Origin of the sequence: Methanobrevibacter sp., from assembly GCF_017427765.1 — an archaeon.
Classification (GTDB): domain Archaea; phylum Methanobacteriota; class Methanobacteria; order Methanobacteriales; family Methanobacteriaceae; genus Methanocatella.
In genome coordinates this window covers 1-55,118 of the sequence record NZ_JAFRSC010000016.1, presented here as the reverse complement: position 1 = coordinate 55,118, position 55,118 = coordinate 1, and the positions used below count along the sequence as shown (strand labels likewise).

Below are 55,118 nucleotides of genomic sequence, written 5' to 3'. Positions count from 1 at the left end.
AATTAACATTAACAATCATCTTCAGATCAAATGATGCCTACGGAGCATGGCCCGCCAATATGTTATTCATAAATTACATAGGATTGAAGTTAGTTGATGAGTTAAGGGAAACCTATCCTGGACTAACCTTTAAAGGGAGTTACTACAATTGCAGCAGTCTCCACATTTATGAAACTGATATGCCTGCAGCGGAAAAAATAGTGGGATTATGAAAATAGATGCAGATGATCTTCATTGCTTACCAGATAAAACACATAAAGATTGTGACTGGTATGATGAAAAGGAAATGGAATGCACCAATTGGGGAGAATTCGAAGAGGATTGCCAACCAGCTTATGTAGAATGTTTTGCTCCAATTGGAAGCATTTTCAAAGACAAAAAAGGAGGGTTAAATAATGACTGATTATTTAGTGGAAATTGGCAAAGCAAAAAGAGCTTATACTAAAGCATGGACAACATTTAGCGATAAATTAGATGAATGGGAAGACGAACACGAAAAGATGGGAGAATTCGTAATAGGACTACATTTTAAAGATAAAAAGATGGTTTATATCAAATTCCATGAAACCAAAGTGAATATGGATATTGTTAATAAGGCCTGTGAAGATTTCAATCTTCAAGTAATGCACAAGCATACACTTGAGAATTATTTTGCAGGAACAAAATCTGTAGAATTTGAGTTAAGACATAAAGATTATCCATTTGCAATACCGGAGGATTTGTTAGAATGAGTTATTATGATGTGCTTTGTGGAGTAGTTTTAAGACTACCCAGCAATGATGGTAAAGACATCTTCAAGGATATTAAGGACATAAACAAGAAACTTGGAGAAACAATCAGCAAAGAATTCGAAGATATTATGGTCGTACCATTCGGGATGGAATTAGTGGAAGATGACATGCAAGTCCGAATCTTGAACAAGATTGAGTATAATGATGAAATACCCGAAACAGATGATGAGGTTGAAGAATGAGCTGTCAATTTTGCAAGAATTATAAAAGAGTACATGAATTTTGTGAAGATGATTTTCACTATGTTGAAACTGGAAATGAAAGTTTAGATTGTAACTCCTATGAATACAACGGTGAATTAAAATATTACTCCTATTTATCTAAGAGAGATGAACAGGAAGTACAAGCGATAATTAGGAGAGTTGTCAGTTACATTATAAGATTGGGTTTTGATGAGATGTCAGTTGCAACCCATCAAGTAGCAGTTAATGTATTGGAAATGGCAAATGCAATTACAAACAATATGGAGTGTTTAAATGAAGCTAAGTGATGTAACAGATGACAAATCATTCATAGCATTCCTATATTCAATGTATCTGGGAAGACTAGCAAATGATGGTGAACCCGATGATTATTACGCAGTTGAAATAAGTAATAAATTAATGCATGCCTATGTCAGAGTAACTATCTCAAAAATACCAGATGAAGCAGATAAATATGCCATGGCACACTATTTAGGAGTTGACGTCGATAAACTTTTAAAAGAGTTTGAAATATTGTCCTCCGAAGAAGAATCCACAAAATATCAAAACTGGCATCACCAACTCTACAAATCTAAAGAAAGATATGAAAATGATGTCAAAAGATATGAGAAAAAAATACGAGAATTCTTCAATGGTCATGCGGACATGGTGGAATTCGATGTGGATCATGATGTTGTGAAAGTACGTGGACGATATGAGAAAACAATTCCTCCACAATTAATAATGGATTTCTGTGATAAATTCGGTTATTACATGCCAACATTAAATAATGACTGGATAGGAACTTCAATGTTCAGTCATGTTCATTATAGATTCAGTAAAAAAGATTGCAGGATTTCAAAGGAGGTATAAAAAGAATGGAGGATAAAATAGAAACAGTCGGAGAACTAATAGACTACCTTGAATGCTTCGACAGAGGCACAAAAATATTAGATGACATAAACCCTTGCTGGTGGAGTCCAAGAAGTGTTGATGAAAACGAACCGGAATCCATTATTGATGCAATGTGTGTAGCAACAGATTTACAATTAATAGATGAAAACAAAGAAACAGGAAAATTAGAATATAGTGAACATGAACATTATCAGATTGTCGAACGTCCAAGCGAATACGGCGGTACCGAGTATATCGTCAGAGACAACGACCTTGTTGGCGAAAGAATGATTGTCTGCATCAATTCCCCAAATCCGAAATTGAATAATATTCTTGCAAATGCAGTATGGGGTAAGATTCAAAGGTTCATGGAAAAAGAACCATATGTAACACTAGATTAAAAGGAGGCCGAAATAATGGACGAATATTACGTTGAAAACGGTAAAATCAAAAACAAATATACCGACAGAGAATATTCATTAGAAGAAATATGCTTTAAACTATCAGTTCTTCAAAGAGAAGCATATAAAACTGCTAGGGATATAGAACATTGCATTGAATTAAAAGCAGTTAATAGGCATTTAAGAATGGAGAATCGTTTCTTAACAATAAAGCTGCACAGTTTAGTATTTAGAGGAATGTTAGACCTAAAAGATATTGAAAACGAACTTAAAGAGTTATGCTTAAATCCTGATGAAGCAAGCGATTACATCCATAAATTTGAAAAAGAAAATTTTGAGTTAAAACAGAAACTGCGCAAGCTTGGAGAATACAACGGTGATTTATTATGAAAAAATTATCATATTTAATGGAGGAATTATGACTTGTGGAATTTACTTAATAAAAAATAAATTAACTGGCCAAATGTATGTTGGACAATCTGTTAATATAGAAAACAGATTCCGACAACATATTACCCCCTCAAATATACGGCAGTATATTGATAAAAGTATTAAAAAATATGGGATGAGAAATTTCTTTTTTAAAATTTTATTCGAATGTAAAGAAGAGGAATTAGACAGGGAAGAAATAAAAATCATCAGATTATACAATACTTATCTTGATAAAAATCATTATAACCTTACTCCTGGAGGAATGGGGTTTAGAAATGGTAGGACACCTAAATATCATGTTACTAAAGCAGGAATTAAATTTAATAAACAACGATATTTATTGTTATCCCCTGATAATAAGTATATTAAAGGTTCAGTAGATGTTAATTACTTGGAAGATTTAGCTTATCAACTAAATAATGGAATCATAACAGAGGAATATTTTTTGAAAAATTACAGGATTATCAAAAATGGAATACAAGATGGCGTCCAATTATATGTTCTTAAAAGTAATGATAAGAAACTTATTTATTCAGGGATAAAAATAAATTGGAAAATTTGCGTACTAAATTAATAAATAATGAAATTTGTGAAGAGGATATTCAGAATAAAACATATAAAATTGTAAAAAATGGTATTACACCATATGGACAAAGATATTCACTTATTAATCCTAACGGAATGATAATTAAAACATCTGTGCGTAGGAAAAAATTAGAGATTTTGTTAAATCAATTAATTCTGGAGGAAAATTGAATATGTATGAAGTGAATCCTAACCTTCTAAAAGGAGTTAATATTGTATTAAATGAGGACTTGCCTCCAGATACTGTTAAACCAAAGGATTTACACGGCACCACCTTGGAAGTTAGCAGAGATGTCTATGACAAAATTCAAAAGGAAATAACCCATGATTACAGAGGATTAACAATAACAAACAAAGAGGAGAAAAAATGAGTTTTTTAACTTGCGGGGAATTTATTGAAGCATTAAGTAAATTCCCAAAGGACTGGCCAATACAATTAGGCCTACCAAATAGTGACGAAGCATGCGGAATAAAAGGCATATTTGATTGCAGTGAATCAGAATACGGCTACTTAAAATATGCTTTTGTCCAGATAGAACCAATGGATGATTTGGATTTAGATGACTTATATGAATGTGATGTTGAAATGTACGGTGACCGAAACTGGTACAATACAAAAGACACATTTTACACAGTATTCAACGATTTAAGCATAGTAAAATATAAACTCGATGAAAAAGGAAAAGTCATCATCACAGAATGTAAAAATAAGGAAGGTGAAGACATTTCCCTCGATGATATTGATGATACTGAAAATCAGGATTGGTGGTTATAAATGTATGATTTAGAATGTGATGACATGATGGAAGGTGAATGGGGTTATTGTGCAGCAGATCATCGTGACTGCATGGACAACCGCATGTCCTGTAAAAAAGCCGATGACTACTACTATAAACAAGATGGTGAACATTACTATCAAAGATTTGTAAGGTTTAAAGAAAGGCATTATGATGAGGAAACTGGTAAATTCACTTACTCTTATTCTTTGAGGGATTTACAAGGGGAATTCAAACCAGTACCTTTAAAGAATAAAGAAGATGCGGATAGTTTAATTGACTTCCTTTACCAGTTATGTGATAAGATTGATGAACTCGGCGGATACAGCGAATGCTTAAACCACAGGTGAATACGATGACTACAAAAGGATACAAGTTAATCCAAGACAACCTTGGAGAATACAACATCTTAAGAAAAGACAATACTCTTGTCTGCAGCGAAATCCAATGTAAAGCCGAAGCAGAATTAATCTGTGATGAACTAAATGAAGTCTACCAATATTATCAGGAATTAAAAACTGAATATGATAGATTACATAAAGTGCATGGTTTACTCCACGATGAACATTTAGACTTAGAAATCGAAAGAGACAAGTTAAAACAAGAAACACTTGAATTAAAAGAAGATAACGCAATACTACGACAAGCATTAGATGGACTTGTTGAAGAGTTTGATGATCGTATTTCAGATAAAAGTCCAGTAAGAGATTTGATAAGATATAGGCATAAATTCTATGATATTCGAAGATATATAGTTTATAATCTTTTAACAATCCTTGATACTTTTGCAAACAAATATTATTCTTTAGATGCACCTAATAGTGCAGAAGTTTTTTGTAAATTATTAAATGATTATTTTAATGAAAATAACTCATTGCAACAAACAAATGAGCAGTTAAAAAAACAAATAACTGATATTACATTTAAATGGAATCAAAACCACAGAGAGTTTGACAAAGACACATTATATGTTAAAGACAATAATACTGAAATTGATTTGAAAAACAATAATCTTCAGATTAAAGTATTTCTTCCTAATGAGTGTGTTAGGTTTAATTATTTTGTTACTGGAAGAAGATTGGAAAAAGAAATGTTAATCAAAATGGATGATGAAAATGACTGAAGAACGATTTGAGTATAATCATATGGAAGGTTTTAAACCGTATATTTATGATGTTAATGATAATCATATGGTTGATAATTTGGAAATTATATGTGAGTTATTAAATCAACTATCAAATGAGAATGAAGAGTTAAAATCTAAATTAAATGAATCTAAAAAAGCACATTCAAGATGTGGTAAGTTATGGTGGGAATTACATGATGAAAAAGAACAATTAGAAAAAGAGGTTGAGCAGTTAAAGAAAGAAAATCAGGAATTACGAATGAGTCCACGAATAGAAGTAACTGAAATTGAAGCATTAGTTTGTGAAAATGAACAGTTAAAATCAGAAAATGAAGAGTTAAAATCAAATATTGATGATTTATTAAATCAAGAATTAGATGAGAGAGATATAGTTTGTCAAGCAGGGAAATTTCGATTGGAAGAATGGGGCAAACATAGATACCATCAATTCTATAATGGTGATGAATCATTGGAAGATGAATCTGTTGTTATAATGTTGATGGAACAATCAAAAGAGAATGAGCAGTTAAAACAAAGATATGATGCTCAAAGGGATTTATATGCTCAACTAAATTCTGATTATAATAATGTATATGATGAGAATAGAGAGTTAAAACAATTACTGAAAGAAGTTGAACACGAATTAACAACCATAACTGGTTTGTCTGCTTTTGATAAATGTGCAAGTCAGTTAGGTTATGTTGAAGTGTTTGATGAGGATTACTGGGAATTGGATTATTCAGAAATCCTTCAAAAGATTGATAAATTGAAAGGTGATGTGGAATGATTAAGTTTATTCAAGTAGAAAATGGTTTAGCAATTATTAAATGGGAAAATCTTGATGATAGTGTTGAATTAAAAAAATTTATGGATAACTGTGAAGTAACAATGCAGTATCGGAATTTAAGTAATCCTTTTGAGATAAAAGATGATGGTGATGTGGAATGACTGAAAAATCTTTTTGGGATTGTAAATATCTTCGTTATGAAAGAGATAATGATTATGTCAAGGCATTCGGTTGTAAAAAAACAAACAATCTCTGTCTAAAAAAGATTTGTAAAGATTGGGAAGATGGTGATGTGGAATGACTGAAAAACCAATTAGGAGTATTTTATTATGAGTTGTAGATTAATACAAGGCGATTGCATAGAAGAAATGCAAAAACTCATAGATGATGGAGTAAAAGTTGATTGTATACTAACTGACCCTCCTTATGGTACTACTGCTTGTCGATGGGATAGTGTTATTCCTTTTGATGAGATGTGGGATTGTATACATGGATTAACTCATTCAACAACACCCATATGTTTATTCGGAAGTGAACCATTCAGTAGTAATTTAAGAATGAGTAATATTAGAGAGTATCGTTATGATTGGGTATGGCATAAGAATAGTAGTGGTGATTTTGCCCTTGCGAAAAAAAGACCTATGAAATATCATGAGATAATATCTGTTTTTTATAGTAAACAATGTAAGTATAATCCTATTTTTCAGAAGTATGCTGATAGTATGTATAGTAGATTTAAAGATGGGGATTTATGTAAAAGAGAGGCACAATTAAAAAATAGTACAAACAAAATTCAAGGGGGTTTATCATTAGAACCCCGAAATATTATCTCTTTTGAAAGGGGCAAGTATCCTGAAAGTGTACAATATTTTAAAAGTGTACATAATCATAGTAGAAACCATCCTTCAGAGAAACCTGTTGAATTATTGGAGTATTTAATTAAGACTTATACTAATGAAAATGACTTGGTAATGGATTTCACTATGGGTTCGGGGTCTACTGGTGTTGCTTGTCTGCAAACCAACCGAAACTTCATAGGAATAGAATTAGAACCGAAATACTACGAAATCGCAAAGAAACGATGTAGTGAATATCAAAGCAAATTATGGTGATGTGGAATGACTTATTATTGTCCAATATGCCGAACACCACTAATAAGAATAGCAGAATACATTTTTTGGTGTGTAAATTGTCGAAAGAAAGTAGGAGCATTAGCAAGGGATAAAGGTGATGCTGAATGACTGAAACTGTAGCATGGGGGTTAGCAGGGGGATATGGATTTTTATTCTGTTTACTGATAGTGTATATTAGATTAAAATTGTGAGGTTGATTGAATGAATGTGAAATTAAGTAAATCAATAAGTAAATCAAGGAATAGTACAGGATTATATCGTGTTTCAAAATTAAACGATTCTAATTGCAAACAAGGATTCAGATGGAGATATACTTACTGGGAAAATAATAAACATAATTTAATATCTGCTACAAGTATTAAAAAATTAAAAGAAAAAATTTTAAAAAAAGGATTGGAGTGGAGAGTATTAGATGTTGAAAAAGTAAAAGAAACATTTCCGAATGATTTGGAAATATTAACAGAAGATTGTTTCCATTGTGATTATGCACAATCAAACGAAGATGGAATTCATTGTTACAGAGAAAATCGTAAAAGAGTAAACGGAAAAGATACTTGTGAGTATGATACTCCTATAAAAAGAGGGGGGAATAGAATGACTAAAAGATTCACTACTGACTCTCCAACCATGCCAGTAACACAATTTAAAATAACTGATTTCTGGCTAAACCGTGAATTAACCACTATGAAAGAAGTTGTTGATGCAATGAACGACCAACAAGAAACAATCAAACTACTCCAAAAAGCAAACGAAAACATAAGCCGAGCATCCTATGAAATATCACGTATCCTTGAAGATGGAGGAGTAATATTAACCAAAGAACAATTAGATGAAATCATCCGAGAAGGATCATACAAGAAGAAAGTAGCTGCAACATTACAAGAAAAAAATGACCTGGTCAACAGATCATTACTTGTTGGAGCACCACCACAAGCAGGTAAATATATGGGCCAACTTGTCCAGAAAAACTGCTCAAGATTACTGCATGAGATTGCAAAGGATTTACAGGTTGAATTAAAATGAGTTACCGATTTATCATCAAATACTGCAACATACTCGATTCAGTATTCCTAATTGACACACTTGGAAGAATGCCTGAAACACAAATACATAGTGAATTATCCGTTCATGGTTTAGATTGTGACGACCGAGAACGTGCTGAAGAAAGACAAAAATATTATGAAAACTTATTCGGATTTCAAAGACCTTTATTTCAGGAAGTAACTGGATTTGAACTACGAACCCGTAAATGGGTATCTTCTGATTTCTATAGTTTTTATTATGACATATTTGATAATACTGGACGACATGTTATTCGCAGTTCTGATTTGCGTTTGGCATTTGAATTTAAAGAATGGTTAGAAAAGGAGTTGAGCATATGATAATCTGTGACGATTGTTCCAAAAAAGAACATTGCGTAGTTAAAAAACATAACTACCCTGAAAAACAAAGTTATTTCATATGTATGAATTATGAAAAGGAGTTGGAAAAATGACTGATATAATATTCCACGATTGCGAATACCGATACGAAGATAATAATAAACTATACTGTAAAAACAAGACAGATAAAGGCGAATGCGACAACTGTAAATCCAATGTACACTTGAATTGCCAAAACTACGTGCCTCGGAACGATATGTGTCTACAATACTTCCAATTAGGAGTAAGCGAAGTTTCACAGTACGATGAATGTGCAGAAAAGAAAATATACAACGATACCGACTTACAGAAAAAATGGAGTAATTAACTATGAACTACAAAATATTCGAAAACCGATTAAAATACCTGAAAAAAACCTACGGCCCCGAACTATGGAACATGACCGTAACCGCAAACAAAATCGAAGGAAAATCATTCCTAATACTAAAAAACAGTAATAATGGTAAAGTAGTGGAATGCATACTCCTAACAGATGAAACAGAAAAATTCAAAGAAGAACCAACAATTGACCCCGACGATGAACTAAGAGAGGAGTTAGAGATATTATGACTGAAATGATAATCTGTGGACTTTCAATGGAAATGGAAATGGCACGAGAAATGGGTACTGTTGGTAAATGCAGAGGATGTGTTTACTGTAATAGATATTCAGATGAACGTATCGTTTGCAGTAAAAAAGGAGTGTTGGAAAAAGAAAAAGAAAACTGTAAAGAATGGGTAGTAGATTACCGATAAAAAAATACACCTACTTATTTTTTTTGTGTTACAAAACAGTCAAACCACCACCATACAATAATATATGACAGACAAGATAATCATCAAAAATACCTCATATGCAGACTCACGCACTGCACCTGAGGATATGACAAAAGAAAAATTATACGAAGCAACAGAAACACACATCGAAGAAGTTGGTCGCATAATGGATTGGTTTGGAGAACAATTACATGAAATAGGCCTTAAACATGACTTCACAAAAATGGGAGCAAATTTCGAAGAATACAGTGAAGTAGCATTAGCACATTTACCAGAAGGTGAATTCGAACAAACTAACTGGTGTCAAAGACATTACTTTGAAGAAAGACATCATGTCAATGACCAAGCATGGCCAGATGTAAACTTATTAGATATTCTTGAGCACATCGCGGATGTGGTGGATGCCGGTAAAGGAAGAGCCGGACATGTAGCATCAAAATATTGTGATATAAATCCATTGTTGCTTTATAGAGCATATTGGAATACAATCCGTTTACTTGATGATGTCCTTGAAGTAGATGATGATGCAGTTACTCCTGAAGAAGAAACCGAAGAGTGATGCTATGGAAACTGTGAAAATGGAAAGATTCAAAATCGTCCCCACTCACAGAAGAGAAGGATTATCATTAATCGACATCGAAGGAACATATAATCAAACATTCCCTGAATGGAAAACTATTGTAACTGTTTCAACAGGGAATAAATATCTGGATCAAAAAATAATGGATTCCATCTTTGAAGACATTAACACAAACCCAGAATATTTAAAACTATTAAATACTCCAGATAAAAAAGAAGGTGACTAAATGGAAGATAATACAATATTAAAAGTCATAGATAGTAAAATCAATGATTATGATAAAATGTTATCAGAAGTAATGGAATCAGAAACCCCTGATGAAAAATTAGCAAGCAAATATCGTTACTATGTAATGTGCTTAACAGAATTAAGAAGAGAATTCTTCTTCAAAGAACATGCAATATTTGAATTACTGCGTGAGAATCATGAGAAACATGATACTGAATTCGTATTCATGGATGATTCCTCTTATACTGTTAAGAAAGATGATATCTGCTCAATGAATGATAATTATGTGTTAATCCTTAATAAAAAAGATTATCTTAAAAACAGTCCTGAAAGTCCATATGTTACTGATAAAGCATTGAATTTAGATAATGTTAAGATTGTAAGGACATTATCTTAATAAAAAAAGGAGGGGAATCTTATTGAATAATTTCAGTCAAATTAGTGCAGAATACAAAAAAGGATTTATTGAAGATGTTCTCAACGGCATGACTCCACTACTAGACAATGTACAATTAAGAGAATTAAACCGAGTATTAAACTATCACACCAGTCAATTAGATTTTGGTGAAGGTTTAATTGACACTAACCTCGATTATGAAGTTCAAAATAAGAAATTATTAGTTCAATATATAAAATCCAAAAAAGTAGAAGGCCTAAGTGACCGTACAATAAATTACTATGAAGTCACATTAAAAAAACTGGAAGAATGGACTGTTAAATCATTCATTAATTTAACACATACAGATATACGAGAATTCCTAGTATTCTATCAAGAATTAAATAATGCTAGTAAAATCAGCATAGATAACATCCGCCGTATACTATCAGGATTTTTTGGCTGGTTAGAACTGGAAGAATATATTATTATTAATCCAATGCGTAAAATCCCTAAAGTTAAATTTGAGAAAAAAGTTAAAAAGGCATTTACTGATAAAGAAATTGAAATAATGCGTAATGATTTAGCAAATCGTAGAAACAGTAAATATAAAATCAGGAATCAAGCTATTTTTGAATTCTTATTATCTAGTGGAGTGCGTGTTAGTGAATTAGCAGGTATTGATACTTATAAAGTTAATTTTGAAGATAATAGTGTTGTTGTATTAGGTAAAGGAAATAAAGAACGATTAGTATACTTTAATGAACGTACAAGTCATTTATTACAATTAATGATTAAAGAACGTAAAACTGATGGTGACGGTGCTTTATTTTTAAATTTGTATGATAAGAGAATTGGGTTGTCTGCTGTTGAAGGTATGATACGGAAGTTAGGGGAAAGACATAATATTGAAGCATATCCGCATAAGTTCCGTAGAACTTTTGCTACTAGATTGGTTCGAAAGGGCATGCCTATAGATCAAGTGCAACAATTATTAGGTCATACTAGTTTAGAGGTTACTTTACGATATGTGGAATCTGATGAAGAATCTTTGAAAAGAGTACATAACCGATTTGTATCATAAAAAGTGAGGTGTTTTATTCATGGTTGAAGTGATGAGTAATCTTGGTGTTGGTTTAACTGATGAATTTTACCGTAGTAATGATAATAATGCTAAACTGGAATTAGTTAGAAGAATACTTCAAGATATGGATACATTATGTGATGCAAGGCAATTAAAGAATTTATCCAACATGCTTGAAGAGACCTTGAAACGATATAGTATTGCAGTATCTGAACATAAAGATGAACATGTTGTTGTGGATAAAGTTAATGATTATCTGATTAATCGGTTTAAAGAAGGTAAAAAAAGCCAAGGTTTATCCAGTAAAACATTACGTTTTTATGAAAACACTTTAGACATGTTAGCATTGTTTTATCCTGATAAAGCTTTAAGTCAATTAACTACTGATAATGTCCGTGACTGGTTCCATTATTTAATTAATGAAAAAGGAACCACAGAGGTAACTGTTGATAATTATCGCCGTAACTTGAATAGTTTCTATAATTTCTGCACAATTGAAGGTTTAATTTTAAAGAACCCTGTTAAGAAAATTAAAACTATTAAGAGACAATATCAAGTTAAACAACCTTTCAGTGAATTAGAATTAGTTATACTCAGAGATAATATAAAAGATACTCGTACACGTGCAATATTCGAATTACTTATTAGTAGTGGTTTAAGATTGGGAGAATTGGAATCATTAAACCGTACTAGTATTGATTTAAAAGAATGCACTGGTTATGTGATGGGTAAAGGAGCCAAGGAACGTAAATTCTACTTCAGCATATCTGCTAAATATTATATTGAAAAATACTTAGAAACACGCACCGATAATGATATAGCTTTATTTGTTGGTAAAGGAAGAGGTCGTTTAAAACATAGTGGTATTGGTCGTAATCTTAGGGAATTGGGTCAATCATGTGGGGTTAAAGATGTTCATCCGCATAGATTCAGAAGAACATTTGCAACAGGATTATTACGTAAAGGTGTGCCATTAGAACAGATAAGAGTATTTCTGGGACATTCTCAGATTGCTACAACTAAATTATATGTTGTTGAAGATGAAGATGAAATTAAATTTAATCATAAAAGGTGGATGAATTAGAATGAAAGATGTTCCTGGAACTGAAAATATTAATTGGTGTAAAGAAGACCGTAACTATCGAATCTCTAAAAGAATTAATGGTACTCAAAAATTAATAGGTTCCAGTAAATCATTAATTTCAGCATTAATGATAAGAGATTGGAGTAAAGCCAATAACTGGAAACGATATCCCAAAAGGGATACTAAATCACATGAACATTATATTCGTGTTAATGATAAAGCAGACCCATTATACAGGTATCGTGTTGCTAAAGTGATTAATGGTAAAGAATACAGTTTCGGTTCTTTCCCATTACTTGAAGAAGCTATACAATGCAGAGATAACTGTATAAAAAATAATTGGAGTTTAGATTTAATACCAGTAGACCCATTAAGATATATTGAATTCATAATCAGGGGAGGTAAAATAAAATATAATATTAAGCATAAGGAAAATGGTTCATCAGTTAATTATGGATTATTTAACACTATCCATGAAGCAATGCATGAAAGAGATTTATTAGAGCAATGTAATTGGGATTTTGAAGTAATATGTAATTTAGATGAAAGGATTAATGAAGAAACAATCTATCTAAGTAAAGTGATGGTATGAAAAATATTCCTGATACTAAATATATTTTTTTTGATAAAAGAAAAGGAACTTGGGTAATAACCAAAAAGGTAATGAATAAACCATATAATTTTGGTAGTTACAAATCTTTAGAAGATGCTAAGAAAGCAAGAACTTATTTTGAAAAGAACGGATGGGGTAAATGTTTAGATGAACGATTAAAATTCAGTTACAAACAACCAAAATATTTAGTATGGATAGCTAGTAGGAAAGTTTGGCAAATCCGTAAAAGAATCAATGGTAAAATTGTTATTTTTGGACAATTTAAAAAGATTGAAGATGCTGAAGATGAAGTACGTTTATTAAAAAAAGTTAATTGGGATATTCAAGATTTATGTGATTTGAAAACAGACGGAAATCAAATAACTGAATGTTTAAGATGTGGGAGGAGTTTAATATGAATAATTTTGAGAAAACTTTTGAAAGTTTAGCAAGAACTGATGATGCCAGTACATTATGGATTAACTGGTTAGACTGGGTAATAGACCAAAACCTAATCATAAACCATGATAGACAATTAAACTTCAAAGGAAATGAAGAAACCTACTTTAAACTCTATCAAGAATGGATACAAATTGTATCTGATGAATTAGAGAATACTGGAAAGTATTACTATGACTATCTTGGAGTATTCTACGAAGATGTAATCCAATCCAAATACAAAGCAGGGACTAATGGACAATTTTTCACACCTCAATGTGTATCAAAGTTAATGAGTAAAACATTAATGCAAAATAAGGGGGGAATAATTAATGATTGTGCCTGTGGAAGCGGTAGATTATTATTAGATGCCCATAGTAAAAATCCAACTGCAATCTTAATAGGTCAAGACCTTGACCCCGTAGCGTGCAAAATGGCAGTATTGAATTTCTATATATCTGGAGTTAGAGGCAGTATAATTCATCAAAACACTTTAACATTAGAAGTATTTGAATGTTGGAGAGTAAACAATTACATTCACTATGGTTTACCAATCCCACATATTGAATTAGTCTCAGAAAAAGAAGCATACAACTTCATAGGTGCTAAAAAGAATAAAAAAAGTGTTGAATTAAACAAGTCATTAACAGATAATGACAAAGTCATAGAAACCTATGACAAACCAAAACCTAAATCAGTACAATCAACACTATTCTAAAAAAAGGAAAAAATATAAAAAAATATTAAAAGTGATGCGACATTAAGGTCGGGGGTTCAAGTCCCTCCAACTCTACTAATATATAATGGGGCGGTGGTCTAGCAAGGGTTTTGATTCCCTGTGTCAAAGGCGCTAAGGAGCACTTAGATAGCGGAGGTTCAAATCCTCCCCTCCCCACTTCTCTTATGCATCGGTATCTTAGCATGGTAAAGAGCAGGACTGCTAATCCTGTATGCAATAGCATTCAGGGGTTCAAATCCCATCCGATGCGTAACATTTACACAATCCAAGAATAAAGACAAAAAAAGAAAAAAGAAAATAAAAAAAATATTAAAATATTTTCACAGGTTCAACATTATTATTACTATTAAAATCCTGAATAGACAACAAAGCAGCACCAAGATAAGCCTTATCCTCAACACCTTTACTATAAGTACTGAACACTAAAAACTTATCCCCATCAACTTCAATCTGTTCAACACAACCTTGCTCACCTAAACCCTCATCAACATAATAATAAGTATTCTCAGTTTCACCAGTTGGATAAATACGATATCCAGTTTCATTAGTATCAATTTCACTAGTATCATCAGTTTTTAAAATAATAAATGTTGGATCATCATCCCCATTAGGAACCTTATAAACCCCATCATAAGGATTATCAGAAAATTCAAATGGCACTTTAAAATCTGTTACTTCTTTAGCAGCAACCACTCCTAAAGTAAATAACAATATTATTAAAAATATACTAATTTTTTTAATCATATCATTAAACCTCCACATATTATGTATATATTATTATGTTCATATTACCATATAATCCTTTTTTCATAAAATATTATACTCCTTACCTGCAAGGAACACATTAATCACAATAGTAAACTCCTGATTAACCACTTCAGGTTCATCCAAATTATAAATCATCACATTACTCATAGCAGACTTATAAATCGATTTCAACTTATTCGGATTAGTCTTAATATAAGTCGAATGAACATAATTCTTACTCCTGCCTTGCAGTTCATCAATATATTCAGCTGCCAAACCAATATTACTGGCATGGAATTTTCTTAATGTATGAGCACGGAAGAACCTGTATTTCCCTTTGAAACCCCAACCCATTCGGTCATTTATTTCTTGAAATTTATTCAACAAACCAGAAGCTGTGAAATCAAACAAATTATCACTTAACTTCAAATCTTTACGTGACTGCAAATACTTCACAATATATTTAGTGGCCTCTGGACTGCAGAAAGTATAATAATACTTATCCGTCTTAATACGCTTCAAATAAAAAGTAGGGACAACATTTCTTTTATGAGATAAAGTTTCCAATATTACATCTAATGATCCACCATTATGATAAGCGGAAGTTCCTTGGATAAACTGGTCTACTTTAAGACTTAAAGTCTCGGCCTTAGCAGTTCCACTACTTGACATAAAAAGTATAACTGCCTTCAAATCAACTGGCACACTATCACAAGCTTTCCTGATATGCTCTTTAGTAGGCAAATCAAGATAATTAGTCTCATACAACTTATTATATTTCGCATCAGGTAAGTGTGGAATCTCAATATCAAAATGGATATAAAAAGTTTTAACCTTAGTAAAATAAGTCCGGACAGTATTAGGTGAACAATTACTCTTCAACAAATAACTACGATAATTCAACAAACGTTTTTTAATCCGCCTATCTTTCAAAGGAACCATATCTTCTTCATCCTGTTTAGCTTCAGCCATCAACTCATCTAAACTTTTTTTATGGAACTTCAGATAATGCTTCAAAGCAGACTCATAACCACTCGCAGTACTCTCACGTATATTTCGTTCTCGACAGAACCTTTTGAAAAATCTATTATCAAACATACATGTCATGTTTGTTACAAAAGAGTCAAAGAATTTATAGATATTATACTATGAATTCTGCCAACGAAAATTTAAGAATTATACGCAACCAAAAGGCCACAATAACAAAAGCATACGAGGAAGCTAAAAAGAAATTAGAAACCAAATATGCAGCGGACATGGCCATATTAGACCAAGAAGAAAAAGAATTACTTTCACAATTCGATGATGTTCCAATAAATGACATATACAAAAAGGAGAATACAAAATGACTGCTACAAGTGAACACAACGGAGAAAAAATCTATTACAATGAAGAAGCTGAAGAATGGCGTTATGTGACAACTAACAAACCAATCAAACAAGGATTCTGGACTCGATTAAAAAATAAGATTCTAAGGAGGAAATAGGGAATGTCAGAAAAATCAAATGAGGTTTGGCAAAGACTAATAAAAAGACATCATGATGCCCGAGCAAAAATGATAGAACTAAATATCAAAATAGAAGACGGCATGGAAAATTATCTTAAAAGCATAAGTGAAAATAATGATTTCACAATACGATTTGAAGATAACGGTGCAATATACCTCAATTGTAAAGGCGACTTATTTGACCTGGAGCAGATATTTGATTTTTGTGACGTGTTTGGTTTAACTTTAATGCTTAATAATCGTACCATGGTTGAAAATCATTTGGATGATAAAACTTCAATCCGCACAGAGTATTTGTTCACTACTCATCCTCCAGAAGTAATTGAGACAGAAGAGGGGGATTAAATAGTGGAACCTACAGTTTTACATGAGTTACTTGGACAAGCACGTGCAGAGAATAAAGCGGTGCAATTATTGAATAATCCTACTCTTAATGATGTGGAGTTTATTATTGAACCTGAACATCAAATTGTGAATAAAAAAGGTAATGTTATTAAAGTTGATGATTGTTTGATTGATTTGAATTTTATTGTTGCTGCTTTAATTATACCTAATCGTAAGGATAGATTAGCTGAAAAGAAAAGGATTGAAGAAGAATTATGGAGTGCATTGAAAGAAGCTCCGAAAAATGAGAGGTTAAGTGTATGACTTTTAAATTAGAATTATCAGATAATGCAATATTCAAAACAGTATTTGACAGTATCGCAAGCATTATTGATGAAGTAACTATCATCTTTGATAGTGAAGGAATGAGATTAAACGCATTAGACAGATCACACATAACATTCGTAACTTTAGAATTAGAACCTGAAGTATTTGACGAGTATATCTGTGATGAACCTGAAAAGGTTGCGGTTGATTGTACTAAGTTTAATCAAATCTTGAAAAAATGCAAAACCAATGATATTATACAACTTACCATAGATGAAGGTAACTTCATTATAGTTTTTGAAGGTGATGCTACAAGGAGATTTAAAATTCGTGTAATAGATACAGAGTATGAAGCACAAGTCCCTCCAAATATTAACCACAACGTCAATATAAAGGTACCTTCCAATATGATGCAAGACGCATTAAATGACATGTTAATATTCAGCGACAAATTAAAACTGCTCATAGATGAAAACTATCTTAAAATCATATCCGACGGAGAATTCGGAGACGTTGATATCAAATACTTACATGGAGAAAACATCCTTGAAGTTGCACAATCAATATACAGTATTGAAAAATTAAAAGACATTTTCAAAGCCAGTAAATTCAGTAAAGAATGTAATGTAGGTTTAGGAAATGACATGCCAGTTATGATTACATTTGAATTACCAACAAGGGACGGAGTGCTACGATACTTACTCGCCCCTCGTCTTGAAGAGAGGGGTTAAAATGACAGTTGAAACCGCACCCCCACTTCAAACAAAGTGGGGAATTGCAAGATTAGGCCAAAACGGATATTATAGAATTACTTCTAAAAAAGAAGGCAATTGCGATAAGCTACTCCATAGATTAATTTTTGAGGATTTTTATAATATTAATTTAAATAAGGAATTCCCTGAAGGAATTCACATTCATCATATTAATGGAAATCGACTTGATAATAATATGTGGAATCTAGAGCCATTATCTCCCTCTGAACATATTAAGTTACATATGGGTAATGGGAATCATCATGGGTTGGGTAAACCTCTTTCTGAAGAAACTAAAAAGAAGATAAGTAATGCTCATGAAGGATTTGTGCATTCTGAAGAAACTAAAAAGAAAATAAGTGAATCACGTAAGGGTATGTTAAATTCTTTAGAGAGCAAACTTAAAATGAGTAAAAATAGGAATAAAACAGGATTTTTTAGAGTGCATCAAATGCCTCATAAAGAATGTAAACAAGGTTTCAGTTGGAGATATGAATACTATGATGATACTGGAAAACGAAGAAAATTGAATAGTGTCAATTTAAACAAGTTAAAAAAGAAAGTTTTAGCGAAAGGGAAGATTTGGGAAGTCATTAATATTGATAATGCTAAATTAACTTGTGAAAAGTATGATTATAATTTGGAGGAATTAATGTAATGTTAACCGTTTTAATGAAAGATATATTTGTATTTAGCTGTGGAATACTCATTGGCGTTGCATTCGCCTTTGAAGTATTCCAAAACCAACTACAAAAAGAAATAAACTACCATTACTTCCGTAGCTACATAACCAAATATGGTTGGGAGAAAAACAATGAAATTCCAAATACAAATAGACCACCGAGAAAACGATGAAAGAATACAAGAAGCAGCCTATTACTACAAAAGCAAAGGAGACACAGTACAAGTCAAAGAACTACTAGTAGGTGACTATGTCTTCAACAACCAAGTAGCATTCGAATACAAAACAATGAATGACTTCATACAAAGTGTTGAATCAGGAAGAGTCTTTAACCAAGCTATAGACCAAACAACTAACTATCATTATCATTTTGTAATAATCGTTGCAAGTGACAAAGAAAAACAAGAATACCTCGATGGATTCGATGAAGAAGCATACGTATTCGGATGGGACAATTACGATGGAGCAATCGCCCGATTAAATACATTTACAACTGTTAAGGAATGTTCAACAGAAAAAAGAGCAATACGATTCATGAGACAACAAGCAAGAAAATGCTTAGACAATAAAAAAATCGTGAAAAGACTAAAACAGAAAACAGACAACCCTGCTTTCAACTGGTTAGCATTGGTTAAACACATTGGCGATGATACCGCAGAATTAATCGTTGAAAACAAAGATTTATACTCTTTAACAGATTTACTGGAACTGGACAACAACAGCCTACAGGAAATCAAAGGCATTGGAAGCAAAACTGCAGGCATTGTAATGAGGTCAATTAAAGGAAAAAGGAGATGATACATTTGAACAAGTTAAAAGTAGAAACCTACTTGGATGCTCCACCAATTGGAGAAGAAATAAAAAACATTATTGAAGGATTATCAGATGTTAATAATTTTGTTTTAAGCTTACAATTAGATTACAGGGATAATAATACAATTTTCTATTTGAATCGTGTGTAGTTAATAGAATTCAAAACGGATATGTTGCATATATCTCAAGAAGAAAAGAGTCATGTCTATATTAGTTATGGAAATATTGTTGAATATGCTGTGATTAATGCTGAAGATGTTCTTGATTTAGGGGTGATCTAAAAATGGGATTTGAAATGCCTGAGCAGTCTTTTTATAGAGGCCGGTGTGTACCTGTACCATTAGTTGGAGATGAATTAAATCAGTTTAAACAGAAGTTAATAAAAGAAATGCATTCAGAAAGAGAGGATAATATGGAAGACATACCAACAAACATTAGGGAACTTGAAGAAAAAGGAAAAGATTGTGAAAGATTAGCAGAACCCGAATATTATGCAGGCAATGGATTAAGTCCATTAGAAGCATTCAAAAAAGGATTACTCTCACGTGAAGAAACAATAGGTTTCATCAAAGGAAACGTAATCAAATACACAGTAAGAGCTGGAAAAAAAGACAATGCTTCAAGAGATATAGTGAAAGCTATTGATTATCTTGGACATTTGAAAAGATTGTATGAAGATGAGCTAAGAGTGAAATATGAAGAATAAATCTTTTGAAGGTGAATAACAATGGTTAATATTTGTGGAAAATGCAAACACTTCATGAAAACTGAAACAACAACCGACGGATACTTTTATCATTACTGTAATAAAGCAGATGAACTATTCCCACCACAACCAGAGGAATCTGAACCACAACCAGACTCCGCAGAAAAAACAAAACATGAAGTTCCAACATTAAAAGTAAAATTCAACGACACCGCATGCCAATACTACGAAAAAAGGAGACAATAAACAATGTACGAATTACTGAAATTCAATAAAAAATACTACGCAGACATCATATCTGGAATAAAAACACAAACCATCAGAAAACATAATAAAAAATTCAAAGATGGGCAAATCGTAAAAGCAATCTTCCCAGGAACCGAAAATGAATGCTTCATCGAAATAACACATTCCGGTTACAAGCAATTCAAATATGTGAATGATGATGATGCCAAACGTGAAGGATACACTTCAGCTGAAAAACTAAAATCAGAACTATTAGACATCTATCCCGTCCTCGACTCACTTACACGAATTTACTATATCCAATTCAAAGTAGTTGATATCAATGAGAAATAAAGTATTACAATATGTACTTAGCTGTTGGTATGATAGCAGATGTCACCGCAAAGAAGACATACTTAAAATAATTGATGAAATAATCGCTGAAAATCCAAACGAAACAAGAATAACAAAATTAGGAATGCTTGCAAAACGACGTTGCATAGGAGAGTTATAGAATGGTATACCTTGATTCAATTAAAATAAAAGAATGCATAGACATCGAGAAAATAACAAAGGACACCGTAACACTTAATGTAGATGGAGAAAAATTAATACGCCAAATATACGAAGACCTGAAAATTGAATTATCCGCTACAAGTGATTATCCTACATTGAATTTCCAAGATGCTCCATTTATTAAATTCTATCCAAATGAAATATTCAATGAAGAAGCATGCCACCAATTAGCTATTGAAACAATGCACAGATTAAACAGTCAAATACGAACTCAACTAAACATCAAAGATTAAATGGGAGGTTAATATGACAGTAATAGTGGCTGTGAAAACAGATGAACATATTATCATAGGTGCGGATAAAAGAGTAATTCAGGTGATACCCTATGAGTGAAAGAGACATTGATTTCCTGTTAGACCTATACGAACAACCCTATGTGAAAGGCGAACAAAGAAGCAATGATACGAAAAACAAGATAAACATTGAAAGCAAAAGGAAAAACAGACACCTAATATTAGATGAACTATTATTAGAAGCAAAGATATTAGTGTTAACTCCAAATCAGAAACAATTAGTACGTGAACTAATTGATGATTTTAATTCTGATTTCCAGAACCTGCACCGTCAGGCAAGTGAAGAATGCATAATCCTTGCTTTCATATTCTTCGTGAAAAAACTGGAAACTCCAAGGATAAAATTATCCAATTACAGGATCACTAAGAAATATAAGTTAACAGACCAAATCTTTGAGAATATTTTATGCAGATTAGCTTTGAAATTCATGCAACGTGTTCCGATTGTGCCTCGTCAAACCAGTAAAGATGAACATGATGTTTTAATAAGAGAGGGTAAACGATGATTCGTGCGGATAATATTACTTTTAAACCACCAATGTGTATGGTGGACCAGAATCGTGAAAGGAATGAGGAAGTGGATAGTTTATTGGATGCTTTAACAGAGTTTTTCAGTCAAAGGAATGTGGTTTTTCTTGCTGATTTAACTGTTTCTAATAATGAGTGGGTTAAATGTGATGGTGGTAAGAAGAGGAAGGATTTCACATTCCCTTTGAATAGTCTTGTGAAATTGGAGGTTTATTCTGATAAGTTAATTTTTAGTTTGTTGGATGGTTGTGTGCATGAGTTGGTTATTGGTAAGGATTTTTTCTGGTTTTTTGAGTGGGAGCCTGCTTACTATGACTAAAACTCTTTTTGTCATCTTATTCTTTTTTTTATAAAAAAAGAATCAAAAAAAGTTTTATACTGATATATAATCTATATGTACTAGTATAAATATATTACTTATTTTTTTAGGGTATTGACTAGTCAACACTAAAAAAGAGTTTAAAGTCAATATTAATCTTTCCAGGACGATGTAACTTACTAATATAAGAGATTATTAGTATGTGTGATGAAATTCCTGAAGACGAAATCGAAGAAGTCGAAAATACTGACAAATGTCCCGAATGCAAGACATTAACAATAGTCCGTAGTGAAGACCGCAGCTATGAATACTGTACAAAGTGTGGTTTAATCACCCGTGCTAGTTACAACTATAGCGCCGGAATAAAATTCGACTTACCATATGGATTACTCATCATATAATAAAATACTAAGTCTTATTCTTATCATTTGATTACCTCAATAAAATAAAATGGAGTCAAATATGGAGTAAAAAAAGGATATTATATAACTACTGTAATTTATCATTTCCAGGTACTTTTTAATCAAAAAATTTTTTTGCTTTTTCGAATTTCATATACAAATTTTGTTACTTCCACATTTTCCTTTTTTACTCCATTTACTCCTTTTTTCATATATGCTAATGTTATGGGCGAACCATAACACCAAAAAAAATGTTATATTCTTTAATTTCGATTAAAAAAAACGTATTGCATCTAAGAATTTCATATTTGGTGTTATAAATAGGCTGAGGGGGTGCAAATCCTCTCCATAACACTTACCACTAATTTTTTTCATGAAACAAAAACTAATTAAAGTGATTAACCATGGTTGAATCTTTCAAATATAAAAGTAAAATAGCAACAGCTGTAGCATTCATAGCAATGATAATAACAGCTTTAGGTAAAGACGGATTAACACAAATAATCCCCGCAGAATATGTATGGACAATACCAGTACTGATAGGTGCTGCATCATGGATTCTAGCACAAAAAACAGAAGACCATCGTGTTGAAGTTGCTGAAGAAATAGTCCATGAACAATACAATGATGTTGATCCAACTACCGAAACAGAAATTGAAACTAATACTGAAAATGATGTAGTTGGAGATGATCTCGATGGAGGATGCTAAAACCAATGATGAAAACATCATCGAAGACATCGACCCAGCTTCAGAATATGAAAAATTAAATGACATTTACATAGCAGGTGATACAGATGCCTGCACATGAATGCATCCATGAAGAGCAAATCCAAGGACAATCACGTGAAATCGAAAGATTATCCGAACGGTCCAAGTTCAAAGAACAGAGGATAGATGAATTGAATGATAAAATAGATAAACTCACAGACAAAGTAGATAACATATCCGATGATATAAATAAAATAATTCTTCAAAGTAACACAGCAGATAAAGAATTAGAATTACGATTAAAAACAATGGAAACTCAAATTGCTCTTCAAGAACAATTAATCGAACAACAAAAACAAGCATTAAAAGATTACAAAGAAGAAATGCAAACAGCTGCTGAAGAAGCCAAAAAAGAAGCTGATAAAAAGAGTAATACGAGACTAGTCATTATTGGTTTAGTATTCACAGCAATAACAATCATCTCAAACATCTACTTTAACATAATCAGATTATAAAGAAAATTTTTATTATTTTAATTTTAATAGTGGCCAATTGGCCAATTATTTTGACCAAATGACCAAAACGATTTTGGCCAATTACGACCTTTTACTAAAAAAATATTAATTGATGTAGATAACATGGCACGAAAAAGTCTAATTGAATCAAGTGACCATTTTGATGAAATAGTCGAACGATTATCTCGAAATGAAACTGGAAAGGATGTGTCTACTTGGTTGAAAGATACATATAATGAAGACATATCACCAAGGACTCTGAACCGTTACAAAGCTACTAAAATTAATATGGAAGCAAGGGTTGAAGCTGAGCTTAATAGACGTGCAGAGAAAAAGCGTGAGTTGCAAAAGAAAAAGAAAGCTGAAAAACTCAAAGCGGAAAAAGAACAATCTGAAAAATTGGATAATGCCACTAGTGCTGTGGTTCAAAGTACAACTGATGTTGAAGAAACTATCCGGACTGTTTCCGAAACTATTGCTGATAATATGCGTGGTGTGGCAAAGGTTGCTGCTGAATTTCCAGGCATATTTGAGAAAGCTAAAAAGGATGCCCAAGACCCTGATAGTAATGTCACATCAAAAGATGTTGCACGTTTAGCTTTAGATGCTAATAAATTATTCAATGATTACTTTAAAGACACTGGCCCTGATGTAGAGGTTAATGTTAATAATGAAGTAATCGGTTTATCTGATTCAATTGAAGCAAGTAGGCAGAAGTATGTCAAATGGAAAGAGGAACAAATTAAAAAGAAGAAAGAATAAGAATTTTTTCCATTTTGGTGAGTGGGGTATGACCTCACTAGATTATATTTTCTGTAGTGATGCTTGGATTAATATTGCTTATGGATCTGTTAGGTCCGGTAAGACAATTGCCTGTAATGCTAGGTGGATTGAATTTGTCACTAAATCAGATAGTGATGAATTTTTGATATCTGGTAAGACATCGCAGTCATTGAAGCGTAATGTGATTAAACCGTTAATTGCTATGTTGAATACTGATAATATTGATTATGATTATCGGCAGCATGATGGTGAATTGCTTATTGAGGATAAAACTTGTTATTGTATGGGTTTTAATGATGAGAAAGCTGTTGATGTTATTGCGGGTATGAGTGTTGGTGGTTGGTATGCTGATGAGATAGCTAGATGTCCTCAGTCAGCTGTTGAAATGGCTATATCACGTTGCAGTGATGTGGGGGCGAAGATGTTCTGGAATACTAACCCTGACAGTCCTTATCATTATATTTTTACTAATTATATCAACAATCATGAACTGTTGGAAGCTGGAACTGTTAAGACTTGGAAGTTCCTATTAGATGATAATCCTAATTTACCACCAGAATATGTAGAGGAACTTAAGAGAGTTAATCAGAAAAGTGAAGTCTTCTACAAAAGAAACATTCTTGGTGAATGGGTTATTGCCGAAGGAGCAATCTATGACATGTTTGATACTAAACAGAATGTCTTTACATGGAATTACTTGAAAGATGAATTCCCCTCTGAACAGAAGATTCATGAAATCAACTTATGCTGCGATTACGGAGTCAGTACCGTTACAACTTTCGGGGTAATGGGAATACATCGAGACATACATCAAGGTAACACTTACTATTTACTCGAGGAAACCTACTATGACAAAGAAGACATCGGTGTAGCACAATCAGACTCCGAAAGAGTCGATGACATTGTAATGCTACAGGACAAATACCATCTCAACGAGACCAGTACAATATTCCTACCACACGATGCAGCAAGTCTGAAGACTGCTTGTCAAAAAGACAATCGTGTTAAACTCAAAGTCAAAACCTATGCACCAGACACTTATGAGGATATCAAGAAAACTCAAGACTTATTCAATAATAACAGATTCTTAATACATCAAGACTGTACCAACAGCATCAGTCAAGCTCAAACTTACAGTTGGGATAAGAAAGCCCAACAAAGAGGTGAAGACCGACCATTAAAAATAAACGACCACTGCCCAGACATGTGGCGTGGAGGACTATACGGTCCAACCAATACAACAAATACCGCAACACCATTAGGTGTAATTTACTTTTAAGGAGAAACTAATATGTTAGATAACTTTCGTATGAATATGAAATCCCGATTCAGGAATGCTGTAATGCCAGTACTCCGAAAACCATATGAGGATAGTTTATTCCAACAATATATCCGAGACTATCATTTCATATTCAATACAGTTAATAAAACAGCTGGACATTATGGTTTCTTCAAACAAGCGAAAAACAATCCATATGTCTACAGTTGTGTAAACGCAATCAGTGATACTTTCCTGATTAACGGATTCAAAATCAACAATCCAGATGATTTCAAAGTAAACATCAATAACAGAAGATACCTTACTAACTTGTTCAATCATCCTGAATCAAATGAATCCAGCATTACTTTTCCTGTATTCATTAAACAGATAGTGAACAGTCAGGAACTTGTAGGCGATACTTTCATTGAAGTGAACTATGAAGAATTTGATTATGACCATAACAATTATCATATCATTAATGGTTTGCAGTATATTCCTGCAAGTCTTATCCGATACTTTGATGACACCGACCAGTATGGTTTCCGTAACAAGCCTCATATCCGTTATGAGCCGGATGAGTTGATTCATATCTATGAACCTTCAACGGAATTTCATGACAGTAAGTTCGGTGTGTCCAAATTGGAGACAATTCAAAAGCCGTTGCTGATGATGTTTCTGGGTATGGATTATAATCAGAAACTCATGGAGAATGAGGGTATTGACCCTACTGCAATTTTGGCTTTTGATAAGGATATGGATAATGATGAGTTCAATACTGAACTTTTAAGATTACAAGCTATGATCCAATCTGAAGTTCGTAAACGTGGGGGAATGTTAGCAGTCAAAGGAGCCACTTATCAGTCTGCGAATATGAATAATAAGGATATGGATTATGTTAATATGATGAACATGTGCAGAGACATGATAATATCATTATTCCGTGTACCACCGGCTATTGTTGGTATTATTGAAACTGCAAACCTTGGGAGTGGTAATGGTGAAGCTCAAAAGGAACAGTTCAAAAATGTTATGAATGCCAAGGCCAAATTCTATGAGGCCGGTTTCAACAAAGCCCTTGGCCGTAATGGGTTTAATGAAGTTTTCCAGTTTAATGAAATTGATATTGAAGATGAATTGAAACGTGCAAATATAGAATCTATACAGGTTCGTGATGGTGTAAGAACTGTTAATGAAGTTCGTAAAGAATACGGATGGGAACCTGTTGACTGGGGAGACTATCCACTCAATAGCGGTTCAAATGCTATTGATGAGTTTGATATGAAAAGCCTAGAAAATACTCAAAGATACAAAAACAATTTATACAAATCAGGATTACTTGAAAATTGGATGTTTTAAAAATGATACCTAACCTTACAGACTTACATATCCCTAATGATAAAAAGTTGAGTCGTGGAGAGCAAGAATATCTCCGCAGATTATTATCCGGTTTGGATAATCAAATGCTAACCGCTGCAGAATGGTTAGGTACACAGGAGGCAAAGGAATTTTTCAATACTCGTCAAAGTGAGATAAGGGAATTCTTCCAGGAATCCGGAATACGACAACAACTTCGTGACATCATTGATTATAATGCAAAAGATAGTGATGATCTGATTAAGAAATTTTATCAGGTTGGTTCACAGTTAGGTTACAGGGACATCCACAAGAAACTCTTGTATACTCCTGCGGATAAAAAGGCATTGTATCATGTGACTCAGTATAATTTTGATTTGATAAGAGATTTGAATACTCAATTGTTTGAGGGTATTCAGGAAACTATATTTAATACTGTTGCAGCAGGTAATGGTGCTGATGTTACTGCACGTGAAATATTAAATCTTGGAATCAAACCTTTACCTATCAAGAATGAAGATGGAGAGGTTGTTCGGTTGATTTCTCCTCGTGTAAGAGCAAGGATGATTGCACGTACTGAACATGCAAGAGCTGTTAATACTGGTACATTGCAGGCCTATAGTAATTATGGTGTGGAGCATGTTGAGATAATTACTGTTGGTGACAGTAGTGTCTGTGACATTTGTCTTGATTTACAGGATAATAATCCTTATACTCTACAGGAGGCAATGGCATTGTTGCCCGCTCATCCAAATTGTTATGATGATGAAACTGAAGTGTATACTAAATCCGGTTGGAAATTATTCAAAGATGTAACTTTAGAAGATGATATTTTAACTTTGAATCCTGAAACTAAATTAACTGAATTTGTTAAACCAGTAAAATTAATTTCATATCCTAATCCTCATGGTTACATGTATCTTATTCATAATAAATGGTTTAATTGTTGTGTAACTCCTGACCATGATTGTTTTGTTTACCAAAGAAGAAGGGTAAATGGTGAAAGAGATGATTATCCTGAATTCCATAAACCAGATGAGTTAAACTCAGAATCTAAATTTTTAAGAATTGTTGAAAATGATAAGGTTTCCCCAGAATACATTGATGTTAACGGTTTGAAATTTACCTCTCAAGATTATGCATTTTTCATGGCATGGTATCTGAGTGAGGGTAGTATTTTACATAATCAAAATTCTGCAAGAGCTCATTCTTATCCAATTAAAATAACTCAAATGAAAACAAATACTCGTGAAATTTTAGAAAAAGAATTCAAAAGAATATCTGAATATTTAGGTATTAAATTATATGTTGGTAAAGACTATTTTGAATTCCATAGTAAACAATTGCATGACTATTTGAAACCTTTTGGATATTCATATGAGAAATATGTTCCAGAAGAATTATTTGAGTTAAGTCGTGATGATCTAAAACTATTCCTTGATATGTATGTTAAAGGGGATGGGCATAAAAGAGGTAATGAACAATGTTTATTTACTTCAAGTAAACAATTAATTGATGATTTAAGTTATGTTTCATTATTGGCTGGATATAATCCAACAGTATTTCTTCATTCTAGAGAGGGAAGTGTTGTTGAGCATAGAAATGGAGTTTATACTCAAAATCATGATGTTTACGGTATTAGGTTAAATAATTCAAAGTATGCGTTTATTGAGAAGTGTAATATTGATAAAATAGACTATGATGGTAATGTGTATTGTATTGAATTGCCTAAATATCATACTTTATGGGTTAAACGTAATAATCAGACCAGTTGGAATGGTAACTGCAGATGCAGTTTCGGACCTGTAGTGGAAACTCCATTATATTTCCCTGAAGACAATCCGGTTATTATTGATTTAACTCAAAGGATGACATTACCTAACGCTACTGTATAGTGTTACAAAATAGTCATGTTTATTATATAACTATATCATGGTGATGAAGAATATTCTTTTTTCATTCACAAAAAAAGTGGTGTGTAAAAAACTTCTGTAAAAAAAACTGCCGTATTTTTTCATTTTTAGTGTGTAAAAATACCATAATATATAATCTCCGAAATTTTGAGTTAAAAAAATTGGAGTTTTCTTATAGACCATTTTTGTGGTGGTTTCTCCTTTATCAAAAAACCACCCCCTCCTATAATTATCATATTATTTTTATTCATCGTGTTTTTACATCAAAAAATAGTTTCTATGAGAAAATAGGGGAGGATAAAAATATTATCCTCCTTTTTTCCTCCCAAAAAATATTTTATATCATAGTCATTTCGCTACCTTAATTGTGACTCCACCTGGAACAAGTGGCTAAACTATTCCACAATAGATTCGTCCGGTATCTCCTCCAAATATAATGGAGGGTAGAGAGAAATCGTTTTCTAAAATTCGAACACAAAATGCATTAATCACCGCTAATGACCAATATTACAGAGGATTAAAAAAGTTATGTCACTAAACTGTCCTTATTTTATCCTCCAATATACTGCCTAATTTTTTGTGCATTTTTCCGCAAAAAAAACACGTATCTACAAAAAAACCCTCCTCTTTTACATCTGCGTAATATTAAGGGAAACTTAAAAAAAAGCCTAAATATATTCTTTTTTCATTGAAAAATGTTTTTCCCCAAAAAAATCCAGTTCCTCATCTTTTTTGGGGTTTTTTTCATTTTTCAAAAATATTTTAATCAATATGTTCTTTTTCAACTTTTAAGCTAGTGAAAAGAACCACCCAAATTAAACATTTTTTGTGATACAAAATGACAACCGAAGCTTTAGAATATCGTGTCTACGGATTACCCATCGAAAGTAAATCCTACGACATGAACGAAGATGGAACATTGACAATAATAGGTGTTGCATCAACCACCAACAAAGACTATGCTAATGAAATAGTATCACCAGAAGTTTTAGAATCATTAGCACAGCAAGCCGTTGGAATCAACATATACCGAGACCACAACCGGCATTATGAAGGTGGAATAGGAGCCGTTATCAAAGCATGGGTAGAAGATAACCAACTTTGGATCGAAGGAAAAATCCTATCAGAATATGCACCTGGAATAAAAGAACGCCTAGACATAGGAATGAACTTTGGTTTCAGCATATCCGGATTCCCAAAGAAACAAAGAACACCTGAAGGCCTATTAATTGTTGATTACGATTTGAAAGACATTACCTTAACCTATATCCCGATGAACTGGGACACCTACGGTACTGTTGAGTATAAAAGTCAGAATTTGATAGCCAGCAACTGTTTGACTGGTGCATGTTATCATGCGTTAAATGATGGTGAAATTATGAGTGACGAAAAAATCAAAACTGAGCCTATTCAAGAAGAACCAGTAATTGATGAAAAAGATATGAACGATGATGCTGGTTTATCTGATGCTCAAAAAAATGAAGTGAAAGATATAATGAATGAGGTTATAGCTGAATTAGAACCTCGTATTATTGAAAATCTTAAACCTGAACTTGAAAGTCTTGCAGATTCTGCTGCTAATAAAGCTGCTGAAGAAGTGGCTAATAAGATTGTTGCAGAATTAAAAGCTACTACTACTGTTCAGGATGAAGAATCTGTTGAGGAAAAAGAATTACCAACAGAAAAAGAAGAGGAAACTGAAGAAGTCTCTGAACCAGTTGAAACTCCTGAAAAAGAGGAGGAAAAATCTGAAGCAGGTATCGCTGAACCTACAACCGGCGACCTTGAAGAAGAAGATAAAGCTGATTCAGAAAATGATGATGATGCTGAACATGAAGAGTCAGAGGAAATTGATGAAAAATCATTGGATGAAAAAATACACAATGCAATTGTAAAACAAGTCAATGAGAAATTCAATGAAAAATCCATTTCTTCCAAATTCAACAGGTTCAAAAAAGAATCTAAATCTAATACTGATTCTGAAGTAAAACCTAAGCGTGATGCTTACGGTAGAAACCTCAAATACATCTAAAATAATATTTTTTAATTTTTTAATGATAAAATCTGTATTTTTATTTTTTTAAACAGAATTTTTGATACTTACTCTTTTTAGCAAAAACTTGAATCCCAGTTAGCTAATGCTAGGATTAAACTCTTAAAAAATATTCTTTTGCTAAAAAGGAAGACCATTTTAAAAAAACACCTACTATGGAGGATATTTTTTATGTCAACTACAATTGAAGAAAAAATTTTAAGTCAAGACAATTTTAACATGAAATTTGCAGACGCAGCTTTCGATGCTTCTGGTGACCTCAACCCAGGTTGGGCTGAACCTACCTTTGATGACTTTTTCACCAGAGTGACTGATGAACCTGTATTACTCGAACAATCCAGAGTAATTAAAATGAGATCATTACAACATGATATTGATGACCTTGGTATTGAATTAGATTTCGATATTCAAAGAAACGCATCCACCGGCGCATCCACTGGTTTAACCAGTAACGAAACCGCACCAGTATTAAAAAGGAAACAATTATTAGCTCAACCTTTACAAGCTAAAACCATTATTCCTTTAAACTTCATCGATGAAAACATTGAAGGTGAAGACTTCCTTGCTAAATGGTTAGGTTTATTAGGTACTGAAATGGGTCCTGCTATGGAAAGATACGGTATCTACGCTGACACTAGTGTTGCAACTCAAACTGGTGAAAGAACTGGTTTCACTGCAACCAATGGTTTACTTGCTCAGGCAAAAGCTATTCAAGCAGATGCTACTACTGATGCTGAAGGTTTCGCACCATTAGTATACAGTAATAATGCTTTGGATGGTTTATTAGATGCTGCTGAAATATACGTCGAACAAGACGGTAACATGAAAAACGCTAACATTGTTGTACCTCCTTCCATGTACACTAAACTTGTACGTGACATTGCAGCTCGTGAAGACAACCTCGGAGAAGCTGTCCTTAAGGATGGTAAAATCCCAATGGTTATGGGAATGGAAGTTAAACAAGACAACATTCTCAGAAACACCAGACACGGTTGGGACACTCAAAAATTCAACACAACCACCGGTAAATTCGCCGGCAATGGTTCCAACATTGATAAATTAAGGTACGCTTTCATTGGTGAACCTTCCAACATCGTATTCGGTATGATGCGTGATATGGATGTTTTAAACCAATTCGACATTGATGAAATTGGTTACAAAGTAGTTGGTCTTGCTAAAGCTGACGCTAAAATCCACTACGACCAAGACACTCTTGTTGTACCTTACACTAAAAACGCAAAATCTAACTCCTAGATTTTGCACCTTAAATTTTTTTAAATTGGGAGCGTGCTTATTTATGGTTAGATTTAATGATTTATCTACAAAACAGAAAGCTAGTAAAGAAGACCGTTTTGATGTTCTTGCTGCTGAGATTGATGCTGCTGCAACTGGGGATTCCAGTATTGCTGAGGATGTATCTGCTTTGAAAACTGCTGTTGGTGATGCTGAAAGTGGTATGACTAAAGATGTTGCTGACTTGAAAACTGCTGTTGGTAGTGAGGAAACTGAAGGTAGTATTCTTGCTAGAATCAAAGCATTAGAAGATGCAACCTAATGGACAAAAATCTTCTTTATTATATTTTTTTTTTAATTTATAGAATTTGAAACAAACAGGGAGGAATTACAAATGTCTATAATTACTCCTGAAGAATTGAAAACATTTTTAGAATTACAAGGGATTGCTGATTCTGAATTAGAAGACTTAACCCTACTTCAAAATTTAATTGATTTGAAAAAAGAAGAGATTATTGCATTGACTGGTTTGCCGGTTGATCCAGTAACTCGAAAGCAAATCATAAAACGTTTCAGGGGAGATGTTTTTGAAACAGATTGGTATCCTATTTGTAAAGTGGATTCTTTTAAGATTGATAATGTTGAATTAACTGCTGATGAAGATTATGTTTTAGATGAAAATGCGGGGATTTTTTATCTTACTCGAATTAGACAAGGCCTAGTGGTTATTGAGTATCATCAGAAAATATCTGATGATGTAGTTTCTGGTAAGATTAATCCTTTGATTTCTGATATGGTTCTGTATCACCTATCCAATACGGATACTAATATGGGAGAGATTACTTCCATTCATGAAATGGACACCTCCATCAGTTATGATACATCAAATAATCTTGGTAATCGTATTTACAGTCGTATTGACGCATTGAAACAGATTAATTGTTACTCTCCAAAAGTTAAATGGTTGTGATGGTTTATGGTGTATTTCCCTAATGTTGAGTTAGAGTTATATGACTATACTGATTCTCTCACAGAATTTAATTCTTATTACGAACCATTAAAGGAGTATTCGCTTAAAGAAACTGTTCCATGTAATTTCCAACCTATGTCTCCAAATGATTCCTTGAAAGAGTTTGGGGAGATTTTAACTGACACTTACAAGGCCATTATTGATTCTAATGTAGAGGTTAATCCTCGTATGTTGGTTAAAATCAAAGGAGAACCAGATACATATGAGATTACTGGTACTCCTATGGTTAACACTCATTTTAATCCTACAAAGCATACGAAACTGATTCTTAAGAAACAACGAAAACCTACAAAGGTGAATACTAATGATTGATGTTGATGTTGTTTTAGAGCCTAGTTTTCGTAAGAAAATTAATAGGTCAATTATCCGAGAGTGTGAAGCAATTACTATAAGGAACACTACTTTGGAAGCGGAATCTCGTTGTAAAAAGATTTGCCCGTATGATACAGGGGCTTTGATGAGAGGTCATTCTACAACCATATCTGATACTGAAGGTACTGTCCGTAATCGGCAGGATTACTGGGTGTTTGTTGTTTTTGGAACTAGTAAAATGCCTGCTAGGAATTATCCTCAAGTTGTTGTTAATAGTTTGTATAGTGAGAATTATATGAGCAGGACTTTTAAAACTCAATTGGTTAAAAAAGGAGTGTTGGACTAAAATGATTAAACCAATACAAGCACTATTAAGTATACTTCAAGGTAGAATCGTTTTAAACGATGGTACTCCAGTCAATGTGATAAAAAGAGACTACCCATATGACCATACTCCATGCATTACAATTGACAATTCCGGTGGAAGCACAACCATAGACAAAAAAATAACAAACCGTGATTACATCATACCCGAGACTCATCCACAATATGACCCTGAACATCCTGATAAGACTATTTCTCAACAAGTACGACGAGAACAAATAGCAATAGAATTAGGAGTTCATATCTGGTGTGATGATGAACATCAAAGAGAGGAAATCACCCAGAAAGTCAAGACCTTATTCGATATGGTGCAATCAGATCACTACCTATTCTGCCAACAATACAACAACGGGAATTGCACATTCCTCGACACAAAATGTAAAGTAGACATTCATTCTGCACGGGGAATTAAAAACCAATGCCCAAAACCATACGATTATCATTACAAAAACATCTTCACAGCATTTGATATTATAAGAGCAACATTCAACGTTGCTCCACCTTATATCTTAGACGATACAACTACTAATCCACCTGTATTGCGAAGTATTATTCGAGTCTCCTTTAGCTACTACGAATATTATAATATCGGTGGTGCAGTCAGTGAAAACTTACATGTTAATGAGGACTTATTATGACAAAAAAGACTAAAAAGGAAACCTCAGAAGAAAAATTCACCTTAGTGGAATTAGTGTCTAATTCCGATTTGCACTACCCACTCATAATAATGAATCTTTCTCGTGCAGGTTTACTCGAACAATATGAAACTGAAGTTGAAGCATACGGCCGTTTAGACATTGAGCCAACTATGACTTTAACTGAATTTAACAAAATTATGGAGGCCTAGATAAAATGCCTATTACAAAACGACCAGGTTTGTATTTTAACGAAACTACCGAATTTGAATTACAGGGAAATGGTGGTAAAATCCCAGTATGGATTGGTAAAACTGGGAATTCAGCTGCAACTGGTTATAAAGTTGATGGTACTCAAGTATTAACTTTTAAAAACTGGGGAGAAGTGAATCGTAGTATTGCAAATGGTGGAATTGGAACAGATACTTCCACAAACCCTTTATTAGCTGCATTAAAAGACTTTTTTGAAGAAGCTGAAGTCAAGTCAAGTGAACAGATTGGAATTCCATACATCTATGTTATTGACGTAGGTGCAGGAACAAGTAAAGATGTGTGGTTGGCTGCATTAACTACTGCTAAAACAATGCGTAAAGCTATAATTGAATTCTATGTTGGAGCAGAAAGCATAACCGACAATAACTATACTATAAGTGATTTCATTGCAGCAGCAAATGCAAGTATCAGTACTGAAACTGCAAACTTAAATCTCAGAACTGCATTCACCACCAAAGCCGGTGCTACTGATGCTCAATTAATTGCTCTAAATCCAAATCCTGGAGGAATCTTAAAATCAAGATTTGGTTTAATCGAACCTGATAAATTCGGGAAACATGCTGCAAGATTATGCTGCACCCCATATTATATTGAACCTGGTTTCTTACCCTTCCGTAGTGTTGAACCTGGTGAATTCAAAGCCAGAACTGATGCTGAAATCTTAGCTTTACAAAATGCAGGAATCATCTTTGGTACTGATGAAGTTGTTGATGACCTTGTGGTATGTAGAATTAACCTCAGTACTTCCACAGCTTTTGCTTTAAACCCAAGACCTGCGGACAGTTTATTCCATGCTAGATTTAATGCAGACCATCTTTTACGTGAAGTGTTCAAAGCAGTTTTCAGTCAAATCAAAGCAAATGAAACTGCATCTTATCTTGTTAAAGCACAGACCAAAGTTGATGCAGTTATTGATGATGAAGTTGAAGCTGAAAGAATGATTGCTTATAACAGTGAAACCGGTGACGGAACCAAATTAACTCTTGTTGAATCTGAAGATGAAGAATATGATATGGAGTTAAACGGTCAAATCCAAGGAATCAACTGTACTAATGCAATTCTTGTGAACGTTAAAATTAAAAACCCTGCTGTAAAAGCAATAGCAACTAGTTAAAGGTGGTAATAATGGCTGATACTATTTATTATGGTGAATCTCAGTTAATGTATGGTGATATTGAAATTGTATGCGAGTCATTCAAGATATCTTTCAAAACAGATAGTGAAGATTTGACCGCTACTAACAGTTCCACACCTTACGGCACTCAATTCGGTAAAGACACTATTGAGGCAGAGGCAAGTGGTATTGACCCTGCATTAAGAAAACCATTGAAAAAAGCAATGGAACAAAAGATTAGAGATACTCTTGCTTCATATGATTTTGAAGAAGCTACAGGAAATCTTATTGAAGATGATGTATTGTATGGAGCATATATTAAAGAGTTAAGTAAAGAGAATGCTGTTAAACCTTTCAGCGTCAAATTTGGTGCTACTGGTTATAAGAAACAAAGTTAAAATCCCATTAATTTTGTTTCTTTTATTTTTTTTAAACTTTTTTTAGGGATTATTTTATTTTTTACTATTTATCATTTTTATTAGAGGAGGAATATGCGTATGGCAAAAGACAAAAAAGCAGAAAAAATGGAAAAACACTTATTAAAAACACAATTCCCCAAAGAATGTGAAGAATTACCTTTTGATAAGTTAGATGAGGATGAACAAGCGGTTGTAACTAAATGTATTAATCATGAAGAGTTATCTGACGATGAATTTTCATTACTGAAAATGACCTTGCAGAAATATCGTGAATATATCCGTAAACACAAACCATCTGAAACTGTTGAAGCAATGAAACAAACTGTTCAAATCATTAAAACAGAAAAAGAATTTTTAGACATACTTGATGATGAAACTAATAAGATATTAAGAGTTCATTTACCATATCAAGGCAATGTCTATGAGTTTGATTTTGAAATATTACCTATCGATAACTCACGTATCGTGGAATACATGGACATGAATATAGATCTATTCAAAGATTATGGTCCTGAAGAAAGAGAATTATTCACCAGGTCACAAGAAGGCGGAGACTTAACACCGGAGGAACTTGCAATAGTTGAAAAAATGACAAAAGACTTGAATGCAATTGCAAGTGAAGAAAAAGCAAAAATAACAGACGGATTCCTCGCAAGTCAATTAAGACTACCCGAATCCACTCAAGATTATAACGCTAGAGTAAAATTCTGGCAAAGATTCCCATTCCTTGAAAAATGGGCTATCGTAACCAAAGTCGAAGACAGACTTGGATTAACCGAAAAACACAATGAAAAATTATTTCCAGATGGCTAACAGTTTTTTCGGGGAAGTATATTTCAGAGTATCCAAACATCTAGGTTGGTTGCCCTCTGAAGTTATTAAAAACAAATTCAATCCCGACATTAAATTTTTAATTTTCAAATATACTGCAGAAATTAGGAATGAGATTAAACAAAGTGAAAAAATCAAAGAACAAATGAAGGAGACATGAACGCATGGTTTCATATGAAGATATCTTAATCCGTATTAGAGGAGAAGACAATACGGGTGGTGCTTTTGGAAGTGTTGAAAGTAGAGCGGGGGCTTTGAAAACTGCTATTGGTGGAGCAGTAACTGCAATGTCTGCTTCAATGTTATCTTATGCTAAATCTGCTGTAGATTCTGCTATGACTGCGGAGAATGAATGGAATAAATTCAGCAATGCAGTTAATAATTCCGGAGGCAATTGGGATAAACAATCAGATGAGATTAAATCATGGGTTCGTGAATACTCTAATAGTATGGGTAGAAGTGTAGCGGATACAAGAGCTGCAATGACTACTTATATGAATATGGGAATGTCTTTTAAAGAATCTCAAGATGCAATGCAGGCCACAAGTAATTATGCTGCGCAAATGGGTATCTCTCAAGAACAAGCTGCAGGTCAATTACAAAAAGCATTTATGGGCAACGGTAGAGCATTAAAATCTTTAGGTTTGGATATTAAAGACTATCAAGATGAAACCACCGGCGCTATTGATAAACAAAAATTATTAAATGACATATTATCCCGTACTGGGGGTGCTGCTGATAAATATGCTGATAGTGCTACCGGTAAATTTCAAAGATTAAACAATGTACTGGCTAGTTTGAAAACTGATTTTGGAGCTGCACTATTAGATGCAATCACTCCGTTGATTCCTGTTGTTCAAAATTTTCTAAATATAATAAATGGGTTACCTGGGCCTGTTAAAAGTGTTGGTTTTGCAGCAATTGCTCTTGGTGCCGGTATTGGTATTATTGCAGGACCTTTAACAAGTGTTATTGGTTTAATGGAAATGATGGGGATAACACTCCCAACAATTGGTGGATTACTGGGTACTGTAGGTGCTGAAACTGGAGCATTAACCGCTGAACAAATTGCGTTAGCAGCTTCTCAAGCAGGTTTAACCGCTGAAGAAGTAATGGCTGCAGCAGCTCATAGTGGAAACATGGCTGCATTAATGGGTGAAGGTGCCGCAGCAACTGGTGCAAGTGGAGGATTTTTAACTTTAGCAGCTGCTGAATTAGCAGCATTATGGCCTATACTTGCTATTGCAGCAGCCGTTGCAGCATTCGTTGTAGTGGTGGAGCAAATTGGTGAATCTCTTGGATGGTGGACAGATTTCAGCACAATGTTAGATGCAATTAAAGCAGGTGTTGAAAGGTTATGGAGTGCTTTCATAAATAGTCCTCAAGTTCAAGGTGCAATTAAAGCTGTGCAAGATGCAGTGAATCAGTTATGGACTTTTTTACAACCTGTCTTTGCATGGATTGGTGCTGCATGGAATAACTTATTCCATAGTGAAGGAGCGGGTAGTGGTGGTCCTGATGTTGTTAGAATGATTATTGATTTCTTTGGTCAATTGGGGTCTGTTGCAAGTCAAGTGTTTTCAATATTACAAACAGGATTCAATACAGTTAGTTATATTGTAACTCCATTATGGAATGGTTTATCTAATATTGTTGGAGTATTTTCAAAGTTAAGTGATGGATCATTATCTTGGCAAGATGCTTTCATACAAGTCATAACTACTATTGGTCAAAGTATTTCTGGTTTCCATTTACGTATTGCTCAAATTGCATTACAGATTGGAGCAAGGTTATTAAGTGGAATTATTAGTTATGCTAGTAGGATTCCTGCTAGACTTGGAGGTTTCTTAAATCAAGTTTTATCAAGATTATTGGTATTTGGTTCTGTTGCTGCTATATATGCTATTCAAGCGGGTTTAAGAATATTGAATGGTATTATTAATCGTGTCCGGCAAATACCTGCAAGAGTAGGTGCTTTCATGAATCAAATTCCTGGAAGAATTTTAAGTGCTGCTGGTGCGGCTGCTAGTGCTGCTGCAAGTCTTGCTAATCAAGCTAAACAAGCAGTAGTTAATGGTATTATGGGTTTGGCAGATTCAGTATATAATGAATTCATCAAGATTGGGGATAAAATCAGAGATTCTGTAAGCAGTGCTGTTTCTGCTGCAACTAATTTTGGTAATGATATTAAAAATGCTGTATTAGGTGCTTTGGGTATTGCAAGTCCTGGTATTATTCAAAGGAAATTAGCTATTGAGTTTGCAGATATTCCTGGCCGTATTGGTGAGTCAAGTGACTATGTATATAATGCTGCAAAAGACTACGCCGGTAACATTCTTAAAGGATTTAATGCTCCTCAAATGAAGATGAGCACACTTGGTGTTGTCCGTGAGAATGGAGAATATAGTGTTAATGGTATGCGTAACGGTAATGTTACTATTGTCCATGTTCATGAAAATGCGGTTCCTGTTGATGCACGTAATATGACTAAGAAAGAAGCTCAAGGTGTTGTGACTTTAGCATTAGAATCGTTGAAAGACCCTGAAGGTACAGGAGGTGCTTAAGTATGGCGGAATCAGCAGATGTGATGTATAGTAAAGAAGGCATTCCTACTGATGGTTGTAACTTGGAGATTATGGGTTATCCGTTCTATGCGGATAATGTCAGTCCTAATGAGGCTTATCGCAGACGAGAATATAATTTTAATAATATTGTTGGTGGAACTCAAGATGTTACTCCAGGTGCTTATGTGGGATTGGATTTCACAGTTACTACTCATGTTTTCATTGATCCGGATAGGCCAGATGAGTGGAATAGTATTTTTCAGGAAATGATGAGCAAACCGGTAGATGTTGTTTCACCTGACCTTGGAGGTAGGTTTACTGCTATTGTTGTTATTAAACCGGAAAGGGAGAAATTGAATGCTTTAAAGTTGACTATTAGTGTTAAGGAAGTTCCGGATAGTAAAAGTTTGATTCCTGGTGAAGAGTTTTCTGTTCCTAAATCTCGTAAAGTCACAAAAAAGAAAACCACTACTAAAAAGACTACTACTAAAGATACTAATACTAAAAAACAATCCAGTTCCATTACAAAACTGATGAATACTGCTTTGAAAAATGCGGGTATTAAAAACAAGACCCGTACAAAGAAAAGTAAAAGTAAAGGGAAGTGAATATTGATGTCTGTTAAATTCTCGCTTTCCAAAGCAGGTCTTGAAGTTTATACAACCGAACCTCTCAAAGAGGTGACTGAAACTGAATCTTCTACCGATAACACTTCCACAACTGATGTTTCTAATAATTTCACTTTAGAGAATGGTGAAACAAAACAAATCGACTATGTTGGAGAATTATACTCTGACAGTTATGAGATGGATTATACTGAAATAAGCAGTAATTCATCTGTTAGTGTTCCTATCCGATATGTTAATCTTTTTTTCAAAGGTAAAAAAGTAGCTTTGAAGAAAGCATGGCAAAACGGGCCATTGAATTGGGAGCATATGGAAACCGCAATATTAGGTTTTGTTACTGAATTCACTTGGAACAAAGACAAGGCCAATATTAAAATATCTGGTATGGATAAATTAATGGAAGTTAATTATACTTTTGAATTCACACAAACCAAACGTTCCGAGGTTGTTAAACAGATTATTGAAGCCAGCGGTTTAAAAGCAAAGGTGGATGTAACCGGTCTTGTTGATGAGGTTATAGATTTCAAAACTTCATCAAGCAGTGATAGTGGGAGTAGTGACACTCCAGGAATTGGTAGTGCTAAAATCGATGACCTTGTCGCAAAATGGTGTTCTGGTAAAACATCAGATTTGGAAAAAGCAAAAGCAATCCACGCTGGTTTAAGAGATGAAGTTGGAATATGGTACGCATATTACTATAATTCACGATATCATACCCCGGAAAAATGTTTAGAAAACCATAAACATTTGAATTGTGGTGATACTGCAATATTAACCGCAGCTTGTATGAAATCTGGGGGATTAAACGCATACATCGTATTAAGATGTGACTCCGCACATTACTTCACAGTCATTGAAATTGGAGGAACAAAATATTACTCTGACCTCACATGGAGTGAAGGCCAAAGAAGCCAAAGAGCATTTAACGATACTTGGGAAAACAACAAATGCGGTAACAAATATGATTTAAAATAAAATGAGGGAATTTCTATGTCATATGTAGTATTAGGTTGTGATATTAACAACGGCAATGATTCCAATTTCCAAAATACTGTTGCAAAGGCCTTAGAAAAACAAGGCCATACAGTAGAAAAACTAACTATAGGTCCTAACTACTTTGCAAGTTACTCATACTCCAGTAAAGCAAAAGGAAAAATCGGAGTATTCCTTATTGCAGCAGGATTAACTGCTTTATGTGATCTCTATGATGGTAATACCAGTTTCAAATATGCTTATTTTGGTATAAGAGGAGATATTGGGAATGGTATTGGTTCAATGAATGATTTTAAAACCAAAGGAATTCACAAAGACCATCACGGAGACTGCATAAGTAAATCATGCAACCCATTCAATGGTAAAACATTTCCTCAAATTAACGAAATCACTAAAGCTAAATGTCAGGCGGTGTATGGTGGAACTCCTGAAGAAATGGCTAACAATATTATTAAAGCAATGGGAGGTCAAACAGATTCCAGTTCTAGTAATGGTTCAAGTGCAGGTTCCACTATTAAAGACTCTTTGAAAAAAGCAGTATCTGGTTGGGATGGTGACGTGGAAATAAGAGTTGAAGGGGACACAGTCTATGTTAATAAGATTAAAGACCCCACCACAACTAAACTGGTTGTTAATGAGTTTGAAAATGTTCAATTTGACTCTGTTACTGTAACAGACGTTAATCCACAAACCACCAATAAGATAACTTGTAATTATAAAGGTTATGAATTGACTTTGCAAGATGATCTGTTGATTAAAAGGTTTGGAGAAAATGCCGAAACTGTTGAAGTTGATGAATTTGTGAAAAATTATAATGATGCAGTTTCATTCCTGCAAAGAGCATGGAATAAAATACGTCGTGATGATGGAAGACAAGTTGAATTAAAAGTCAAAGGTGACAGTAAATGGAAAACTGGCCTATGGGTAAGAGTATATCTTCCTTCATTTTATATTGATGATTACATGTATATTACCAGAATGTCCGCAGATGAAGACGGAAGCACTCCTTGGATTACTGGTCTTACATTAGTGGATTATCCTCCTAGTTTCGGAACATTTGAAGAAGAGACATCAACTGAAGAAGAAACCACTGAGGAAGATAGTGAAACTACTACTGATGAGGAGGCAACATCATGAATTCTCAAGATATAACCGTAACTGAAGGCCGTGCCAAAAAGGCAGTTGACAGTATTGTCACAGAATTGGCAATGCCAAAGGTAGATGATAAAGTTAAAACTGCTGTTGAAAATGACAGGACAAGAACTGGAACTATTACAAAATTTTATCCTTACATTGATAGGGCGGAAGTCCAATTGGATAAAACCAAAGAAAAAGTTCTTTGCAGAATATTACACCGGTTTGGTGGGGAATTAATAGATTTTTTCACTCCTTTAGCTGAACGAGTTGATTTTGATGAAAAGTTAGGTGAAAAATATATTGTTCCTCGTGTCCGTCAGAATGTTCTTGTTTTAAAGATTCATGATGATGACAGTAAAGAAAATCTTATCTTAGGCTCTTTCCCGAAAGATGATATTATTGAAATCAATCCTGCTAGTCCTGGAAATGCTAAACTTGCAGCAATAGGAGTTACCAATGACTACTATATCAAGTTTGGTATAGATGGATTGTCCTATAAATTACCGAAGAAATCTTCCACAGAAGTAGGTTATTTTGAAGATGAAATGCAAACAATCGAGCATTACACTACTGATGAAACTTATTCAAAAGATGAAGTGGATGAGAAAATAAAAGAATCTCAAAATGGCAATAATACGGATATTGATGATAAGATTTATACGGAACTGTTGGAGGCTAGTGAAGATTATAAGCAAATGTCTTATGAGAATAAATACTTCCTTTTCCGTGGGGACTGCTGGACAATAAATAACAATTTCGAATCTTCCGCTGCAATCACAAGTGAAACCACAGATGACTTCACCGTTACAGGTACATTCAGGACAAAACAAGACCTCGTGGGAATATACTGGAATTCCGAGGACTTGATTACTCATCCATATATCAGTTATGGTAAACGCACAGATTATCGTAACGTCACACTTGAATTTGATTACACCATGACCGGATGTAAAGACTTCAGCTATAACAACTTGGAAAACCATCCCGTCAGCGTCACAATTGCAGGAGGCAATGGTGAAACATATTACTTCAACATGTTCAATTTCATCAATAACGGTCATGTAACTATTCCTTTCAATAACCTTGTCATTACTGCTGGTGGCCAATATCGTAATGCAGCCGGAGAACTGATAACTGTTGGAAACAACCAAACCAAACAGGTTGATGCATCAGATATTAAGTTCATCATGCTTGTGCTTATTCCTGAAAATTATGATCCGAATACTGCTCATCCTACAGAATATCAGATTATGGAGAATGTTGATTTCACATGTGAAGTTACTAACATTGAAGTTTCTAATGGTGCTATCTGTGAAGAGCATATACCATTAGAGCCTCATAAATATCGTATTTGTGAAGGTTACGATGATTTTTATAACTTGAATCCTCATCGTGTCTGTAAAGAAATGCGTAAACTGGGTTATACTGAATGGTGTGACCTTTATATTGGCGCATCACATTTCTATGAGAAGTCTGGTACTGTGGATGATACGATTGATGCAAGTGCTTTCAATCATACAAGGACAGAGAAAATGGTATTAAATAAGAATGTACCATTGAATAAAGCATTCATTGCTTGGTTGGATTGTTATAGTCGAGAGTTACTTGCTAATGATTGTCCAAACCTTGTTGTATCAGTTAGTATGGAGAATTTGCAATGTCCACAGAGTTGGAGGCAAAAAGATTGTAATGGGAATTATGCATTGACTGGATGGGTTCCATCTACATTCTTTTATAGTCCCTGTAATAGTGAGGTTGCACCATACATGCAGTCAGTTAGTGAGGCTTGTTTGGATATTGTTGTTGCTAATGGTATGCAGCCGATTCTTCAGATGGGTGAAGCTTGGTGGTGGTGGAATGAAAATGACAGACCAAATCAACCTCCTTGTTTCTATGACCTAGCAACACGAAATAAATACTATAATGAATTCGGCAAGAACATCCCTGAATACAGTACCTCGTGGGATGTGAATTATGATGCTGATATGATGTTCTGGTTAAACAAACAGTTATGTGAATATAGTGATTCTTTAAGGGCTGTTGTTAAATCAGATAGGTATAGTAAAGGTTTGTATATGGCTTTGTTTTTCCCACCGTCTGTTACTGATGTTGACCGTGTTCCTGCAATGATGCAAGATGCGAATTATTTGAAAGATGCTTATCATCCGGATAAACTGGATGTTTTGCAGATTGAAGATTATGACTGGGTAATATGGGAAAGTCCACATCATAAGGAAGCTTATAATATTGGTCAGGATTTGGGATTTCCTGAAGACCGCTTGCATTACTTCGGTGGTTTTGTACAATACCCTGAAGATGCAAGGATATACTGGAGATTAATCAAACAATCCATGGATGATGCAATAGCTAAAAAGTTCAAGGAAGTTTATGTCTGGGCAGGCTCACAAGTCCGTAGGGATCATAAGATGATTGGTTATGATAAATATGAATTAGTTCAAAATCTACTAAAATAAAAGGAGATGGAGTATGACTTTGCCAATAGACACTAACAGTTACGATTTCAGGTATAATAAAACTTTGAATGAAGATGTGAATCTTGTAGGGAATGAATATGGTAAATATGATTTGGACATGGACAATGATGATTATGTTAATGTTGTTGGTGTTAATTCTTTGGCGAATGCCTGTATAATCGCAATATTAACACGATACAATGAATTAAAAGACAATCCTACTTATACTGGTTTTGGTTGTCGAGTTCATGGACTTATTAAAGACAATCAAAACAAATTAACTAAATTCAAAATCGAAACATACCTAACAGAGACATTGAATGCTATGAGAAGAGTTGAAAAAATCAATTATTTGAAACTTAAGGAAATCCCAGAGGGACATGCTGTTGAATTTAGCATCACTAGTGTTAATGATGAAATTGTAAAACAGAAGGTAATATTATGAATTATATTGAGAAACAATATGAAGAAATCTTTGAAGAAGCTTTAAATGACAGTCTTGAAAAAGGCCTGATTAGTCATGCTGAAGACTTCCCCACTTTCATTCAGAATCATGAGGACATCAGCAACTATTATGTGATGGATAAATCAGTGATCTCATTAATGGTTTCCAAAGTCTATACTGCAATGACTTCAGTTTATGAATCTGCAAAAATTGAATATGCTGAAGGAACTGATTTAGATGACATTGGAGATGAGTTAGGTATTCCACGGCCTCAAGCCACTAGTGCGGAAGTTGAATGTGAATTCACGTTAGCTAGTGTTTTGGAGGAAGATGTTAATATTCCGGCAGGAGTTATAGTTTCAACAAGTTCTGGTGTTGAGTATGAAACAATAGACCCGATATATATTGCAGCGGGGTATTCTTCAACTACTGTTATGACAAGAGCTGTTACTCCTGGTTTATCTAGTAAGGTTACTGCGGGTAGTTTAACTCACATTGAAACTCAATTAGAATATTCCTTTTCTGTTGCTAATTATAAGAATAGTAGTGGTGGAAGTGAAACTTATACTGATGATGAATACCGTTATTTCTTGATGAATTGGACTAAAATTTTAATTAGAGGTTCATTGGAGGCTTATGAGTATTATTTTGCGAATGTTGATGGTGTTGATGATTATAAGGTAATCCCGAATTGGGATGTGACTGGTACTTTGAAGGTTATTGTTGACCCTGGAACATCCAGTCAATTGAATAGTATTTATAATGATTTGCAGAAGACTGTTTGTCAGGCCGATGAAGATATTGTGATGTTTGCTCCGGTTGCTAAACCTATTGATATTTATATTAAGGTTAATGTTGATATTGACCAGCTTAACCCTTATTCAGAGTTGGAGAAAGAGGATATTAAATCAAGGATTAAATCTGCAATATTATTGTTTATTGATGGAGGTTACATCTACGATAGTGATTCTGAAGCAAAGGTTTGGTATAACGGATTGGGTATTGGTGAGGATTTCATTCCTCATAAATTGGCTGTTTTTTTAGATGAGCAAATTTCTGAAGTGAAAGATATTAATTTCTCTCTTCCTACTGAGTATATTAGTATTCTTGATGAGGAGATTGGAGTTAGTAATAATATTGTTATTGAGATGATATAGTATGCCTCGTAATAGTGTGAAAAGTCTTTTGGACATGTTTCCATATTTCTTTGATAAGAGCAGTGCATCTAATTTTTATAAATCGCAGGATGTTACTAATAATCTTTTCAAAGATGTGTATAATGATTTGTTTAAGGTTAAGGAAAGTTTCAGATTAAACAAGAGATTGCTTGTTTGGAAAACACAAACTGTCCCTTACAATTATACGATTAATTTTGTTTCCAGTTTTCCTAATTTGAAAACTGTTAAGATTTACAAGGATGATAATCTTGTTCATAGAGAAGATTTTGTGGATGATGGGACTTCTAGTTTTGAGTATCTTTATTCTTATGATACTCGTAATGAGTTCTTATTTAATAATCCTGATGATGAGGATAGTGAAGTTGTTGTTGTATCGGATGAAGTTCAAAGTTTATTAGATCAGTTATTGTTTTGGCGTATTGATGTTGATGATCTTCATTTTGATGTTAATCTTCAAGGTGGTTTTAGTCATCTGAAAAGTGTAACTTTATATAAAAATAGTACTAGCATATACACTAACTCATATGAAGATAGTGCTGATGAAACAGTTATTGAATATTCTTATAGGAACACTATCACAAACATAGGAGTTGATGATGAAGATGAAGAAAACGAAGGTGTTGATGATATTTTCTATGTTGAAATAGAATTATGGAATACCGAAGATACTTTAACTAAATATCTTCCGCAAATCGAACCACAATACATCACATCATCAAGATTCCTGATTGAAGTTGAAACATATGATGAATATCATCTCTTCAAAGGATGGCCTGAAAACGACACCATACAGGAAGACTATTATGACCATGATGAAAGCTTGGACAGTATGGGTGCTCAAAACAGAATACCAAGAAAACAATATATCCCCATCGACACACTTGGTGACTATTTTACTTCTGAACCACCATTCAATAACAGATTAACTGAAGATGATTATCATTATATGAAACGGATGTTGGAGTATAATGTCCGTTTGCATACTACTCCTGCACCAGTACTGGAAATATGGAAAATGTATGGTATTGATGCAGTAATGCTCAACCGTGAAAGATACATCCTAAAATGGTTCGACGTCCTCAGACACCCACACCACAAAGAAACAAGAATTGACCCTTGCAGTGGTGCGGAATACGAAACATTGATTGTTGATGACTGGACACCCGAACCATGGGAACATAAAGACAAATGGGTTGATGGAAAAAGCGTACTTAGGGAATATTTCTATGCTTCTGCAAGTACGGTAAGGCCAATTAGAAAGCAACCTGTTACTTTCACATTTAAAGTGTTGAATAGTCTTGCTGAAGATATCAGTAATGATTATACTGTTGCAATATTATTGAATGGTGAACCAATTGATTTGGATGAACCGATTTCTGCTAATCAGCAATGGAAGTGTAATCCCGATTTACTGGATGAAGATAATCCTAATGTTTTCACATTCATCTGTAAAGATGGTGAGAGTAATAATGTGGATAGTGTTGAGATAATAATTAATGTACGTGGTTGTAATGATGCAGACTTCTATGTCAGTTCATCAGGTAGTGATAGTAACGATGGAAGCATAACACATCCTTTTGCAACTTTACAGAAAGCATTGAATAGTATCAATGGAAACTTGGACTTAATTGCAATATATGGGAGTATTGAGATTCCGGAACCTTGCATTGTCCGTGAAAACTGTACCATTATCGGTTGTGAAACCGCAGAGATAACCAATCTCACTAACCCTCGTTTCTTCTACATTTCACAGGATAAGCAATTGACGGTACAGGACATTACATTCATCAAAGGATCATACAGTACATTGATTGATACTCAAATATTCACTAATGAGAATCGTGTTAATGAGACTATTACTGCGATATTGGAAACTGATGAGTATGATGTTCTCATCACTGACTTGCAAGTGGATAAGTTCATTAAAGATTTGACATTAGACCAGGAGACTGGTGTGTTGTCTTGGAAGGAAGTGCCTACATCTGATTTCACTAAATTATCTGATTTTGACGGTGTGGTCAGTAACTTGAATTTGAGTTTGGATGATGATTTAACATTCACCGAATACTCATCAGAAAATGAAGATACTCTCAGACGAAACTCTCCATATGCCCCAGTCGGAGAACTGGCCGGAGCAATTTACAGCATAACAGACAACGAAACCACACTCGCCAACACCGGCCTAATACATGTGGAAGAATACGGTTCGGAATTATACAATTATACTGAACGTGGAATTGATGAATTTGAAATACAACACATCAACAGCATCACACAAATCAGTTTAACACAGGTTACAGGAGATTCCTACAACATTGTCATACGACCTAATGTCCTGCATCCAATAGCCGGACAGAATATTATTCTTGAATTGAATACTGGTGAAGTCACCAATGCCACTTACGCAGCTAATACTAATTATACAATCCCCGTGAACAAAAACACCAGTCAAACTGTACGTATTGTTTTTGAACGTTATGTGGATGATGGTGTTGTTTATCTTGGTTGTGAAAAACTTATGACTATTAATTGGAGTTGAAAAATATGACTGAAGTTGTTAAAGATTTAGAATTAGGAACTTATGTTCTTGCTAAAATTGCAGAAGCCCTTGCAAATTTACATTTTATTGACATTACCGATGATAAAGGTACTGCAAGTGCAGATACAATGAATAAGTTATTTATTGAAGTTGGTCAAAGCAAAGTGGATATTTATTATACTGAAAAAAATGGGAATACTTACAGTTGGCATCAACTGGAATCAGATATTTTTGATGATCTGGTTATTGATTCACAATTATCTAATAGCAGTACTAATACTGTGCAGAATAGGGTTATTACAAATGCTTTGGATAATAAGGTTTCTTCAATCAGCATTGATTCTGATTTGATTTTAACTGTTAGCTACGAGTGATATTCATGCCAGAAGAATTTAAAGAAGAAATCAACAGGAAATGTTTCCATAACGAACCTTTCATGACTCCAAACAATTATGATATCTATTTCAACCCATTGGAAATCCCATCAAATATCCCACAGGAAAGCGGTTATAATTTGGAGAGGAGATTGCAGAAACTCATGCCTTTAACAAAGATTATTCATGTGAATGTTGACTCAACAACAGTTCCTGCAGACAATCATGTGGGAGTGTTCACGGAAATGACGGTAAACGATAAAAAGGTGGTGTTCATATGAACAGTTTTGGAATAATAGGGATTTATACAATCAGTATGCCGGTTCAGACAATGTTCCTCAATGAACGATTAGAATTTACAAACAAGAATATAATCACACAATTCGGAGAATCATTCTTCCTCAACAGATGGATAAACGATGCATTCGACCCCCTAGAATACATTGCAGTAGGAAACGGCAACAACCAACCACAAAAAACCGACTTAACATTAGGCAATGAAACCAGCCGAAGAAAATGCAACTGCGAAGCCGATTTGAAAAATAAATGTTTAATACTAACAACAGCATTCAAAGCAAGTGAAATGCTCGGAACATCAGAAATAGGAGTATTTAATGATAAAATCATGATAAGTCATGACAGATACGAAAAAATAGATGACACATTCCTATCCGGTGCAATTGGAGAAGTAACTGTAGAATACAAATTCCAATTATCAACCGGCTCTATCCGTCGAGGTTGGCAGGAATCACAACAAGGAAACAACATCTTCTACATATCCGAAAAGAATAATGTCGTAGGAGTATTTGAAAACAATACTGGAAGCGGATACAGAAGAGTAAACACCTTACAAGACTTACACACAATCAAAGGCGGTTACTACTATGATAGTGAATCTCAAAACTTATACATCCGACCTACAAAAGATACTGCTTATATAAGAGACATTAACGAAGAAGAAATAGTTGTGCAGGTGAATTAAACATGTCAGAAAACTGTAAACCAGTATATAAAAACTTAAAGAAAATCGCATCGTCTGGTGAGCAACAATATGCCGTTACACAATGGGCTGACCAGAACTGTGAAAATGATGAATACTTGAAACAGGAAGTTGAAAGACTGGACTATCGTATTAATCCATATGTCCGGAAAAGATTCAACCCAATACTTGTTGATGATGAGAAAAGTTACGGCCACCAAATCAACAACTTGGATGGGACAGTAGGTTTCAACAGCGATACTGAAGTAATGATACCTATTGACTTTACAGATGAATCATTATTGGATATGGATATAAGTGACTGTGTAATCGAATCATATCCCACAGTCTCAAATGGAATAGTCAGTATCCATAAACGTGCAGTATTGCCAAAGGAAGAGAAATTAACTGAAAACTTTAACACTAAAAACATGGCTGCCAACGGAAATGTGAACACTTTCTGGTATGTAGGCTACAACAAAACCAAACCATATGTTTTGTATCCGGAATGGTTGAAAAACGATAAAGTAAATAATATTCCTTCTGTTGTACGGGCTCAAACATTCAAAGCACTATCCTCCGGAGTATTGGAATCTGTTTCATTGAAACTGGAAACCAATGGCAGTAACTGGGTAGGATGGGGAAGCCCATTATATGTCCAGATATGGCCAACAATAGCCAAAGAAGTTGCAGTAACCACCTGGAACAAGAAAAAGAAAACCTCTGAATATGTTTATATCCTCGCACCGGCCGGCACAACAAAACAAAGATATAAGGAAATCCGCTCCGGTAAAAACAAAGGAAAATATGTTAAAAACAACAATGGAGAATATATCCGTCAAACTGAAACAATATATTATCCTGCAACAAGAGTTAACAGTGCAGGTACTGCTACTATGTATCAGCCATTGGCCGAAGCTAAATTCGACCCTAAATTTGCAACTCCTGGATTCCATAGTTTTGTCTTTGACAATCCATGTAATGTAACTGAGAATGAGCATTATGCTATTGTGGTGTTCTGTCCTTTGGCTCATTGGGAGCAAGCGCCACGTATTGGTGGTTGGGGTCGTAACTGCAGCCACAGATATGATGATGGTGACGCATTCCTATCTGAGAATAATGGTAGAACATTTACAAGATATGGTAAGAATGACCCTGATAAGATTGAATATAAATTGGGGAAATATACTCCGCAGGATTTTGCTTTTGAATGTAAAATCGTTGCTCATAGTGAGGAGTATGTGTCTTTTGATAGTGAAGAAGAAGACTATAATTACTTGTACTTTAAGCCGATTTTCACCAATCCAATAACCGGAATAGACATAAGTGCAAGGTGTAGAGGATGGGATGACACAGACCATGCAGACGGTAAATTCCTTGAATTCGAATATAGTACAACAGGTAATCGTAACAACCCTGATGACTGGCATAGTATTGGAACTGCAAGAGCAGCCATAACCGGCAAACCAACAATACTCTTCGTAAGAGCCAAGATGTGGCAAACATCAGTCGACAACAGCGTAACCCCATCCATACAAGAGGTTAATATTAAAGTATACTGCACATTACCAACCAGTATGTATGTCCGTACCAAAGTATATAATCCTAAAATCACTCCAATGCTAGGAGCTGCAGTATGGGGCCGTGCAAACGCACCATTCACAGTTGACTCCACAGAAATAGATTGCAGCGCAGAAATCATACAAGACAAAATCGTCAAGGAACACTTCGAAATCATAACTGTCTCCGGTTTAAGTGATTTCACTTACCTGTTAAGTGAAACCCATCAAACCAACATCAGAAATAAAACTGATGATGATTCCCTCTGCACATACTTGGCGGATAATCCGGATATTCTGGAAACATTGAAGAAATCTAATGTCTATGTCAAACCGTACTTGTATACTGATGAAACCACTACCGAATATTTGAGCTTTGATGGTGGTTTGGATGATGATGACAATCAAATCATAGCAGGAATACAATTCAGCAACATACCAGCATATCCAATACTTGAATGTCAATTAGTACCGAACGGTGAAGGATATTATCAAAGTTATGGTGAGTGGTATGATTATAAAGTGGATTATGATGATGATCTCATAATTTTTGATGAAACAGTCATTGACAATATGGCACCAGGTAAACTATCAGTTAGTTATAATCCGGTATTCATCCAAGGATTAACCAATGATGAAATGCCACTTGTCCTTGATTATTTCGAAGAAAAAATCCAAGTAACACAGGACATACTCGAAGACAAGTATATAGTTTTAAGAGCATCTGCAGTAGACCCAATCCGCCACATCTACCTAAACAAAGATGGAGACAATGAAAAAGAACTCGTAGAAGACGTGGACTTCACAGTTGATTACCTGACAAAGACAGTTAAATTCAACCTATTAAACATTGAAACAGATTCAACAAGCCTAAACTTAAACGATATAATAACAGTCGTATACACTCCAAACATTGAAGAAACAGGCCTCGCAATTGGGTATTATGCTAAAAGAAAAGAATCCGCATTAAACAAACAATGCAGTATTTTACCGAATTATTTAGAATACAAGGTGTAAATTATGGTGGATTATAAGACAAGAATTTTCTATGAAACAGAAACAGGAATGATGGGTGCTGAAGTAAAATTATACTCTGAAGAAGGAGAAAACATTGACAATATCGTCATCACAAGTGAATCCAAATTAGCAGAAATCGCCGAAAGAGTATTAGAAATGGATGACACCTATGTTGATATGGAGGAATTAACAAGTGTATTGTTGAATGCAAGTGAACAAGTCACTATTAATGCAACCCGTTTCCAAGGTTATGTTCCTGCTGATTTTGCACGTGCATTACACAGTCACAGTGAATATGCACAGATTAATCATAGCAGTCCACAGGATGTCTACGGTAAAGGAACACCTGCAAATTATGGACATAACAAACTAATCAACAACCTAACAAGCAGCAGTTATGTTGATGGTGAAGCATTAGCAGCATATCAAGGAAAAGTCTTAAAAGATGCTATTGATGCTGCTGTAGCTAATATCTGCAAATGGGAGAAAGTCACATTATCCGGTCACGATAGTGTGGCCTCCTACTGCAACCTTTATGTTAATCAAGCATTAAGACTGGCAAGGGTTACTTATAATCGTAATTCGGTTAAAAAAGGTGTGGGTTCCAGTAAAGATGGTAACAATAGAGATAAAAACCCAAGTCCATATTGGGTTGTTGGTGCTGCAACCAACGGAGGAATATACCTCCATAAAGCCGGCGCCATACCAGAAGCTTATCAACCAAGTACACGTGTATCTCAACCTTTCTACCGTGGAGACTTTGTTTTCCGTGTTGAAACAGACGGAGGTATTGAAGTGCATAACATAAATGGTAAAGGAAGCCAAACTGATGGTATCAGTATACATCAGAATGTATTATATCATTACTAATATAGAGGGGGGGATTTATGATGCCTAAAATAGAACAACATAATTTAAGACAAATGATTAATAATCATTTCTTCGATAGAGATCAGACAAAAGAAATACTTGAAAACTTCGTAACTGTGGATAACAATAGTGTGTTACATGTGGGTTTACCTGACCCCGCTAATGTTGCTTTAACTACTCCGAATAATGCGATTACTACTGCTGATGTGGGTACTTTGAAAGCCAAAGTAACAGACAGTAACAGTAATAATTGTTATGGTGTGCCCGTAGATTTTGTGAACAGGAAGACACGTGAAGTTATTGGTCAAGGAATAACAGATATAAACGGGGAAGCATACTATAACTTCAGATTGGAAGATTCCGATATCTTCAGCGTTCAAGCCAAATTATCACAGGATTATCTTTTCCATGATGGAGCTATATTAAATAATACTGCCACATGGGGTAATTCCGGTAATATTGTTCAGGAAATATATCATGACTACACTTTGATTTATAAAGATGATGACAGTCTCGATAGTTTACTGTATAGTCCTACTTTATCTGGTTATACTGAGATTAGTTTCAAGGCCAAACTTGTAGATGCAGCAGCAAGTGATAGTTTCTGTGGCCTTATAGAAACTAATAGTTCTGGTACTGTTACTGGTACATTGAATGGTGTAACATTATCACAATTAGGATTAACCACCGCAAGTAATGGGCAATGGTTCAAATTCTATATAAATGTTCTTGGTACTGATGTTCTTATCAAGGCCATTAATTTGGAGACTGGTGCGGTCAGTACAGCAAGTGTTACTTTATCAGCTGCAATGAGTTATTTCAGTTTCTGCTTCGTCTTAACCGGAGACTTAACCAGTACTTATTTCAGTGATGTGAAAATCAATAAGTGCAGTGATGATTTGACCATGTTTGTAAAAGA

At 34.1% G+C, this 55,118-nt stretch carries 80 protein-coding genes and 1 tRNA gene (1 of these 81 running past the window's edge); 79 read left to right on the top strand and 2 right to left on the bottom strand.

What is annotated here, in order from left to right; translation table 11 throughout:
• The 32 genes from IJL02_RS04080 to IJL02_RS03925 all read left to right on the top strand — a co-directional run.
• Positions 1-212, top strand: partial view of a thymidylate synthase gene (locus IJL02_RS04080; RefSeq protein WP_292787955.1) — the end only. The gene continues 490 nt to the left of window position 1, outside the view; the window shows 212 of its 702 coding nt (coding positions 491-702); the start codon falls outside the window, past its left edge; its stop codon occupies positions 210-212.
• On the top strand, positions 209-403 hold the full coding sequence (locus tag IJL02_RS04075; RefSeq protein ID WP_292787956.1) for a hypothetical protein: 195 nt from the start codon (positions 209-211) through the stop codon (positions 401-403). The genes IJL02_RS04080 and IJL02_RS04075 overlap by 4 nt, the downstream gene beginning before the upstream one ends.
• Positions 396-731, top strand: a complete 336-nt coding sequence (locus tag IJL02_RS04070; RefSeq protein WP_292787958.1) for a hypothetical protein — start codon at positions 396-398, stop codon at positions 729-731. Before IJL02_RS04075 ends, IJL02_RS04070 begins: the two co-directional genes overlap by 8 nt.
• 11 nt (positions 732-742) lie before the next feature.
• Positions 743-973: a hypothetical protein gene (locus tag IJL02_RS04065; protein ID WP_292809278.1), complete on the top strand. Its 231-nt coding sequence runs from the start codon at positions 743-745 to the stop codon at positions 971-973.
• Positions 970-1,281 (top strand): hypothetical protein, encoded by a 312-nt coding sequence (locus IJL02_RS04060; protein WP_292787961.1) that lies wholly within the window; start codon positions 970-972, stop codon positions 1,279-1,281. The genes IJL02_RS04065 and IJL02_RS04060 overlap by 4 nt, the downstream gene beginning before the upstream one ends.
• On the top strand, positions 1,268-1,846 hold the full coding sequence (locus IJL02_RS04055) for a hypothetical protein (RefSeq protein ID WP_292809276.1): 579 nt from the start codon (positions 1,268-1,270) through the stop codon (positions 1,844-1,846). Before IJL02_RS04060 ends, IJL02_RS04055 begins: the two co-directional genes overlap by 14 nt.
• Before the next feature lie 5 nt (positions 1,847-1,851).
• A complete protein-coding gene (locus tag IJL02_RS04050; RefSeq protein WP_292787963.1) occupies positions 1,852-2,268 on the top strand; it encodes a hypothetical protein in 417 nt (138 codons plus the stop codon).
• Between the two features lie 15 nt (positions 2,269-2,283).
• Positions 2,284-2,658: a hypothetical protein gene (locus IJL02_RS04045; protein ID WP_292787964.1), complete on the top strand. Its 375-nt coding sequence runs from the start codon at positions 2,284-2,286 to the stop codon at positions 2,656-2,658.
• Between the two features lie 28 nt (positions 2,659-2,686).
• Positions 2,687-3,274 carry a GIY-YIG nuclease family protein gene (locus IJL02_RS04040; RefSeq protein ID WP_292787966.1) on the top strand — a complete coding sequence of 196 codons (588 nt, stop codon included), beginning with the start codon at positions 2,687-2,689 and terminating at the stop codon, positions 3,272-3,274.
• 178 nt (positions 3,275-3,452) lie between these two features.
• Positions 3,453-3,656: a hypothetical protein gene (locus tag IJL02_RS04035; protein WP_292787967.1), complete on the top strand. Its 204-nt coding sequence runs from the start codon at positions 3,453-3,455 to the stop codon at positions 3,654-3,656.
• Entirely contained in the window at positions 3,653-4,060 is a 408-nt protein-coding gene (locus tag IJL02_RS04030) for a hypothetical protein (RefSeq protein WP_292787968.1), read from the top strand. Before IJL02_RS04035 ends, IJL02_RS04030 begins: the two co-directional genes overlap by 4 nt.
• Entirely contained in the window at positions 4,061-4,411 is a 351-nt protein-coding gene (locus tag IJL02_RS04025; protein WP_292787970.1) for a hypothetical protein, read from the top strand.
• A 5-nt stretch (positions 4,412-4,416) separates the two neighbouring features.
• Positions 4,417-5,184 (top strand): hypothetical protein, encoded by a 768-nt coding sequence (locus IJL02_RS04020; protein WP_292787971.1) that lies wholly within the window; start codon positions 4,417-4,419, stop codon positions 5,182-5,184.
• Positions 5,177-5,974 (top strand): hypothetical protein, encoded by a 798-nt coding sequence (locus IJL02_RS04015; RefSeq protein WP_292809274.1) that lies wholly within the window; start codon positions 5,177-5,179, stop codon positions 5,972-5,974. Before IJL02_RS04020 ends, IJL02_RS04015 begins: the two co-directional genes overlap by 8 nt.
• Positions 5,971-6,135 (top strand): hypothetical protein, encoded by a 165-nt coding sequence (locus IJL02_RS04010; protein ID WP_292787975.1) that lies wholly within the window; start codon positions 5,971-5,973, stop codon positions 6,133-6,135. Before IJL02_RS04015 ends, IJL02_RS04010 begins: the two co-directional genes overlap by 4 nt.
• Positions 6,132-6,275 (top strand): hypothetical protein, encoded by a 144-nt coding sequence (locus IJL02_RS04005; protein WP_292787976.1) that lies wholly within the window; start codon positions 6,132-6,134, stop codon positions 6,273-6,275. Before IJL02_RS04010 ends, IJL02_RS04005 begins: the two co-directional genes overlap by 4 nt.
• A 28-nt stretch (positions 6,276-6,303) precedes the next feature.
• Positions 6,304-7,086 (top strand): site-specific DNA-methyltransferase, encoded by a 783-nt coding sequence (locus IJL02_RS04000; protein ID WP_292787978.1) that lies wholly within the window; start codon positions 6,304-6,306, stop codon positions 7,084-7,086.
• 6 nt (positions 7,087-7,092) lie between these two features.
• Positions 7,093-7,215, top strand: a complete 123-nt coding sequence (locus IJL02_RS03995) for a hypothetical protein (protein WP_292809272.1) — start codon at positions 7,093-7,095, stop codon at positions 7,213-7,215.
• A gap of 93 nt (positions 7,216-7,308) precedes the next feature.
• Positions 7,309-8,130 (top strand): hypothetical protein, encoded by an 822-nt coding sequence (locus IJL02_RS03990; RefSeq protein WP_292809270.1) that lies wholly within the window; start codon positions 7,309-7,311, stop codon positions 8,128-8,130.
• Positions 8,127-8,489 carry a hypothetical protein gene (locus IJL02_RS03985; protein ID WP_292787981.1) on the top strand — a complete coding sequence of 121 codons (363 nt, stop codon included), beginning with the start codon at positions 8,127-8,129 and terminating at the stop codon, positions 8,487-8,489. The genes IJL02_RS03990 and IJL02_RS03985 overlap by 4 nt, the downstream gene beginning before the upstream one ends.
• Positions 8,490-8,598: 109 nt before the next feature.
• The gene (locus tag IJL02_RS03980; RefSeq protein ID WP_292809268.1) at positions 8,599-8,856 is read left to right on the top strand and encodes a hypothetical protein; all 258 of its coding nucleotides are present in this window, start codon (positions 8,599-8,601) and stop codon (positions 8,854-8,856) included.
• Between the two features lie 71 nt (positions 8,857-8,927).
• The gene (locus IJL02_RS03975) at positions 8,928-9,098 is read left to right on the top strand and encodes a hypothetical protein (protein ID WP_292809266.1); all 171 of its coding nucleotides are present in this window, start codon (positions 8,928-8,930) and stop codon (positions 9,096-9,098) included.
• Positions 9,095-9,283 (top strand): hypothetical protein, encoded by a 189-nt coding sequence (locus IJL02_RS03970; protein WP_292787986.1) that lies wholly within the window; start codon positions 9,095-9,097, stop codon positions 9,281-9,283. Before IJL02_RS03975 ends, IJL02_RS03970 begins: the two co-directional genes overlap by 4 nt.
• Positions 9,284-9,347: 64 nt before the next feature.
• Positions 9,348-9,863: a hypothetical protein gene (locus IJL02_RS03965; protein WP_292787987.1), complete on the top strand. Its 516-nt coding sequence runs from the start codon at positions 9,348-9,350 to the stop codon at positions 9,861-9,863.
• 4 nt (positions 9,864-9,867) lie between these two features.
• Complete coding sequence (locus tag IJL02_RS03960) at positions 9,868-10,110, top strand: hypothetical protein (RefSeq protein ID WP_292787989.1); 243 nt, start codon at positions 9,868-9,870, stop codon at positions 10,108-10,110.
• On the top strand, positions 10,111-10,509 hold the full coding sequence (locus IJL02_RS03955; RefSeq protein ID WP_292809264.1) for a hypothetical protein: 399 nt from the start codon (positions 10,111-10,113) through the stop codon (positions 10,507-10,509).
• A gap of 22 nt (positions 10,510-10,531) precedes the next feature.
• Positions 10,532-11,572 carry a tyrosine-type recombinase/integrase gene (locus tag IJL02_RS03950; RefSeq protein ID WP_292787993.1) on the top strand — a complete coding sequence of 347 codons (1,041 nt, stop codon included), beginning with the start codon at positions 10,532-10,534 and terminating at the stop codon, positions 11,570-11,572.
• Between the two features lie 19 nt (positions 11,573-11,591).
• A complete protein-coding gene (locus IJL02_RS03945) occupies positions 11,592-12,656 on the top strand; it encodes a tyrosine-type recombinase/integrase (RefSeq protein ID WP_292787995.1) in 1,065 nt (354 codons plus the stop codon).
• Between the two features lies 1 nt (position 12,657).
• On the top strand, positions 12,658-13,248 hold the full coding sequence (locus IJL02_RS03940) for a hypothetical protein (RefSeq protein WP_292787996.1): 591 nt from the start codon (positions 12,658-12,660) through the stop codon (positions 13,246-13,248).
• Complete coding sequence (locus IJL02_RS03935; RefSeq protein WP_292787997.1) at positions 13,245-13,667, top strand: hypothetical protein; 423 nt, start codon at positions 13,245-13,247, stop codon at positions 13,665-13,667. The genes IJL02_RS03940 and IJL02_RS03935 overlap by 4 nt, the downstream gene beginning before the upstream one ends.
• On the top strand, positions 13,664-14,404 hold the full coding sequence (locus IJL02_RS03930; RefSeq protein ID WP_292809261.1) for an N-6 DNA methylase: 741 nt from the start codon (positions 13,664-13,666) through the stop codon (positions 14,402-14,404). The genes IJL02_RS03935 and IJL02_RS03930 overlap by 4 nt, the downstream gene beginning before the upstream one ends.
• A gap of 187 nt (positions 14,405-14,591) precedes the next feature.
• Positions 14,592-14,675 (top strand) — tRNA-Ser (locus tag IJL02_RS03925).
• Between the two features lie 59 nt (positions 14,676-14,734).
• On the opposite strand, the gene IJL02_RS03920 is transcribed toward IJL02_RS03925, so the two are convergent.
• Together IJL02_RS03920 and IJL02_RS03915 are read right to left on the bottom strand one after the other, a co-directional pair.
• A complete protein-coding gene (locus tag IJL02_RS03920) occupies positions 14,735-15,169 on the bottom strand; it encodes a hypothetical protein (protein ID WP_292809259.1) in 435 nt (144 codons plus the stop codon).
• A 63-nt stretch (positions 15,170-15,232) separates the two neighbouring features.
• Positions 15,233-16,144, bottom strand: coding sequence for an integrase (locus tag IJL02_RS03915; protein ID WP_292809257.1), 912 nt, complete (start codon positions 16,142-16,144; stop codon positions 15,233-15,235).
• A 176-nt stretch (positions 16,145-16,320) separates the two neighbouring features.
• On the opposite strand from IJL02_RS03915, the gene IJL02_RS03910 reads away from it, so the two are divergent.
• The 47 genes from IJL02_RS03910 to IJL02_RS03680 form a co-directional block, all read left to right on the top strand.
• A complete protein-coding gene (locus IJL02_RS03910) occupies positions 16,321-16,521 on the top strand; it encodes a hypothetical protein (protein WP_292809255.1) in 201 nt (66 codons plus the stop codon).
• The gene (locus IJL02_RS03905; RefSeq protein ID WP_292809253.1) at positions 16,518-16,658 is read left to right on the top strand and encodes a hypothetical protein; all 141 of its coding nucleotides are present in this window, start codon (positions 16,518-16,520) and stop codon (positions 16,656-16,658) included. The genes IJL02_RS03910 and IJL02_RS03905 overlap by 4 nt, the downstream gene beginning before the upstream one ends.
• Before the next feature lie 3 nt (positions 16,659-16,661).
• Positions 16,662-17,024, top strand: a complete 363-nt coding sequence (locus tag IJL02_RS03900; RefSeq protein WP_292809251.1) for a hypothetical protein — start codon at positions 16,662-16,664, stop codon at positions 17,022-17,024.
• Between the two features lie 3 nt (positions 17,025-17,027).
• Positions 17,028-17,327 carry a hypothetical protein gene (locus tag IJL02_RS03895; RefSeq protein ID WP_292809249.1) on the top strand — a complete coding sequence of 100 codons (300 nt, stop codon included), beginning with the start codon at positions 17,028-17,030 and terminating at the stop codon, positions 17,325-17,327.
• The gene (pcn, locus tag IJL02_RS03890; RefSeq protein WP_292809247.1) at positions 17,324-18,061 is read left to right on the top strand and encodes a proliferating cell nuclear antigen (pcna); all 738 of its coding nucleotides are present in this window, start codon (positions 17,324-17,326) and stop codon (positions 18,059-18,061) included. The genes IJL02_RS03895 and pcn overlap by 4 nt, the downstream gene beginning before the upstream one ends.
• Before the next feature lies 1 nt (position 18,062).
• Positions 18,063-18,740 carry an NUMOD3 domain-containing DNA-binding protein gene (locus IJL02_RS03885; RefSeq protein WP_292809245.1) on the top strand — a complete coding sequence of 226 codons (678 nt, stop codon included), beginning with the start codon at positions 18,063-18,065 and terminating at the stop codon, positions 18,738-18,740.
• A 156-nt stretch (positions 18,741-18,896) separates the two neighbouring features.
• Positions 18,897-19,562, top strand: a complete 666-nt coding sequence (locus tag IJL02_RS03880) for an ERCC4 domain-containing protein (RefSeq protein WP_292809243.1) — start codon at positions 18,897-18,899, stop codon at positions 19,560-19,562.
• Between the two features lie 5 nt (positions 19,563-19,567).
• The gene (locus IJL02_RS03875; RefSeq protein WP_292809241.1) at positions 19,568-19,726 is read left to right on the top strand and encodes a hypothetical protein; all 159 of its coding nucleotides are present in this window, start codon (positions 19,568-19,570) and stop codon (positions 19,724-19,726) included.
• Between the two features lie 146 nt (positions 19,727-19,872).
• Complete coding sequence (locus IJL02_RS03870) at positions 19,873-20,283, top strand: DUF3310 domain-containing protein (protein ID WP_292809240.1); 411 nt, start codon at positions 19,873-19,875, stop codon at positions 20,281-20,283.
• Between the two features lie 21 nt (positions 20,284-20,304).
• Positions 20,305-20,529, top strand: a complete 225-nt coding sequence (locus tag IJL02_RS03865) for a hypothetical protein (RefSeq protein WP_292809239.1) — start codon at positions 20,305-20,307, stop codon at positions 20,527-20,529.
• 3 nt (positions 20,530-20,532) lie between these two features.
• A complete protein-coding gene (locus IJL02_RS03860; RefSeq protein WP_292809237.1) occupies positions 20,533-20,862 on the top strand; it encodes an ASCH domain-containing protein in 330 nt (109 codons plus the stop codon).
• A 161-nt stretch (positions 20,863-21,023) separates the two neighbouring features.
• Positions 21,024-21,317, top strand: coding sequence for a hypothetical protein (locus IJL02_RS03855; RefSeq protein WP_292809235.1), 294 nt, complete (start codon positions 21,024-21,026; stop codon positions 21,315-21,317).
• Positions 21,318-21,409: 92 nt separating this feature from the next.
• A complete protein-coding gene (locus IJL02_RS03850) occupies positions 21,410-21,883 on the top strand; it encodes a hypothetical protein (protein WP_292809233.1) in 474 nt (157 codons plus the stop codon).
• Positions 21,880-22,224: a hypothetical protein gene (locus IJL02_RS03845; RefSeq protein WP_292809231.1), complete on the top strand. Its 345-nt coding sequence runs from the start codon at positions 21,880-21,882 to the stop codon at positions 22,222-22,224. The genes IJL02_RS03850 and IJL02_RS03845 overlap by 4 nt, the downstream gene beginning before the upstream one ends.
• 200 nt (positions 22,225-22,424) lie before the next feature.
• Complete coding sequence (locus IJL02_RS03840; protein WP_292809229.1) at positions 22,425-22,625, top strand: hypothetical protein; 201 nt, start codon at positions 22,425-22,427, stop codon at positions 22,623-22,625.
• Between the two features lie 404 nt (positions 22,626-23,029).
• Positions 23,030-23,335, top strand: a complete 306-nt coding sequence (locus tag IJL02_RS03835; protein ID WP_292809226.1) for a hypothetical protein — start codon at positions 23,030-23,032, stop codon at positions 23,333-23,335.
• A gap of 86 nt (positions 23,336-23,421) precedes the next feature.
• Positions 23,422-23,850, top strand: a complete 429-nt coding sequence (locus IJL02_RS03830; protein ID WP_292809224.1) for a hypothetical protein — start codon at positions 23,422-23,424, stop codon at positions 23,848-23,850.
• Positions 23,851-24,057: 207 nt separating this feature from the next.
• The gene (locus IJL02_RS03825) at positions 24,058-24,612 is read left to right on the top strand and encodes a hypothetical protein (protein WP_292809222.1); all 555 of its coding nucleotides are present in this window, start codon (positions 24,058-24,060) and stop codon (positions 24,610-24,612) included.
• 28 nt (positions 24,613-24,640) lie between these two features.
• Positions 24,641-25,912, top strand: coding sequence for a PBSX family phage terminase large subunit (locus IJL02_RS03820; RefSeq protein ID WP_292809219.1), 1,272 nt, complete (start codon positions 24,641-24,643; stop codon positions 25,910-25,912).
• 12 nt (positions 25,913-25,924) lie between these two features.
• On the top strand, positions 25,925-27,250 hold the full coding sequence (locus IJL02_RS03815) for a phage portal protein (RefSeq protein WP_292809217.1): 1,326 nt from the start codon (positions 25,925-25,927) through the stop codon (positions 27,248-27,250).
• 2 nt (positions 27,251-27,252) lie between these two features.
• Complete coding sequence (locus tag IJL02_RS03810) at positions 27,253-29,142, top strand: phage minor head protein (RefSeq protein ID WP_292809215.1); 1,890 nt, start codon at positions 27,253-27,255, stop codon at positions 29,140-29,142.
• A gap of 856 nt (positions 29,143-29,998) precedes the next feature.
• Positions 29,999-31,192 carry a hypothetical protein gene (locus IJL02_RS03805; protein ID WP_292809213.1) on the top strand — a complete coding sequence of 398 codons (1,194 nt, stop codon included), beginning with the start codon at positions 29,999-30,001 and terminating at the stop codon, positions 31,190-31,192.
• A gap of 192 nt (positions 31,193-31,384) precedes the next feature.
• On the top strand, positions 31,385-32,467 hold the full coding sequence (locus tag IJL02_RS03800; RefSeq protein ID WP_292809211.1) for a hypothetical protein: 1,083 nt from the start codon (positions 31,385-31,387) through the stop codon (positions 32,465-32,467).
• A gap of 43 nt (positions 32,468-32,510) precedes the next feature.
• Complete coding sequence (locus IJL02_RS03795) at positions 32,511-32,768, top strand: hypothetical protein (protein ID WP_292809209.1); 258 nt, start codon at positions 32,511-32,513, stop codon at positions 32,766-32,768.
• Positions 32,769-32,840: 72 nt separating this feature from the next.
• On the top strand, positions 32,841-33,416 hold the full coding sequence (locus IJL02_RS03790) for a hypothetical protein (RefSeq protein WP_292809207.1): 576 nt from the start codon (positions 32,841-32,843) through the stop codon (positions 33,414-33,416).
• Positions 33,417-33,422: 6 nt separating this feature from the next.
• The gene (locus IJL02_RS03785) at positions 33,423-33,788 is read left to right on the top strand and encodes a hypothetical protein (protein ID WP_292809205.1); all 366 of its coding nucleotides are present in this window, start codon (positions 33,423-33,425) and stop codon (positions 33,786-33,788) included.
• Positions 33,781-34,134 carry a hypothetical protein gene (locus tag IJL02_RS03780; protein WP_292809203.1) on the top strand — a complete coding sequence of 118 codons (354 nt, stop codon included), beginning with the start codon at positions 33,781-33,783 and terminating at the stop codon, positions 34,132-34,134. The genes IJL02_RS03785 and IJL02_RS03780 overlap by 8 nt, the downstream gene beginning before the upstream one ends.
• A gap of 1 nt (position 34,135) precedes the next feature.
• The gene (locus IJL02_RS03775; RefSeq protein WP_292809201.1) at positions 34,136-34,810 is read left to right on the top strand and encodes a hypothetical protein; all 675 of its coding nucleotides are present in this window, start codon (positions 34,136-34,138) and stop codon (positions 34,808-34,810) included.
• Positions 34,807-35,019, top strand: coding sequence for a hypothetical protein (locus tag IJL02_RS03770; protein WP_292809198.1), 213 nt, complete (start codon positions 34,807-34,809; stop codon positions 35,017-35,019). Before IJL02_RS03775 ends, IJL02_RS03770 begins: the two co-directional genes overlap by 4 nt.
• Positions 35,020-35,024: 5 nt before the next feature.
• Positions 35,025-36,194 (top strand): hypothetical protein, encoded by a 1,170-nt coding sequence (locus IJL02_RS03765; RefSeq protein WP_292809196.1) that lies wholly within the window; start codon positions 35,025-35,027, stop codon positions 36,192-36,194.
• 11 nt (positions 36,195-36,205) lie between these two features.
• Positions 36,206-36,592: a hypothetical protein gene (locus IJL02_RS03760; RefSeq protein ID WP_292809195.1), complete on the top strand. Its 387-nt coding sequence runs from the start codon at positions 36,206-36,208 to the stop codon at positions 36,590-36,592.
• A 99-nt stretch (positions 36,593-36,691) separates the two neighbouring features.
• On the top strand, positions 36,692-37,426 hold the full coding sequence (locus tag IJL02_RS03755; RefSeq protein ID WP_292809192.1) for a hypothetical protein: 735 nt from the start codon (positions 36,692-36,694) through the stop codon (positions 37,424-37,426).
• A complete protein-coding gene (locus IJL02_RS03750; protein ID WP_292809190.1) occupies positions 37,419-37,604 on the top strand; it encodes a hypothetical protein in 186 nt (61 codons plus the stop codon). Before IJL02_RS03755 ends, IJL02_RS03750 begins: the two co-directional genes overlap by 8 nt.
• A 4-nt stretch (positions 37,605-37,608) precedes the next feature.
• The gene (locus IJL02_RS03745) at positions 37,609-40,008 is read left to right on the top strand and encodes a hypothetical protein (RefSeq protein WP_292809188.1); all 2,400 of its coding nucleotides are present in this window, start codon (positions 37,609-37,611) and stop codon (positions 40,006-40,008) included.
• A 2-nt stretch (positions 40,009-40,010) separates the two neighbouring features.
• Positions 40,011-40,616, top strand: coding sequence for a hypothetical protein (locus IJL02_RS03740; RefSeq protein WP_292809185.1), 606 nt, complete (start codon positions 40,011-40,013; stop codon positions 40,614-40,616).
• A gap of 6 nt (positions 40,617-40,622) precedes the next feature.
• Positions 40,623-41,609 carry a transglutaminase-like domain-containing protein gene (locus tag IJL02_RS03735; RefSeq protein ID WP_292809183.1) on the top strand — a complete coding sequence of 329 codons (987 nt, stop codon included), beginning with the start codon at positions 40,623-40,625 and terminating at the stop codon, positions 41,607-41,609.
• Positions 41,610-41,624: 15 nt separating this feature from the next.
• Positions 41,625-42,764, top strand: coding sequence for a hypothetical protein (locus IJL02_RS03730; protein WP_292809181.1), 1,140 nt, complete (start codon positions 41,625-41,627; stop codon positions 42,762-42,764).
• On the top strand, positions 42,761-45,238 hold the full coding sequence (locus IJL02_RS03725) for a hypothetical protein (RefSeq protein WP_292809179.1): 2,478 nt from the start codon (positions 42,761-42,763) through the stop codon (positions 45,236-45,238). The genes IJL02_RS03730 and IJL02_RS03725 overlap by 4 nt, the downstream gene beginning before the upstream one ends.
• Before the next feature lie 13 nt (positions 45,239-45,251).
• Positions 45,252-45,683 carry a hypothetical protein gene (locus IJL02_RS03720; RefSeq protein WP_292809177.1) on the top strand — a complete coding sequence of 144 codons (432 nt, stop codon included), beginning with the start codon at positions 45,252-45,254 and terminating at the stop codon, positions 45,681-45,683.
• Complete coding sequence (locus tag IJL02_RS03715) at positions 45,680-46,840, top strand: baseplate J/gp47 family protein (protein WP_292809175.1); 1,161 nt, start codon at positions 45,680-45,682, stop codon at positions 46,838-46,840. The genes IJL02_RS03720 and IJL02_RS03715 overlap by 4 nt, the downstream gene beginning before the upstream one ends.
• A 1-nt stretch (position 46,841) precedes the next feature.
• The gene (locus tag IJL02_RS03710; protein ID WP_292809173.1) at positions 46,842-49,400 is read left to right on the top strand and encodes a hypothetical protein; all 2,559 of its coding nucleotides are present in this window, start codon (positions 46,842-46,844) and stop codon (positions 49,398-49,400) included.
• A gap of 5 nt (positions 49,401-49,405) precedes the next feature.
• Entirely contained in the window at positions 49,406-49,774 is a 369-nt protein-coding gene (locus tag IJL02_RS03705; RefSeq protein ID WP_292809171.1) for a hypothetical protein, read from the top strand.
• 5 nt (positions 49,775-49,779) lie between these two features.
• Positions 49,780-50,055, top strand: coding sequence for a hypothetical protein (locus tag IJL02_RS03700; RefSeq protein ID WP_292809169.1), 276 nt, complete (start codon positions 49,780-49,782; stop codon positions 50,053-50,055).
• The gene (locus IJL02_RS03695) at positions 50,052-50,756 is read left to right on the top strand and encodes a hypothetical protein (protein WP_292809166.1); all 705 of its coding nucleotides are present in this window, start codon (positions 50,052-50,054) and stop codon (positions 50,754-50,756) included. Before IJL02_RS03700 ends, IJL02_RS03695 begins: the two co-directional genes overlap by 4 nt.
• A gap of 2 nt (positions 50,757-50,758) precedes the next feature.
• Entirely contained in the window at positions 50,759-53,329 is a 2,571-nt protein-coding gene (locus tag IJL02_RS03690; protein ID WP_292809165.1) for a hypothetical protein, read from the top strand.
• 3 nt (positions 53,330-53,332) lie between these two features.
• Positions 53,333-54,199: a hypothetical protein gene (locus IJL02_RS03685; protein WP_292809163.1), complete on the top strand. Its 867-nt coding sequence runs from the start codon at positions 53,333-53,335 to the stop codon at positions 54,197-54,199.
• Between the two features lie 17 nt (positions 54,200-54,216).
• Positions 54,217-55,118, top strand: a 902-nt coding sequence (locus IJL02_RS03680) for a hypothetical protein (protein WP_292809161.1), incomplete at its 3' end; no start/stop codon positions are given.

Excerpts from the sequence above, each read along its gene's own strand:
- IJL02_RS04040 (WP_292787966.1), top strand. The coding sequence starts at position 2,687 with ATGACTTGTGGAATTTACTTAATAAAAAATAAATTAACTGGCCAAATG.
- IJL02_RS04055 (WP_292809276.1), top strand. The coding sequence starts at position 1,268 with ATGAAGCTAAGTGATGTAACAGATGACAAATCATTCATAGCATTCCTA.
- IJL02_RS03715 (WP_292809175.1), top strand. The coding sequence starts at position 45,680 with ATGAATTATATTGAGAAACAATATGAAGAAATCTTTGAAGAAGCTTTA.
- IJL02_RS03745 (WP_292809188.1), top strand. The coding sequence starts at position 37,609 with ATGGTTTCATATGAAGATATCTTAATCCGTATTAGAGGAGAAGACAAT.
- IJL02_RS04010 (WP_292787975.1), top strand. The coding sequence starts at position 5,971 with ATGATTAAGTTTATTCAAGTAGAAAATGGTTTAGCAATTATTAAATGG.
- IJL02_RS03830 (WP_292809224.1), top strand. The coding sequence starts at position 23,422 with ATGCCTGCACATGAATGCATCCATGAAGAGCAAATCCAAGGACAATCA.
- IJL02_RS03820 (WP_292809219.1), top strand. The coding sequence starts at position 24,641 with ATGACCTCACTAGATTATATTTTCTGTAGTGATGCTTGGATTAATATT.
- IJL02_RS03730 (WP_292809181.1), top strand. The coding sequence starts at position 41,625 with ATGTCATATGTAGTATTAGGTTGTGATATTAACAACGGCAATGATTCC.
- IJL02_RS03690 (WP_292809165.1), top strand. The coding sequence starts at position 50,759 with ATGTCAGAAAACTGTAAACCAGTATATAAAAACTTAAAGAAAATCGCA.
- IJL02_RS03905 (WP_292809253.1), top strand. The coding sequence starts at position 16,518 with ATGACTGCTACAAGTGAACACAACGGAGAAAAAATCTATTACAATGAA.
- IJL02_RS03835 (WP_292809226.1), top strand. The coding sequence starts at position 23,030 with ATGGTTGAATCTTTCAAATATAAAAGTAAAATAGCAACAGCTGTAGCA.
- IJL02_RS03805 (WP_292809213.1), top strand. The coding sequence starts at position 29,999 with ATGACAACCGAAGCTTTAGAATATCGTGTCTACGGATTACCCATCGAA.
- IJL02_RS03810 (WP_292809215.1), top strand. The coding sequence starts at position 27,253 with ATGATACCTAACCTTACAGACTTACATATCCCTAATGATAAAAAGTTG.
- IJL02_RS03885 (WP_292809245.1), top strand. The coding sequence starts at position 18,063 with ATGACAGTTGAAACCGCACCCCCACTTCAAACAAAGTGGGGAATTGCA.
- IJL02_RS03740 (WP_292809185.1), top strand. The coding sequence starts at position 40,011 with ATGGCGGAATCAGCAGATGTGATGTATAGTAAAGAAGGCATTCCTACT.
- IJL02_RS03880 (WP_292809243.1), top strand. The coding sequence starts at position 18,897 with ATGAAATTCCAAATACAAATAGACCACCGAGAAAACGATGAAAGAATA.
- IJL02_RS03795 (WP_292809209.1), top strand. The coding sequence starts at position 32,511 with ATGGTTAGATTTAATGATTTATCTACAAAACAGAAAGCTAGTAAAGAA.
- IJL02_RS04000 (WP_292787978.1), top strand. The coding sequence starts at position 6,304 with ATGAGTTGTAGATTAATACAAGGCGATTGCATAGAAGAAATGCAAAAA.
- IJL02_RS03910 (WP_292809255.1), top strand. The coding sequence starts at position 16,321 with ATGAATTCTGCCAACGAAAATTTAAGAATTATACGCAACCAAAAGGCC.
- IJL02_RS03855 (WP_292809235.1), top strand. The coding sequence starts at position 21,024 with ATGGTATACCTTGATTCAATTAAAATAAAAGAATGCATAGACATCGAG.
- IJL02_RS03920 (WP_292809259.1), bottom strand. The coding sequence starts at position 15,169 with ATGATTAAAAAAATTAGTATATTTTTAATAATATTGTTATTTACTTTA.
- IJL02_RS03865 (WP_292809239.1), top strand. The coding sequence starts at position 20,305 with ATGGTTAATATTTGTGGAAAATGCAAACACTTCATGAAAACTGAAACA.
- IJL02_RS03935 (WP_292787997.1), top strand. The coding sequence starts at position 13,245 with ATGAAAAATATTCCTGATACTAAATATATTTTTTTTGATAAAAGAAAA.
- IJL02_RS03790 (WP_292809207.1), top strand. The coding sequence starts at position 32,841 with ATGTCTATAATTACTCCTGAAGAATTGAAAACATTTTTAGAATTACAA.
- IJL02_RS04005 (WP_292787976.1), top strand. The coding sequence starts at position 6,132 with ATGACTGAAAAATCTTTTTGGGATTGTAAATATCTTCGTTATGAAAGA.
- IJL02_RS03995 (WP_292809272.1), top strand. The coding sequence starts at position 7,093 with ATGACTTATTATTGTCCAATATGCCGAACACCACTAATAAGAATAGCA.
- IJL02_RS03940 (WP_292787996.1), top strand. The coding sequence starts at position 12,658 with ATGAAAGATGTTCCTGGAACTGAAAATATTAATTGGTGTAAAGAAGAC.
- IJL02_RS03960 (WP_292787989.1), top strand. The coding sequence starts at position 9,868 with ATGGAAACTGTGAAAATGGAAAGATTCAAAATCGTCCCCACTCACAGA.
- IJL02_RS03760 (WP_292809195.1), top strand. The coding sequence starts at position 36,206 with ATGGCTGATACTATTTATTATGGTGAATCTCAGTTAATGTATGGTGAT.
- IJL02_RS03695 (WP_292809166.1), top strand. The coding sequence starts at position 50,052 with ATGAACAGTTTTGGAATAATAGGGATTTATACAATCAGTATGCCGGTT.
- IJL02_RS04070 (WP_292787958.1), top strand. The coding sequence starts at position 396 with ATGACTGATTATTTAGTGGAAATTGGCAAAGCAAAAAGAGCTTATACT.
- IJL02_RS03770 (WP_292809198.1), top strand. The coding sequence starts at position 34,807 with ATGACAAAAAAGACTAAAAAGGAAACCTCAGAAGAAAAATTCACCTTA.
- IJL02_RS03955 (WP_292809264.1), top strand. The coding sequence starts at position 10,111 with ATGGAAGATAATACAATATTAAAAGTCATAGATAGTAAAATCAATGAT.
- IJL02_RS03900 (WP_292809251.1), top strand. The coding sequence starts at position 16,662 with ATGTCAGAAAAATCAAATGAGGTTTGGCAAAGACTAATAAAAAGACAT.
- IJL02_RS04060 (WP_292787961.1), top strand. The coding sequence starts at position 970 with ATGAGCTGTCAATTTTGCAAGAATTATAAAAGAGTACATGAATTTTGT.
- IJL02_RS03775 (WP_292809201.1), top strand. The coding sequence starts at position 34,136 with ATGATTAAACCAATACAAGCACTATTAAGTATACTTCAAGGTAGAATC.
- IJL02_RS04050 (WP_292787963.1), top strand. The coding sequence starts at position 1,852 with ATGGAGGATAAAATAGAAACAGTCGGAGAACTAATAGACTACCTTGAA.
- IJL02_RS03755 (WP_292809192.1), top strand. The coding sequence starts at position 36,692 with ATGGCAAAAGACAAAAAAGCAGAAAAAATGGAAAAACACTTATTAAAA.
- IJL02_RS04015 (WP_292809274.1), top strand. The coding sequence starts at position 5,177 with ATGACTGAAGAACGATTTGAGTATAATCATATGGAAGGTTTTAAACCG.
- IJL02_RS03815 (WP_292809217.1), top strand. The coding sequence starts at position 25,925 with ATGTTAGATAACTTTCGTATGAATATGAAATCCCGATTCAGGAATGCT.
- IJL02_RS03930 (WP_292809261.1), top strand. The coding sequence starts at position 13,664 with ATGAATAATTTTGAGAAAACTTTTGAAAGTTTAGCAAGAACTGATGAT.
- IJL02_RS04075 (WP_292787956.1), top strand. The coding sequence starts at position 209 with ATGAAAATAGATGCAGATGATCTTCATTGCTTACCAGATAAAACACAT.
- IJL02_RS03700 (WP_292809169.1), top strand. The coding sequence starts at position 49,780 with ATGCCAGAAGAATTTAAAGAAGAAATCAACAGGAAATGTTTCCATAAC.
- IJL02_RS04020 (WP_292787971.1), top strand. The coding sequence starts at position 4,417 with ATGACTACAAAAGGATACAAGTTAATCCAAGACAACCTTGGAGAATAC.
- IJL02_RS03985 (WP_292787981.1), top strand. The coding sequence starts at position 8,127 with ATGAGTTACCGATTTATCATCAAATACTGCAACATACTCGATTCAGTA.
- IJL02_RS03720 (WP_292809177.1), top strand. The coding sequence starts at position 45,252 with ATGACTTTGCCAATAGACACTAACAGTTACGATTTCAGGTATAATAAA.
- IJL02_RS03840 (WP_292809229.1), top strand. The coding sequence starts at position 22,425 with ATGTGTGATGAAATTCCTGAAGACGAAATCGAAGAAGTCGAAAATACT.
- IJL02_RS03765 (WP_292809196.1), top strand. The coding sequence starts at position 35,025 with ATGCCTATTACAAAACGACCAGGTTTGTATTTTAACGAAACTACCGAA.
- IJL02_RS03735 (WP_292809183.1), top strand. The coding sequence starts at position 40,623 with ATGTCTGTTAAATTCTCGCTTTCCAAAGCAGGTCTTGAAGTTTATACA.
- IJL02_RS03975 (WP_292809266.1), top strand. The coding sequence starts at position 8,928 with ATGACCGTAACCGCAAACAAAATCGAAGGAAAATCATTCCTAATACTA.
- pcn (WP_292809247.1), top strand. The coding sequence starts at position 17,324 with ATGACTTTTAAATTAGAATTATCAGATAATGCAATATTCAAAACAGTA.
- IJL02_RS03780 (WP_292809203.1), top strand. The coding sequence starts at position 33,781 with ATGATTGATGTTGATGTTGTTTTAGAGCCTAGTTTTCGTAAGAAAATT.
- IJL02_RS03800 (WP_292809211.1), top strand. The coding sequence starts at position 31,385 with ATGTCAACTACAATTGAAGAAAAAATTTTAAGTCAAGACAATTTTAAC.
- IJL02_RS03915 (WP_292809257.1), bottom strand. The coding sequence starts at position 16,144 with ATGGCTGAAGCTAAACAGGATGAAGAAGATATGGTTCCTTTGAAAGAT.
- IJL02_RS03965 (WP_292787987.1), top strand. The coding sequence starts at position 9,348 with ATGACAGACAAGATAATCATCAAAAATACCTCATATGCAGACTCACGC.
- IJL02_RS03705 (WP_292809171.1), top strand. The coding sequence starts at position 49,406 with ATGACTGAAGTTGTTAAAGATTTAGAATTAGGAACTTATGTTCTTGCT.
- IJL02_RS03980 (WP_292809268.1), top strand. The coding sequence starts at position 8,599 with ATGACTGATATAATATTCCACGATTGCGAATACCGATACGAAGATAAT.
- IJL02_RS03710 (WP_292809173.1), top strand. The coding sequence starts at position 46,842 with ATGCCTCGTAATAGTGTGAAAAGTCTTTTGGACATGTTTCCATATTTC.
- IJL02_RS03685 (WP_292809163.1), top strand. The coding sequence starts at position 53,333 with ATGGTGGATTATAAGACAAGAATTTTCTATGAAACAGAAACAGGAATG.
- IJL02_RS03860 (WP_292809237.1), top strand. The coding sequence starts at position 20,533 with ATGTACGAATTACTGAAATTCAATAAAAAATACTACGCAGACATCATA.
- IJL02_RS03970 (WP_292787986.1), top strand. The coding sequence starts at position 9,095 with ATGACTGAAATGATAATCTGTGGACTTTCAATGGAAATGGAAATGGCA.
- IJL02_RS03870 (WP_292809240.1), top strand. The coding sequence starts at position 19,873 with ATGCCTGAGCAGTCTTTTTATAGAGGCCGGTGTGTACCTGTACCATTA.
- IJL02_RS03725 (WP_292809179.1), top strand. The coding sequence starts at position 42,761 with ATGAATTCTCAAGATATAACCGTAACTGAAGGCCGTGCCAAAAAGGCA.
- IJL02_RS03945 (WP_292787995.1), top strand. The coding sequence starts at position 11,592 with ATGGTTGAAGTGATGAGTAATCTTGGTGTTGGTTTAACTGATGAATTT.
- IJL02_RS03785 (WP_292809205.1), top strand. The coding sequence starts at position 33,423 with ATGGTGTATTTCCCTAATGTTGAGTTAGAGTTATATGACTATACTGAT.
- IJL02_RS04045 (WP_292787964.1), top strand. The coding sequence starts at position 2,284 with ATGGACGAATATTACGTTGAAAACGGTAAAATCAAAAACAAATATACC.
- IJL02_RS03845 (WP_292809231.1), top strand. The coding sequence starts at position 21,880 with ATGATTCGTGCGGATAATATTACTTTTAAACCACCAATGTGTATGGTG.
- IJL02_RS04025 (WP_292787970.1), top strand. The coding sequence starts at position 4,061 with ATGTATGATTTAGAATGTGATGACATGATGGAAGGTGAATGGGGTTAT.
- IJL02_RS03850 (WP_292809233.1), top strand. The coding sequence starts at position 21,410 with ATGAGTGAAAGAGACATTGATTTCCTGTTAGACCTATACGAACAACCC.
- IJL02_RS04030 (WP_292787968.1), top strand. The coding sequence starts at position 3,653 with ATGAGTTTTTTAACTTGCGGGGAATTTATTGAAGCATTAAGTAAATTC.
- IJL02_RS03990 (WP_292809270.1), top strand. The coding sequence starts at position 7,309 with ATGAATGTGAAATTAAGTAAATCAATAAGTAAATCAAGGAATAGTACA.
- IJL02_RS03750 (WP_292809190.1), top strand. The coding sequence starts at position 37,419 with ATGGCTAACAGTTTTTTCGGGGAAGTATATTTCAGAGTATCCAAACAT.